Here is a 43,466-nt window from a genome sequence, read left to right on the forward strand (position 1 = left end):
GTTCACGTACTGGCCGAAGGCCCGACGCAGCGGAATCAGCAGGCCCCACAGCGAGATATGGTCGGGCACGCCCGGAAACCCCACGGCGCCCAGCAGAATCGCGTCGAACCCGGCGAGCCCCGCCCCCCCCGCGGGCGGCCCCCGCCCCCCCCCCCCGGACCACCGCCATCCGGCCCTGGGTGCCCGCATCGATCCTGCTGCTGGCCGCGCTCACCTGGGCCGTCGGCGCCACGTGGGATATCCAGTGGCACAGCGACGTCGGCCCCGACACCTTCTTCACCCTGCCGCACCTGTTCATCTACGCCAGCGCGGCGATATCCGGATTCACCGGTCTCGCGGTCATTCTCGCCACCACCTCGGCCGGACGCCGCGGCCGCGCGGTGGATCCGGCGCTGGGCGGCCCGGGCATCGGCGTCTTCGGCCGCACCTTCACCGCCCCGCTCGGCTACCTGGTCACGAGCCTGGGTGCGGCGTCGTTCCTGCTGTACGGGCTGTGGGATCTGTGGTGGCACAGCCTCTACGGCTTCGATGCCGTGATCGACTCGCCGCCGCACATCGGGCTGTTCCTGTCCAGCACCGTGACCTCGGTGGGCACGGTCATCGTGTTCGCCGCCGCGCGCGAGCAGCTGTGGGGACGGCTCGGCGCGCTGGCCTGCCTCGGACATCTGGTGACCTCGAGCGTGATCACCGCGCTGGCGGTGCGGCAGCTGTCCACCGGCACGGTCCGGTGGACCACCGCGGTGACCGCGTTCATCGTGGTGATGCTGGTGTTCACCGGGGCCGGTTTCCGGCGCTGGGGCGCGACGATCGTGGCCGGTACCGCGGCAGCGATGCAGGCGGTGTTCTGGTGGTTCGCGCCGTGGGCCGCGCAGACATACGCGGAATTCGTGGGGCTGCCGATGCGGGAGAACAACGAGATCATTCCCTCCACCCCGGCCCTGATCCCGATGTGCCTGCTGCCCGTCGGCGTCGTGGTCGACCTGCTGCTGCGGCGAACCGGCGGCACCGCACGGCTGCTGCCCGGGCTCGTCGGCGGGCTGGGCGGGCTGATCATCGCGGGCTGCGCGCCGTGGCAGACCGTCCTGATCTACGATTCCCGCCTGCCCGCCGCGACCGTCATCGTCGCCACCGTCGTCGCCGGTGCGGTGCTCGGCGGCATCGGCGGATTCCTCGGCTGGCGGTTCGGCGCCATGCTGCGCCGCACCGCCCCGGAAGGAGCACGCGCGTGATCACCAGAGCGCTGTCCGCGGCCGCCACGCTGCTGATCGTCCTCGGCCTGACGACCATCCCCGCCGGGACCGCCGCCGCCTACGAGCCGGTGAATATCGCCCACACCGAGCGCGTGCAGGCCGGTCCCTACGGCATCACCGTCGGCTTCAGCGAATGGCCGCTGCACGCGCTGCAGTCGCTGGACTTCACGTTCCTGCCCGACGGCGGGATCGAGGGCAAATCCGGCAACCTCGTCGAAACCCAGCCCGACGGGCGCACCTATCGGCCCGAGCCGCTGTCCCGGCATCCCCGCAAACGCGAGGTCTGGGGTCTGGACGTCAGATCCCTTGACCAGGAAGGCAATTGGACCTTCCGCTTCGAGATCGACGGCCCGCAGGGCCACGGCGTCGGCGAACTACGCAACCTGGCGGTCCTCGAGCAGCCCGGCCCGCCGCTGTCGCTGAGCTGGGCCCTGAGCGCCCTCCCACTCGTCGGGCTCGTCGGATTCCTCGCCTACGTATGGCGCCGCACCCGCCGAAGCGACCGCGAGCCGGTCGCGGCGGCGTGATCCCGGCCGAATCTATACCTCCACTGTGGCTCGGAGGTGGGCTAGTTCGCGGCGGAAGGTCCAGGCCAGGAGGGGGGATGCCAGGCGTAGGCCGAATTCGCCGAGCCAGCCCAGTGGGGGTTGGAGGCGTTCGCGCCAGGTGAGCCGGGTGCGGCCGTCGGGCAGGGCGGTCAGGTGGATGTCGCCGCGGCCCTCGACCCAGCCCAGGTGGGCGAGGCCGAGATGCCCGCTGCCGGTGCCGTCGGGCGGCTGCCACACGTCGGTGCGGATGCGGTCCCCGGTGCGCACGCAACCGACGCCGACGGTGGCCTCGACGATCACGCCGACCCCCGTGCGCTGCGTGGAGACCACCTGGAACTCGGCCGCTTCCCAGACCCGGTCGCGCGGCCGCTCCCAGTCCACGACCTGCCGCCACACCGCCGACGGCGCGGCCGCGATATCGGCGCTCACCGCCACCACCACAGTTCGCATACGACACCCCGATCCCACCCGTTCGTCGAGGCGGCGCGCTCACCCGGGTGCTCTCGCGACGGTCAGGTCACGTCCGCATGGTAACGCACATGTTCTGCCGCAAGCGTTTTCGCGAGTTCAGCGGGACGTCACCGCCTCCTCCAGGTAGGCCATGGCCGCGGCGGAGTCGTCGGCGAAGTAGACCAGATCGTCCAGGGGCACGGGCAGGAAACCCTCGGCGTCCATCCGCCGGAACTGCTGGCGCAGCCCGTCGTAGAACCCGGCGGTGTTCAGCACGACCACCGGCTTGTGGTGCAGCCCATGCTTTTTCAGCTCCAGGATATCGGTCGCCTCGTCCAGGGTTCCCGTCCCGCCGACCAGCACGACCACGCCGTCGGCCCGGGCCAGCAGCTGCGCCTTCCGTTCGGCCAGATCCGCCGCGACGATCATCTCGTCGGCGTTCGGCCGCGCCTTGTGCGCCAGGAATTCCACGGATACCCCGACCAGCCGACCGCCACTGTCCTGCACCGCATCGGCCACCACCTTCATCAGCCCGACATTCGACCCGCCCCAGATCAGCGTGTGCCCGCCCTTGCCGATCAGCCCGGCGAACTCGCGTGCGGGGGCGGTGTAACGCTCATCGAGGTCGGCGGCCGACAGAAAGACACAGATATTCATGCGGCCACTGTATAAACGCGCCCCGCGCCTACTTCACCCCGATCGGCTTACCGAAGAAGGATGCGAACGTTTCACCGAATGTCGAGACCAGCAGCTGGAATCCGTTGGGGTCCAGGGCGAGCCAGCCCGCGTCACCGGTGCGGCAGCCCGGCTCCGCCGGAACACCGTCGAGCCGGTCCCGCATCCACAGCAGCGCCGGACCGACGCCGGATATCTCGGTGGCCACGTGCTCGGCGAAATGCTCGCGCGTGTATTGCACACTGGCGGAAGGACTCTGGCAGTAGGTATCGACGAGCGCGTTGACCTGGCCGACCGGGATGATCTCGTCGGGATTGCCCTGCCAGATGTACATCGGCATATCGGGGACGGACTTGCCCATGCGCGTCTTCTCCAGCACGTCCACGACGACCGGGTCGCGCATCGGATCGCCGGGGGTGCGCAGCATGCCCTTCAGGTTCAGGAACGGGAAGCTCGACACGTACTGGACGCACAGCCCGCTCTGCACGGTGGTGATCGCCTTGCCGAGCAGGTCCATTCGCTCGTCCAGGAACCTGGCGAAATCGGGATACTCGCGCGAAATCCCCTGTACGGCAGCGAGTACCAGACCCGCGGTGGCCTGCCCGTTCGCCACCTCGAGTGTCGCGCCCAGATCCGCGGGCACCCCGCCCTCGGCGGCACCGACGATATTCAGCTCCGGCGCGTAGCTCCGCTTCAGCTCGGCGGCGTGCCCGGTGGCGATGGCCCCGCCGGAGTATCCGTACAGCCCGAGGCGCGCATCCGGCGCCACCCGCATCGGCTCGAAATCGCGTGCGGCGCGCAGGCCGTCGAGGGTGATCCGGCCCGCCAGCGGCCCGGCCGCATAGGCCTGGTTCGGCCCCTGGTGATCGGGAACCACCACGCCCCAACCCTGTTGCAGCGCGCCCTGGGCGATCACGAACTCCGCCGGGGCGACGATCTGGCCCACGAACGGGGCGGCCGACCACTGCTGCACCGCGTAGGACGGCGAACAGTATTGCGCGAGTGAGTCTTCCGCGATCTGCACCGACAGCACCCGGTCCGGCGCGGAACCGCGCGGCTTCAGCACCGTCGTCACCGCGGGGATCGGCTCGTCGCGGCTGTTGTTCGACCGGTACGACAGCTGCCAGGCGTCGACATTGAGCGGGACGACCCCGAAGTTGGCGACATTGACCTGCCGCGCCGCGATGATCTCCCCCGGCGCCTTGGCCGCCACCACCTCCGCCGGTGGGTGGTAGAAGCCCGGATCCAGTTCGGGCGGCAAGGGCAGCAGCGCCGCGGGCCGGACCGGCACGGACTCCGGCGGTTCGGCCGCCACGGTTCCCGATGCGAATACCAGGGCCGCGACCGCGACCTGCAGGGCCACCAGCGCGCCCGTGCGCCTTCTCGTCACTGTCAACACTGACACCTCTCCAAGAATGTGAAACCCCCGAGTCTCACAGGTGAGGAGACTATGACACACGTGTGATCCACATCGCAACCCCGCTGAGATACCGTGACCGGGTGACCACAGCGGAGAGACAGTACGGCGGTCGCGCCGTCACGGAGCGCAAGGCCGAGCGGCGGCAGCGCTTCGTCGACGCGGCGATACGCATCTTCGCCGAACGCGGTTACGCGAACTGCTCGCTGGCCGATGTCTGCACGGCCGCCGGGCTGTCCAAGCGGCAGTTCTACGAGATCTTCCAGACCCGCGAGGATGTGCTGGTCGCCGCCTACGACCACATCCACGACGAGGCGGGTGCGGCCGTCGCCGAGGCGCTGGCCGCCGTACCGCCCGGCACGCCCTTCGCGGGTGTCATCGAGCGCGTGCTGATCGCGTTCCTGGAGTCGGTCGGCTCCGATCACCACCGCGCCAAGGTGGCATTCATCGAGGTCGTCGGGGTCAGCGACGGCATGGAGCAGCACCGCCGCGACCGCCGCGCCGCGTGGACGCGCACGGTCGAGGCCATTGTCTGCGAGGTGGGCGGGCCCGGCGCCCACATCGCGGGCGGGACCAGGTGGGGCGCCAGCGCCCTCATCGGCGCGATCAACGCCATCACGCACGAATGGCTGCTGTCGGACCCCCGGCCCCCGATCAGCGACCTGATGCAGGCCCTCGGCCCCGTCGCGACCGCGCTGATCATCACCGCATAGGCTGCGCGACACTGGAACGATGTCCACCGACGACGGCCGCTCGGCACCACCAGTGACCAGTGCCTCGATCCTCGTGCTCACGCTGGCACGCAAGGTCGAGGCCGAACTCGGCACCGCGCTCGCGCCGCTGGACCTGACCGTCGGACGGCTCGGGCTGCTCGGCCATATCTCGGGCGTGCCCGGGGCGTCGTTCAGCGAGCTGGCGCGCATGTCGAGCATCAGCGTGCAGAGCGTGCACACCGCGGTGAAGGCGCTGGTGAAGGCGGGTCTGGTGCGCGACCGGACGGCACGGGCCGGATCGGCGTCGACGATCGAGCTCACCCCGAAGGGCGCCCGGCTGCTGCAGTCGGCCAGGCAGGTGGTCGCCGAGGTGGACGGGAAGCTGTTCGGCCCCGAATCGGATCCGATCCTGCAGCAGGTGGGCAAGGCCCTGCTCGCCGCATTCGCAGGCGAAACCGCCTCCTGAGCTTCCCCTTTCGCCGATCGGTGACCTGACGCACAACCTTCAACTTCATTGAAGCCAACTGCTAAGCTTCAGCCATTCTGAAAGATGGAGGGAGCTCATGGAACTTGTGCTGTTGTCCGTCCACGTGCTGGCGGGCATCGTCTTCGTCGGCGGTTCGGCGGTCGCGGCGAGCCTGTTCCCGCGCTACGCACCGATCGCCGTGTCCGCCGACGAACCGGGCACCGCGCAGCGCAATCCGGCGGTGGCAGCGGCGATGTATCGCATCACCAGCGTCTACGCCGTGCTGGCACTCATCGTGCCCGCGGCCGGGATCATCCTGGCGGCCGTCCAGGGCCGGATGGGCGAAATCTGGATCACCGCGGCCATGATCCTCACCGCTATCGCGGGCGCGCTGCTCATCCAGATCCGGCCGATGCAGCGCGAGGCACTCGACCGCCCCGACGACGGGCGACGGCTGCGCACGCTGAGCATGCTCGCCGGAATCTACAACCTGCTGTGGGCGGTGGTCGTCGTTCTCATGATCGTCCGCCCGGGCGCCCACTGAGACAGCGCCACAACACCATTCGAGGAGACACGATGTCCGTATCACGACACACGCTCGCGCTGCCCGCGAGTCCCCTTGCCACGGAGGCATTTCGGCTGATCACCGCCGAACTGGAACCGCATCTGCGCAATCACAGCATTCGCGGATATCTGTTCGGCCTGGCGCTCGCCGGTGCCCACGGACTGCGCCCGGGCGCCGATTTCGACGACGAGAATATGTTCCTCATCTGCGCCCTGCACGATATGGGTTTGGCCGAGATAGCCAACGGCGACCAGAGATTCGAGGTCGACGGCGCGGATTACGCGGCGAAGTTCCTGGAGGACCGCGGCGTGCGCGACGCCCGGGTCGACGTGATCTGGGATGCCATCGCCGCGCACACGACCGGCCTCAGCAGCTCGCCCGTATACCGCCGACGCCGCCCCGCCGAGATCTGGATTGCCGTGGACGGCATCGGAATCGACGTCGGCGCCGGTCCCGGCGCCTTGCCGCCGGGCTACGCCGACCTCGTCCACGCGGCCTACCCGCGCCTGGGCGGAAGCCGCGCCCTGACCGACGCCATCGAATCACAGGCGATCGCCAAACCCCAGAAGGCCGTACCCGGTTCGCTCGCGGGCGAGATCGTCCGCCGCCAGCACCCACACCTGGTCCCCACCTGGGACCAACTCCTGTCCACCAGCGGCTGGAACGACTGACCCCGGCTCGCCGCACTGCCCGGCGGTATCGATCACAATCGAGCGATGACGGGCAGGGCGAGCGCCGACGGTACGAAAGCACGCGCGACCGGGACTGGTCCCGGCGCAGCGAAGGGCAAGCGCTACACCACGATCGCTCGCAGGATAAGGCGGCTCGAACTCTTCCCGGCCGTCGGCTTCGCGCTCGTCGCCGGAGTTGCCGTCGCCGTCGCCGCCTACGGACTCCTGTACTGGGCCCTGCCCGCGAGCGAAGCGAAAGCGGCGCCGATAGACATCACCCGCCTCGCCCTGACGATCGTCGCCGGAGTCGGCGGAACCGTCGCACTGGTGGTCGCCTACCGCCGCCAGCGCGACATCGAACAGAGCCGGTTCGTGGAACGGTTCGGCGCGGCGGCCGGTCAGCTCGGCGCGACCGATGTCGCCGTCAGGATCGCCGGGGTGTACGCGATGGCCGGTGCCGCCGACGAATCCGAGGGGCTGCGCCGCCAGCAGTGCATCGACGTCCTCTGCGGTTACCTACGCCTGCCCTACGACCCCGCCCAGGGCAGCAGCGGCCGCACCAAGCTGGTGACGACCCTCCCGCGTGCGGATCACGGCGAAACCGAAGAGCATGTCGAATACCGGCAGAACGACCGCGAGGTCCGCCGGACGATCCTCCGGGTCATAGCAGACCATCTGCGTCCGGGGAACGAATATTGCTGGTCGGCAGCCAATTTCGACTTCCGGTCCGCTCATCTCGAGGAGGTCGCCTTCGACGGTGTCGTCTTCTCCGGCCGGGCCCGATTCGATCGGGCGACATTCGACGGTCGCGCCGAATTCGGCAATGCGGTGTTCAACGGTCCCGCCGGATTCGACGAAGCGATCTTCGGCGGCCCCACCGTATTCGATGGAGCGAAGTTCGCCGGGGACACCCTGTTCGGCAGGGCCACATTCAACGACAGTGCCGAGTTCCGAGGGGCAGCCTTCCGCGGCGACGCCGCGTTCTACCGGGCAGTGTTCAACGGCCACACCGAGTTCCGGCAAGCACGTTTCGACACTGCCGGGTTCTACCGGGCAACGTTCAACGGCCACGCCCGGTTCGACGACACGATTTTCGGCGGCGGCGCCGTCTTCCACGGAGCCACGTTCAACGGGCATGCCGAGTTCCAGCGGGCGACGTTCAACGCTGCCGCTGGATTCGGCAAGACGACGTTCGACGGTCGAGCCGAGTTCGGGGAGTCCACGTTCCACGGCGAGGCACGATTCGCCGAGTCGGCGTTCAACGGTCCCGTCGGCTTCACAGCGGTAGCATTCATCGGTCCTGCAATCTTCTCCGACGCCGACTTCGGCTCCGAGAAGGTCACTTTCGACGACCCTGCCGGATGGGGTCCCCCCGCACCGGTATTCGACTGGGACCAGAACATCGCGGCCAAACCGGCCAATATCGATCCGCAGGACTGGCCGCCCACCCCGGTTCACGGCCGATCGACCGCACCGGGGTGACAGCGGGTCGGCGACAAGCCGGGGTGCGGGACCGAATCGGCTCAGGCGCTGCGTTCCCGCAGCATCGCGTGTTCGGCGAAACGTTCGCCGAGGAACTCGAAGGCGTTGGGGGCGAAGGAGAATGCGCCACCGACGTGTTCGCGGGGCATGGTGAGGAAGGTGGCGTCGACGCCGAGGGCGCGCCAGTCGCGGTAGAGCTGCGTCATCTGGGCGAACGGGACGATCTGCTCCCGGGTGCCGCCCGCGAGCAGCACCGGTGTGGCGGGAGCCATTGCGCCCAAACGGTTCTCGCGCAGGCGCGCCAGCACCTCCGGGACCTCCAGCGGCGAGCGATGCACGTAGCGGGCCGACCGGGTGGGCAGCAGCATCCCGCCGCCGATTCCCAGCGCCGCCCCCGGGATCACGTGGGTGCGGCGCAGGACCGCCGCCAGGGTGCGGCCCACCGGATTCAACAGCGACAGCACATCGAGTTCCGGGTAGGCGGCGTCGATGCCGAGCACGGCGTAGAACAGCAGGAAGGCGAAGCGGCCGCCGTCGTGATGTTCGAACATTCCCTCCAGATCCGCGGGCGCGGAACCGACCGCACCGCCGTCCAGCACCAGATCGGGGGCATAGCCGGGTTGCAGCTGCAGGGCCCAGCCCGCGGCGCAGCCGCCCTCGGAGTACCCGAAGATGCCCAGCGGCCCATCCGGTTCCAGGCCCGCCTCGTCCAGTTGCCGCGCGGCCCGCATGCTGTCGAGCACGGCCGGGCCCAGCGCCCGGCCCATCACGTAGGGATGTGCGCCCGGCGTACCCAGCCCGGGATAGTCGCTGACCGCGACCGCCCAGCCCCGGCGCAGTGCCCGCGCCAGGAACAGCGACTCGTACTCGAGGCCGCGGCGGAACTGCCATGACGCCGCCGAGATATTCGCCAGCCCCTGGGTGCCGACGGCGTACCCGATCAGCGGGCGCGGGCCGTCGGGGTAGGGCGTCGACGGCACCAGAATCGTCCCGGTCACCTCCGTCGGCGCGCCGTGGGCCGTCGTGGTGCTGTAGCGCACCCACCAGGCGCGCGCCGGAAGCCGCAGCCCCGGAAGCAGATACGCCCGCATCGGCCGGGCCTCCAGCAACCGGCCGGGCCGGGCGTCACCGATGGCCGCGAGCGGCCCCGTGCTCAGATGTGCGGTCACCGTTGACCCGCCTTTCGCCGTCGCCCGGCCGACCCTGCCGACCAGACCCACTCTTCAACTGTCGCAACGCCTTCCGGTCGTGTACTCGATCATGATGACACATCGGCGACACGAACACGAGACACTGAGATAACAACTCTCTCGCCGCCCGATAAATTCCCGCCACACATCGCGGCAAACGACCTCGGCATTCCTGCGCACAAAGCCCGTGCCACCGATGGCAATTCCGGGATCGACCACCTCCGTGTCGAAACTTCTTCCGACCTCCACCGGCGGGTTGCGGAAGCGATGGCGGCGCTCGGCAATACCATCGTCGGAATACTGGTTTTCACTGGTAGATCAGGCCGTTGCGGCGCCTCGGACACACCCGGCCGCAAAGTAGCTACAGCCGAATCCCACCAGCGTAGTGGGGGTGCGAGGGCACCCGAAACGGTGGTACCGGCTGCGCCGACACCCCGCACGCTGTACGGTTGCTCAAACCAGTAATGGGGGCTTCGAGTAGGCCTGCGCCCATACTCTGAAAGGACTCGGATCTGATGTCGATAGACACCGGCCGCAAATCCGACGGATCAGATGACAGCGCCGCGGATTCGATCGGAAAGCCGCCGACCAAACTCGGCTTGGACCGATGGGTTTTCGGCATCACGGCGATCGGCTCACTGGCATTTGTCGCCTGGGGCATCCTCGACCAGACGGGCCTCGCGTCCGCCTCGTCGGATGCGCAATCCTGGGTCATCAACAATACCGGTTGGCTATTCGTCCTGATCGCGTCGGCCTTCGTCGTGTTCGTGCTCTGGATGGCGGCCAGCCGCTACGGCAAGATCCCACTGGGCAACGACGACGAGGAACCGGAGTTCAAGACCGTCTCGTGGATCGCGATGATGTTCAGCGCGGGCATGGGCATCGGCCTGATGTTCTGGGGCGTCGCCGAACCGCTCACGCACTTCGTCAAGCCGCCGCCGGGCACCGCCGACCCGCAGACCGACCAGGCCGCCGAGACGGCGATGGCGCAGACGCTGTTCCACTGGACGCTGCACCCGTGGGCCATCTACGCCGTGGCCGGTCTGGCCATCGCCTACGGCACCTTCCGCAAGGGCCGCTCGCAGCTGATCTCGGCGGTGTTCCGCCCGATCCTCGGCCGCTACTCCAAGGGCTGGGGCGGCAAAGCGATCGACATGATGGCGATCTTCGCGACGCTGTTCGGCTCGGCCGCCTCGCTGGGCCTGGGCGCGCTGCAGATCGGCGCGGGCATGGAGTTCAACGGCTGGGTCGACACGATCGGCAAGGTCGGCCTGGTCCTCATCATCACGGCGCTCACCATCGCGTTCATCTTCTCCGCGATCTCCGGCATCGACCGCGGCATCCAGTGGCTGTCGAACATCAACATGGTGCTGGCCCTGATCATCGCGATCTTCGTGTTCGTCCTCGGGCCGACGCTGTTCATGCTCAACTTCCTGCCGACCGCGCTCGGCGACTACATCGCCAAGCTCCCGTCGATGGCCTCGCGCACCGCGGTCAGCGGCGGCGACGCGGAGAAGGCGTGGCTGTCGAGCTGGACGATCTTCTACTGGGCGTGGTGGATCTCGTGGACCCCGTTCGTCGGCATGTTCATCGCGCGCATCAGCCGCGGGCGCACCATCCGCCAGTTCGTGACCGGCGTGCTGCTGGTGCCCAGCCTGGTGAGCCTGGTGTGGTTCGTGATCTTCGGTGGTTCGGCCATCTCCCAGCAGCGCGAGACCGGCGACCTGACCGAGCCGAACGGTTCGGTCGACTCCAACTTCGCGCTGTTCCACCTGCTCGACCACTACCCGATCGCCTCGTTCACCGCGGCGCTGGTGATGATCCTGGTCGCGATCTTCTTCGTCTCCGGCGCCGACGCCGCGTCCATCGTGATGGGCACGCTGTCGGAGCGGGGCAGCCTGGAACCGTCCAAGGTGACAGTGAGCTTCTGGGGCGCGGCCACCGGCGCGGTCGCCGCGATCATGCTCGTCATCGCCGATCCCAGCGATCTCGACGGGGCATTGAACGGGCTACAGGCCCTGACGACCGTCGTATCGCTGCCGTTCGCGATCGTCATGGGCCTGATGTGCGTGGCGCTGTACAAGGACGTGCGCTCGGACCCGATCATCCTGCGCGAGCAGCACGGCGCCCTGCTGATCGAGAACGCGGTCCTGCAGGGCACCGAACAGCACGACAGCGAGTTCGGTCTGGTCACCGAGGCTGTCGAGGTGATCGAGGTCGACAAGACCGACGTCCCGGACAAGTCCGAGCCCCCGAAGGCCGACTAGCCCGGCCACCCACTGCCCCGCCACACCCAACCGTGTGGCGGGGCAGAACTATGTCGGCGCCCTCCAAATCCCTCTTCCCGGCGCGCTTTTGGCCGGGATTACGCTTCCGACATCATGGATGCCCTCTATATTCCCGACCCCGCGGACCCCGGCGTGTTCCATTCCACCGAACTCACCCGGGGGCCGTGGTCGCCGGATGCCCAGCATGCCGGGGCGCCCGCGGCGCTGCTGGGGCATGTGATCGAGCGGTTTCGCCCGCGGCCGGGGTATCGCGTCGCGCGGGTGGCGGTGGAGATTCTCGGGCCGGTGCCGATCGCCCCGCTGCGCGCCGAGGTGCGGCCGGTCCCCGCGACCCCCAGGATCGCCCAGCCCGGCCGCGGGGTCGAATTGTTCGAGGCCACACTGAGTTCCGAGCGTGGGCCGGTGCTGATCGCTCGTGCCTGGCGGCTGGGGCGGGCCGATCCGGAGATCGATGTCCCGGAGGCGATGCTGCCGACCGGCACCCGGCCCGGCCCCGACACCGTGACACCCGGCCCGGAGCACGCCTTCCCCAGCGGTCAGCCGACCGGATTCCACACCGCCGTCGACTACCGATTCGTCGCGGGCGCCTTCCAGAACCCCGGCCCGGCCGTGTGCTGGATTCGGCTGCGCTGTCCGGTCGTCGCGGGCGCGGCGCCGGGCCCGCTGGAACGCGTCCTCGCCGCGGCGGACTTCGGCAACGGTGTCAGCTCCGTATTGCCCTGGGGCCGATACTTTTTCATCAACACCGACCTCACGGTCACGCTGCCCCGCGACCCGATCGGCGAATGGGTCTGCCTGGACGCGGTGACCCACCCGGAACGCAGCGGCATCGGCATGGTCGACGCCCGCCTGTTCGACGAGCGGGGCCCGATCGGCCATAGCACCCAAACGCTGCTGCTCGGGGAACGCTGACCGCGCCCGCAACCGATCGCTACAGCGGCTCGCCGTAGGTCTGGCGGCCCATCAGGTACGTGGCGTCGACCGTCAACTCGCGCAACCGATCCGGCGCGGTCGTGCGCGGATTACCCGACAGCACCGCGAAATCGGCGAACTTCCCCGGCTCGAGGCTGCCGATATCCTTGTCCAGGTGCAATTGCCATGCGGGGCCGAGGGTTTCGGCTCGAATGGCCGCATCGATACCGATGCGCTGCTCCGCGGCCAGCACCCGCCCGCTCCCCCTGGCCGTGCGAGTGACGGCGGTGGCGATATTGCCGAGCGGACTCGGCGGAGTCACGGTGCCGTCGTTGTGGAACGAGATCTCGAGGCCCGCGTCCAGTGCCGCCTTCGCCGACATCCAGTGGCTGCCGTGCGGGTCCCCGAACAGCTCGTCGACCAGCACATCACCCCAGTAATAGACGTGTTCGATGAACAGGCTGACCGTCGCCCCGAGGCGGCGCGCACGCGAAAACTGTTCCGGCCGCATGGCTCCCACATGTTCGAGCCGCAGGCGCAGATCACGACCGTCCCCGCCCGACAGCGCCCGCTCGTAGGCATCGAGCACCGCGTCGACCGCGGCGTCGCCGTGCACATGGGTGGACAGCTGCCAGCCCTGCCGGACGAACGCAGCCGCCAGCTGTTCGATCTGCTCGGGCGTGTAGTTCATGCCGCCGTGGTGATCGGGCCCGAGTCCCATTCTCGCGGTGGTCTCGTCGGTCAGGTACGGGAAGGTGGTGTCGATATTGCCCTGCCAGGGCGAACCGTCGGCCCACAGTTTCATCCCGATCTGCGCGAACAACGTTGCGCCACCGGGGAACTCGCCCCCGGTATGCGCGGCGTCGGAGGCCGGTTGCGGGCTGCCGATCTCATAGGCGCGGATACGCAGGGCGCAGTCGGGCTCCGCGGCCAGCTGCCGGAAGACCTCGGCGTAGGCGCTGCTGTAGGCGTGCTCGGTGGTGGTGGCGATGCCCGCCTGCGCGAGTTGGCCATAGGCCCAGCGCATGGTGCCGGGCAGCGCACCCGCGGTGTCCTGCGCCAGCGGCGTCATCAGACGCATGATCGCCGGAGTCTCGGCGACCTCACCGGTGAGCTCGCCGTCGGGGCCGCGCCCGTACTTGCCGCCCACCGGATCGGGTGTGTCCCTGGTGATCCGGGCCAGATTCAGCGCCGCGGAGTTGGCGTAGGCCGCGTGTCCGCTGTTGGCCACGACGACGACCGGATTGCCGGGCGCCAGCCGATCCAGCTGCTGCCGGGTCGGCAGGCTCAGGTCCGTCTGCAGCAGAATATCTATGCCGTACAACACGATCGGCGCATTCGGCGGCGCCGCGCGCACCGCCTCGGTGAGCTTCTGCATGACACCGGCGCCGGTCGGCACGGTGAACGGCCGCACGTCGATCGACGGCGGCGCCAGCGCGGCCGCGATCTGTGAGGGGTGGCTGTGCGCCTCCACGAACGCGGGCAGCAGCGTGCGCCCGCCCAGGTCGATGACGCGGGTGCCCGGGCCCCGCAGGCCCAGCACGTCGTCCTTCGCACCCACCCCGGCGATGCGCCCGCCGGTCACGGCGACGGCCTCCGCCTCGGGAGCGCCGGGGGCCACGGTCACGATCGGCCCGCCGGTGATGATGAAATCCGCTGTTCCGTCCCGAGACTCGCCGGTGGCACAGGCCGCCGTGAGGGCCGCGGCTCCGGCCATGAAGCCTCGTCGTCCCATAGCCATCGCCTCCACCTCTCATCCGAGCCAGGCGTCCATCGCCACGAATGCGCAGATCAGCACGAACAATATCGCCATCAGCGGCGCCACGAACCGCACGTACCGGTCGTAGCGCACCTTCGCCAGCGCGATACCGCCGGTCACCACCGCCGTGGTCGGGGTGACCAGATTCGCCCACCCGGAGGCCGCCGCCCAGGCCGTCACCACCAGGGAGCGCGGTACCTGCGCGAAATCGGCCAGCGGCGCCATGATCGGCATGGCGAGCGTGGCGTGCCCGGAGGTGGACGGGATGAGGAACGCCAGCGGGACGTTCACCAGGAAGATCCCCACCGCGAACACTCCCGACGAGGTTCCCGTCACCACGCCCTCCAGCGCGTGCAGCACCGTCGCGGTGATCTCGGTGTTGTTCATGACCACGGTCACGCCGCGCGCCAGCACGATCACGAAGCCCGCGCCCACGAAATCGCCGAAGCCCCGGCCGATTTCGTCGGCCAGCCGCCCCTCCCCCAGCCCGCCGACCACTCCGACGAGCACCGCGCCGAGCAGGAACAGCGCCGTGAGTTCCGGGAAGGACCAACCCAGCTCCCAGGCAAAGGGTTTCGCGTCCAGCCCGTTGATCACCTCACCCCAGGGGATGATCGCGAAGATCATGAACGCGAACAGCAGCGCCACCAGCGACAGCACGGCGATGTGCCGCCCGTTCATCGGATCCGGTTGGTGGTCTTCGGCTTTCGCGTCGCGATCGCCGGGCAGCCAGCCGGACCAGGACTTCGACGGATCGTCGCGGACCCGCCGCGCGTACCACAGCACGTATCCGACGGTCACCGCCGTGAGCACCACCAGCATGATCAACCGCAGCACGATGCCGTCGCCGATCGGGATCCCCGCGGCCGCCGATGCCGTACCGATGGCGAACGGGTCGACGGTGGCGCACAGCACGCCGACACCGGCACCGCAGATGATCGCGCCGACCGCCGTCATTCGGTCGTAGCCCAGCGCCAGCAGCAAGGGCACCAGCAGGGCGTAGAAACCGAGCGTCTCCTCCGCGAAACCCTCGACGGTACCGGCGATCGCGAATGTCACCATCACGCCCACGATCAGCAGATACGACCGCTCGCGCAGCCGATAGGCCAGCCGTCCGATACCCCGTTCGAGCGCGCCGGTGGCGAAGGCGACGGTGATGAACGCGCCGACCGCCAGCACGAACAGGAACACCGCCGCCGCGCCGTAGAGACTGCCGGACAGATCCGGGCCGACCAGTCCGGTCTTGGCGTCCCGGATGCCGTAGAGACCGTCGACGGGGGCGAGGAACAACCCCTTCAATCGCTCGCCGAATCCCGGGGTGTCCGCGATGCGATGGTAGGTCCCGGCGATCGGACGGCCCTGGTCGTCGGTGTCGTAGCGGCCGGGTGGGACGACGAAGGCCGCCAGCCACACCAGCAGCGTGACGGCGGCGAGAATGGTGTAGGTGGACGGGAACGACCACCCGCGACGGTGCCCGGCCTCCGCTGCCGCAGTGTCCATGGCGACATGCAACCACTGCCGCAGGCGAACCTCGCGAACCCGCGGCGGTGTTTCGGGCTACCGCCTAGCGCTTGCGGCCGACGCCGCCCACGATGCAGTTGCGCACGGGCGACAGCGGTTCCAGGTGCGGGCCGTCGGGCCACCAGTCATCGCACAGCACCAGGCCCGGCTCGACCATCTCGAGATCGCCGAACAGGGCCTGGATCTCCTTGCGGGTGCGGAACCGCCCGCTGCCCATGGGGCTGTGCACGAACTTCTCCTCCATCTTCTGCGCGAGTTCGGTGAACTCGGGTGTCTCGGGATCGCAGAAGTGCGCGATGGCGACGTAGGACCCGGACGGCAACGCGTCGATATACGCCTGCATCAGCGCGGGGCCGTCCTCACCCAAATAATGATGAATGGTGCCGATGTGGAAAAGCGCCAATGGCCGACCGAAATCCAGTTCGCTGCGCACCACCTTGTTCCCGAGCACCTGCAGCGGCTGGAAGATGTCGGCGGTGACGATGCTGGTATCGGGATTCTCCTCCAGCAACGCGCGCGCATGCGCCAGCACCATCGGATCGTTGTCGACATACACCACGCGCGATTCGGGCCGGATGCGCTGCACCACCTGATGGGTGTTCTCCGCGGTCGGCAGGCCCGAGCCCAGATCCAGGTACTGATCGACCCCCGTCTCCTTGGCCAGGAAACGGCATACGCGAATGAGGAAATCCCGGTTGGCCCAAGCCAGATCGTTCACCTGCGGCGCCACGGTGCGCACCTGCGCGAGAACTTCGCGGTCGACCTCGAAGTTGTCCTTACCGTTGAGCGCCGCGTCATAGACGCGCGCGATACTGGCGCGGGTGGTGTCCACCCCGACCGGCACCGCGCTCGGATAGTCGGCGGAAGACTGGGACATCGCAAACTCCCTGGCATAGTCCGGTTCGGTTACCGACATCGAGTTTCGCGCATTCGCACGTATTTCGGATCGGTACCGCACATTTCGAGTTACGAGCGGCCCGCGACGCAGGCGATGATCATGCTACGACAGGTACCGTGGCCGCCATGGCGGAGAACTTCGTGCAGCGGGCGGAACGGATCGTGGACGCGATACTGCGGGTCGATCCGGGCGCCGCGGCGGCGGTCGGCGACCATCGCGCCGACGATCGGCTCCCGGACTGGTCCGAAGCCGCGGTGCGCGAGCAGACGGCGATGCTGCGCGAGGCCTCCCACGCGCTGGCCGAGGTGGACGAGATCGACCTGCCCGCGGAGGACCGGGTCGACCACGCGCTGCTGCTACAGGAGGTCGACAGCCGCCTGTTCGCCCTCGGTGAGCTGCGCGAGCACGAGTGGAATCCGTTGCTGCACAACCCCGGACCGCTGCTGTACGGATTGCTGGCGCGGCCGTTCGCGCCCCCGGCCGAGCGGCTGGAGTCGCTCGGCGCCCGGCTCGCGGCGCTGCCCGATGCGCTCGCCACCGCACGCGGCGTGCTCGGCGACTGCCCGCGCGTCCATGTCGAGACGGCCATCGGCCAGTTCGACGGCGTGGCCGCGCTGATCCGCGACCAGGTCCCGGCGCTGACCACCCAGGTACCCGGCACCGAGGTCGACCGGCTCGCCGACGCGGCGGTGGCGGCGCTGACCGAATTCACCGGCTGGCTCCGCGCGCGGCTCGACGAGTCCGCCCGCGATCCACGGCTGGGCCGCCGGGTGTGGGAGGCGAAGCTGTGGCACACCCTCGACACCGATCTGGGCGCGGCCGACGTCCTGGACCGCGCACACCGCCATCTGGACCGGCTGCACGATGAGATCCGCTCCGCCGCAGGCGAATTGCTCGGCGTGACCGATCCGGGCGACGAGACCGTCCGCACCGCGCTCGACAAGCTGTCGGCCGAGCACCCGGACAACGACACCATTGTCGGCGTCGCCGAGACCGCGCTGACCGAGGCCCGATCCTTCGTCGCCGCCCACGACCTGGCGACGCTGGTCGACGACATCCTGGTCGTCCAGGAGATGCCGGAGTTCGCCCGGGGCGTGGCGGGAGCCTACTGCGATCCCGTCGGACCGCTCGAAACCGCCGATCTGCCAACGTTCTTCGCGATCGCGCCGACCCCGGCGGACTGGCCGCCCGAGCGGGTGGCGTCGTACTACCGCGAATACAACGACCACATGCTGCGCAACCTCACCGTGCACGAGGCGATGCCGGGCCACTACCTGCAGCTCGCCCACGCGCGCCGGTTCCGCGGCTCGACGGCCACCCGCGCGCTGTGCGCCAGCGGGACGTTCGTCGAGGGGTGGGCGGTCTACGCCGAGGAGCTGATGTCCGAGCACGGCTTCGGCGGCCTGCCGGTGCGCCTGCAGCGGCTGAAGATGCAGCTGCGCGCGACCATCAACGCGATCCTGGACCAGGGCGTGCACTGCGACGAGATGACCGAGGGCGAGGCGATGGACCTGATGCTGCGCCGCGGTTTCCAGGAGGAGGGCGAGGCGGCCGGAAAATGGCGGCGCGCGCTGCTGAGTTCCACGCAGCTGTCGACCTACTTCGTCGGCTACGCCGAGATGTCCGCCATCGCCGCCGCCCGCCCCGCGGCGGTCTCGATGCGCGGCTGGCACGACGCCATGCTGGCCCACGGCTCACCGGCGCCTCGGCACCTGCGGACGCTGCTCGGCATGGACGACTTGTGATTCGAGTCACAGACACGCCGGGCCGCCTCCCGCCGTCCATCGATAACTAATGGTTTGCTCTGTTCCACATCGGCGTCCGGGAATCCACCGGCCGACGCGAAGGGAGCGAGCCCGCCATGCCGCAATCGCGTACCGCGCGCTGGATCGCCACGGTCGGCGTCACCGTCCTGCTGGCGGGGGCGCTGACGATGGGCGCCGCGATCGCCTCCGCGGAGGAGGCCGCGCTCGGGCCGTGCGAGGCCGGTGACCGCGCTCCCGCCGCAGCGGCCCCCGCCATCGAGAACAACGGCCGATCGGCGCGGGCCGGGACGCCTCGCGCCACCGGAACCGACTTCGCCTGCGCCGCACGGAGCGTGGCGGCCTCGTCGATGCTCCCCGAACTGGTGGGGCTGGGCCTCGGCGCGGTACCCGCCGCGTTCCGGCTGGCCCCGAAGACGATCGCGCTGTTCATCGTCCCGCCCCATCAGTTCCCGGCCTTCGACAACATCATCACCCGGGAGAGCGGCTGGAACACCTTCGCCATCAACAAGGAGTCCGGCGCCTACGGCCTGGGCCAGGCGCTGCCGGCGTACAAGATGGGCACCCACGGCATCGACTGGTGCTGCAATCCGATCACCCAGATCCGCTGGACCTACGACTACATGAACCAGCGCTACGGCGGGCCGGACGGCGCCTGGGCCTTCTGGCAGTCCCACGGCTGGTACTGAATTCGGGCAAATCGCCCGCGCGTTACTCCCACGGCTGACACCGGCAACTACGCAGGAACCGGGTAGGCTTGCCGCGGACGTCCGCAGCCTGCACTGATTGCCGTTTCTTCCACATGGCTGCAACAATCGAGTCAGGGTTGCGGGCACTCTGACTGCCGCTACTCGTGGAGTTCAACCCCCCGCGGGTGTCGGGCTAATGCGAAAGGCATCGGCATGTTCGTGCGTGTGTTCGCCCTGTCGTTCATCGTCACGGTGGTCTCGCTGGTGGTCGCGCTGATCTACGGCGGGCCGGAGGCACTGATCCTGGCGGCGATCCTCGGCGTGCTCGAGGTTTCCCTGTCGTTCGACAATGCGGTGGTCAATGCCAGCGTGCTCCAGCGGCTGAGCCAGTTCTGGCAGCGCATCTTCCTCACCATCGGCGTGCTGATCGCCGTGTTCGGGATGCGGCTGGTGTTCCCGCTCGTCATCGTCGCGATCGGGGCGCATCTGGATCCGGTGAAGGCGTTCGAGCTGGCGCTGAACCCGCCCGCCGACGGCGCGGCCTACTTCCCCGACGGCCGCCCCAGCTACGAGACGCTGCTCAACGAGGCCAACCCGAAGATCGCGGCGTTCGGCGGCATGTTCCTGCTGATGCTGTTCCTGAACTTCGTCTGCACCGCCCGCGAGATCACCTGGCTGTCCTGGCTGGAGCGGCCGCTCGGGCGGATCGGGCGGTTCACCGCCTTCCCCACCGTCGTCTCCATGGTGGTGCTGGTCCTGATCGCGGGCATCGTCGCCCCCGACAACAAGGCCGACGTGGTGATGGTCGCGGGCGTACTCGGCATGGTCACCTACATCCTCGTCAACGGGCTCAGCGAGGCCCTCGACGGCGAGCACGCCGCCGACCTCGAGCGTCCCGGGCCGGGGCGGGTCGTGGTCGCCACCGGGCGCGCGGCGTTCTTCGGCTTCCTCTATCTCGAGGTCCTCGACGCCTCCTTCTCCTTCGACGGCGTCATCGGCGCCTTCGCCATCACCGCCGACCCGATCATCATCGCGCTCGGGCTCGGCCTCATCGGGTCCATGTTCGTCCGCTCGATCACCGTGTACCTGGTCCGGCAGGGCACCCTGTCGGAATACGTCTATCTCGAGCACGGCGCGCACTGGGCCATCGGCGCGCTCGCGGTCGTGCTGCTGTACTCGACGGGGCACCACCTCAACGAGATGGTCACCGGCACCATCGGCGTCACCATCATCGTGGCCGCGTTCATCAGCAGCGTCGTGTACAACCGGCGCCACCGCACCCCGGACGACGATGCGCCCGAGCACGACCTGGCGGCCGCTAGCGCGTCCGCTCGATGACCCCACGCAGATAGGCGGCCTGCCCGGCGTGCTGTAGGTCGTCGGAGATCACACTGACCAGCCGCACGCCGAGGGTGACCGGCGGATTCCACGCGGTGTCGACCACGCGATCCAGGTCGGCATCGGTGAGTTCGCGCACGTAGCGCAGCGTCTGCTCGTGGACGGCGTCGTAGTAACCGGTCAGCAACTCGGCCGGGGCCTGGATGCGCGCGACGTCGGACGGGCTGTCGCCATAGCCGGTGGCGCGCTTGCCGACCGGTAGCGCGAACCGCTCGTACCAGCCCTGCGCGGTCCATACCTGCTCGGTACCGGCCACGTCGGCGACGTGGTCGTCCTGCACGCGGGTCAGGTGCCAGACCAGCCAGGCGATGGAGTTCGCCGCGGGATCGAGACGATGGGCCAGCGCCTGCTCGTCCAGGCCGTCGACCGCCTCGTGCACCACCTCCCGGATCCGCTCGTATGCGTCTATCAGCACATCGGCACTCGTTGCCATCTACTTCTCCTTCCCCTCGCACCTTTCGCCCGACCGTACTCGGGGGCACCGACAACCTGCCCGGATGCCGCGATGTCACAGCCGCGGGCGCTGTATCCGGTGCCCGTGGTGGCCGCACTGGTCTTGCAGCTGGCCGCGTAACCGGGCGTGGGTATTGTCGGATCATGAGGTCCAGGCCGCTGACATTGATCCAGGACGAGCTCGTCGAGTACGACAAGGCGATGGAGCGCATGGCCGAGCTGGTCGAGCAGCGGCACCGCGAGGAACGCCCGGACACGCTGTGGCTGCTCAGCCATCCGCAGGTGTACACCATCGGCCGCCGCACGCCGCGCGAGCATCTGCCCGATCCCGCGCACCACATTCCGGTCGTCGAGACCACGCGGGGCGGCCAGCTCACATATCACGGCCCCGGTCAGCTCGTCGGCTATCTGATCGTGCGCCTGCAGCCGGGCGAGGGCGTCGTCGACTACATCCGTGAGGTCGAGCATCGTCTGGTCGCGGCCCTCGCCACGCTCGGGATCGCCGCCGAACGCCGCGACACCCCGCCCGGCTCCGAATTGCTCACCGGCGTATGGACTTCCGCCACCGCCCGCAAGATCGTCTCCATCGGCATGCGCCAGAGCCGCGGCATCACCAGCCACGGCTTCGCCCTCAACGTGGACGGCGACCTCGAGCCCTGGCACTGGGCCGTGGCCTGCGGCCTGCCCGAGGTGGACATGACCTCGGTCCAGCGCGAAACCGGCTCGGCCGCAATGGAATCCGTGCGGCCGGTAGTGGCGTCGGCCTTCGAAGCCACCTGAGGCCGGGCGCGTGTGGAGGCTCAGAGGTGGTCCGTCGGCTCCTCGTAGCCCAGGCGCACGTCGTGGGTCAGTTCGCCGCCGTCCACGACCACGCGGCTGGTCGACGGCGGGTAGCCGCGGGCCACGACCGTGTATTCGCCCTCGGGCAGGTCGGTGACCACGTACTGGCCGTGGGCGTCGGTGCGGGCGGAGGCGACCGGGTTTCCGCGCTCGTCGAGGACCAGGACCTGCGCGTCGGGGACCGCGTGACCGTCGGCCCACGCCAGACCGGCCAGCACGCCCGTCGATCCGAGTTCGATGTCGTGGCGCAGCAGGCCGCTGTCGGGAACGGTCAAAGTCGTTGCGGCGGGGCGCATGTGGTCGGACACCGCGACGAGCGTGTAGGTGCCCGGCACCACCCCGTGGCAGGCGTAGCGGCCCTCGGCGTCGGTGACCGCCGATCCGACGACCTCGCCGTGCGCATCGGTCAGCGTCACCGTGACACCGGCCAGCGGCTCGCCGCGTCCGCCCACCCGCACCACGCCGGACACCTCGCCGGTCCCGAGCAGCGTGATGTCCAGCGCCTGCGGCCATTCCCCGACGGTAACGTTCACCGCCGCGGGCTGATACCCGGTGGCCGACACGATCAGCACATAGGACCCCGGGTCGGGCGCCTCGATGCGGTAGCCGCCGTCGGGACCGCCGGTGGCCCGCGAAACCTGGTGCCCGCGTTGGTCGATCAGCGTCAGGGCGGCGTCGGCAACGGGATGCCCGTCCTCGCGCTGTATACGCCCGTCCAGCGAATGCGATTCGCCCGCACCGTATTCCGCCGACAGCAGCACCGCCGTCCCGGCCGCGGCCGAATGTGCCGCGCCGCCCACGGTTTCGAGCACCCTGGCGGGCTGCTCGGCCCGGGCGTGGCTCCCCACACCGGCGAGCACAGGCTCCGGCTCGGGCAGCGCCTGCGCGGAACCCTCCCACAGCAGCGCCTCGTCCCAGGAGTCGTCCCCGCTCGGCTCGGCCACCACCTCCGAGGAGTCCTGCAGCGGAATCTCTTTCATGAACATCAGCACCGCGCAGGCCAGCAGCGACACCGCCGCGCCGACGTAGAACACCCCGCTCAGCGAATCGGTGAAGCCGATCAGGATCGGATCCTTCACCTCCGGCGGCAGCGCGGCGATACCCGCTGTGTTGCTCTGCAATTCGGTCATCGCACCGGCGTCGAACCCGGGCGGTAGGTGCCCGCCGAACGCATCCAGAATCCTGTTCGGCAGCAGGTTGAACAGGATCGTCAGGAATACCGTGACCCCCAGCGTGCCACCCATCTGCCGGAAGAACGTCGCCGAAGCCGTGGACACCCCCATATCCGACCGCGGCCCGGCCGCCTGCGCGGCGATGATCAGCGTCTGCATACATCCGCCGAGGCCGATGCCGATCACCCCGCTGTAGGCCAGCGGCTGCCACAGCGGGCTGTCGAACCGCACCTGCGCGAACAGCGCCGAGCCCGCGGCGATGACGAACGTCCCCACGACCGGCAGGATCTTGTAGCGGCCGGTGGCCTTGGTGACCGCGCCCGCGATCGAGGAGCCGATCATGATGCCCAGCACCAGCGGCAGCATCAGCAGCCCGGACTTGGTCGGCGAATATTCGCGCACCACTTGCAGATACAGCGGCACCATCGAGATCGCCCCGAACATCGCGATGCCCACGATGAACCCGCCGATGATCGTGATCGAGAACGTCGAACTCCGGAACAGCCGCAGCGGGATCAGCGCGGCGTCCTTCATCAGGAACTCGATGACGACGAACAGCACCAGCCCGATCGCGCCGAGGCCGTAGCACAGCAGCGCGCGATCGGATTGCCAGCCCCAGCCGCGGCCCTGTTCGGCGACGATCAGCAGCGGCACCACGCAGACCGCCAGCGCGATCGTGCCCAGCCAGTCGATGCGGTGGCGCTGCCGCTCGTGCGGCACGTTGAGCACCTTCGCGACCACCAGCAGCGCGACCACGCCGATCGGCACGTTCACCAGGAACACCCAGCGCCAGCCCTCCAGGCCCCACAGGTGGTCGTAATCGGAGAAGAATCCGCCGAGCACCGGCCCGAGCACCGTCGAGGTGCCGAACACCATCATGAAATAGCCCTGGTAGCGCACCTGCTGCCGCGGCGGCACGATATCGCCGATGATGGTGAACGCCAACGACATCAGGCCACCGGCGCCCAGCCCCTGGAAGGCGCGAAACCCGGCCAGCTGATACATCGACGTGGCGAATGTGCACGCGGCCGACCCGATCACGAACAGCCCGATCGCGAGGAGGTAGAACGGCTTGCGGCCGTAGATATCGGCCAGCTTGCCGTACAGCGGGGTGCTGATCGTGGCGGTGATGAGGTAAGCCGTCGTGGCCCATGCCTGCTGATCGAAGCCGTGCAGGCTGTTGGCGATCCGCACGATCGCCACGGTCACGATGTTCTGGTCCAGCGCGGCGAGGAAGATGCCCAGCAGCATGCCGGACAGGATCGTGAGAATCTGCCGGTGCGACAGTGACGCGCCCGTGGTCGAAGTCGTCATGTTCAAGCCCTAATTCGGTTCGCCGTGAGCAATGAGTGTTCGAAACTGCTGTCGAGCCGGTGGAGCAGAACTATCGAGATGGGGCCGGAGGCAGATCCGGCGCACGGCAACGGGATCCCCTTCTCCCACACCAGCAGACGTGCTTAGCACGCACAACTAGTTGCCGGGGCCAACTATACAACTGCTTCCATCGAGTATTGCAAGCCGTTTACCTTCAGAACAGCGTCATCGGCTCGGTCGGCGCCGGTTGCGGGAGCGGCTCGACCTCCGGCAGCCGCGCCCGCACCTGGTCGTGGAACCGACGAGCCAGTACCAGTGATTCGGCGTTGTCGGGCGTATGGATGAAAACGGTCGGCGAACGACCCTCGCGCAACCATTCGGCGACGATGTCGAGCCACGGTTGCCAGCCCGCGACCGTCGCGGCGCTGTCGTCGCGGCCGTGATACCGCACGATCGGATACTCGGTGAGGGCGCGGGTCCGGCGCGGCAGGCGCGGCTTCTTCGTCCAGGCCTCGCGCTCACCCGGACTGGTCGGTCGAGCAGCGAACAGGGTGCCGGTGTCGAACGGGATCCACTCGGCGCCCGGGCGGGCGAGCACAAGTTCCAGGTTCGCCGCGGCCCGGTCGTCGTCGAAGAACGCCGGGTGGCGCACCTCGACGGCGTAGCGGTATCCCTCCGGCAGCTGGCGCAGCAATCCGGCCAGCGCGCCGAGGTCGCCCGGCCCGAACGAGGGCGGCAGCTGCACCCACAGCGCATGGGCGCGCGGGCCGAGAGGTTCGATGGCGGACAGGAATTCGCGCAGCTCGCGCTCGGCGCCCGCCAACCGGCGTTCGTGGGTAATGGTTTTCGGCAGCTTCACCACGAATCGGAAGCTCGGGTCGGTCTGCGCGGCCCAGGACCGCACCGTGTGCGGCGCGGGCGTGGCGTAGAAGGTGGTGTTGCCCTCCACCGCATTGCACCAGCCCGCATAGGACCGCAGCCGTTCGCGCGGATTCGGCTGCCGATCCGCCCAGGCCGCGTGCGTCCACTGCGCACATCCCACGTGAAGCCGCATGCCCGACATTCTGCCGCAGCCGGATTCAGCCCTTCTGGAAGAACAGCACCTGATCGCCGTAGTCGACCAGCGGCCGCGTCTGCCCCGCCTGCCGGATCCCGCTCGACGGCAGGTGGGTGAGCTTGGCGAACATCGGCGTATTGCCGAAGGCCGAGCGCACCTGGGTCTCGGAGGCGTAGTCGGCGCCGTAGTCGGCGAGCGCCGCGAAATCCAGTGGCGCCAAGGGAGTCTCGAGCGGTGGCTGCCCGACCGGGCGGCCCAGCGCGGCGTACTGGGTCGCGGCGCCGTCGACGTACCAGCACAACTCGTAGGACATGTTCTCGGTGGTGTTGACCGCGACCACCGGCCAGCGCCGCGAAAGGCTGAGCGCGAGGGGGTGTTTGCCGACCGGGGTCAGCTCCCAGTGCCGCGACATCACCGAAATCCAGCTGCCGCCGGAGCGTTCGATCAGCACCACGTCGTCACCGAGGCGGGCGGACCGGTTCAGCTCGGGATCGGGCATGTACCAGTGGGTTTCGTGTACGCCCTGGAAGGCCGTGCTGTCCACCGGCCGGGCACCGTCGGCCTCGTAGGCCGCGATCACCGCCGCGCGCACCTGGGCCAGCGCGTCGGGGGCGGCGCAGCGCACGCTCAGCGCGCCGAACGCACTGCCGATCTCCACCGGCTTGGACGGCGGGTCCGCCAGCGCGCCGGCGGCCAGCGGCTTCAGCCCGACCAGGCCCAGCTTCCAGTTGATCTCCTCGATCGTGGTCAGGTCGCCGGAGGTCTGATAGAGGATCTGCTGCTGGGTCAGATAGCCCGCGCGCTCGAGCGTCTGGCACTCCAGCTTCGTCAGCGCGGCCCGGGTCTTGCTGGTGAAGTCGACGTCGTCGATGCGGGTCTCGCGCAGCCGCGTGGTCATCGCCTGCGTGGTCCAGGCCGAGTAGCGCTCGCGATACATGGCCAGCGCCTGCTTGCGCGGGCGGCCGATCATCAGCGTGCGCAGCAACATGTTCAGGCTGGCGAGATAGCGCCCGGCCTGGTCGGGTTCGGTCGCGAACAGCCCGGCGCGGATGCGCACCGCCTCCGAACTGGCGGCGACGGCCGAATCGGGGTCGAGCCTGCACAGCCACACCCCGCACTTGGACAGCCCGTCGGCGCAGACCCCCGCGGCCATCGGATAGCGCTGCGCCACCTGGTGATACGCGTCGCATGCCTGCCGGATGGTGGAGGTGGCGAGTTCGCGGTGCCCGATGGTGCGCGCGGCCTGTTCGAACAGCCGCAGCGCCTCCTGCACCTGCCCGGCGAACTGGGCGCTGACATGCCCCTGGGTCAGCCAGCGCAGCCGGATCAGCACGGCCTCCTGTGCGGGCTCCAGCGCCGCGGGTGCGCGGTCACGCCCCCCACCCTGTTCCTTGGTGGCCAGAAAGGCCCTGGACAGCTCGCACAGCGAGGCCGCCAGCCGCAGTTCGGCCTCTGCCGAGCGCTCCGCAGTGGCAGTCCGTCTGTCGTCGGCCACCTGCTGCTCGATGGTGGTCAACTCCATCGCATTCCCAACTCCCGCGTCACCTTCCACACACGGTCGTGGATCGGCCGCATCGTGCCGTGCCGAGTCTGCCACATATCGCGGTCCGATATGCGCCGACCGTGCGGACAGCGCAGGACACCCGGGGCGCCGCTCGGCCCGGCGGGTCGCGCGCCCCGGGAATCGAGGGCGCGCCGTGCGGTTTCGCCGGTCGCGATATGGGCGATATAGACAGTGCACCCGGAACGGCGCCGATGCGACCGGCGCGCCACATCGTCTCGCGCGATGTACTGTGTCGGCGTCGAATCGTATGGCGCGGAACGGCATCTGGCCCGGACCGCCGGTGCGGGAACGTCTGCCATGACGAAAGATTGTGTGGGGGATCATGTCACTGGTTTCGAGAATCGTCACGAGCCGGTACGGCGACGGGCGACCGGATGCGACGGGGGAACAACAGCACTGGGCCCGCGCCGTGCAGCCCTTCGCCCGCACACCCGGGGCGACGTCGGCGCAGCGCGGCGACTCCTATCGGGAGCGCCTGCTCAAGTACTTCCCGATGGAGACCAGCGGTCCCTATCTGGCGGCGTCCGCGGCGATCACCGGCATGACCCCGCCGCACAGCGTGGCCCGCACGGTGTGGCTGCTGGTGATCTTCGCGGCCTTCGGCGTGGGCACGATTCCCCTACTGCTGAAGCAGTATCCGGCCGCGCTGTATCGCAATCGCTGGCTCCCCATCGGGTTCGGGCTCGGGGCCTATGTCATCTGGGTCTACTCGCTGGGCGCGCTGCCCGAGGAGCTGAATCTCTACAGCCCGATCGCCGCCGTCGTGTTGCCGATCCTGTACGGGTTCGGTGCGAATTTCAGTCCATCACCACCTCGGTGATCGCAGGTGGCCGTGGCCCCTGCCCTTCGATCGGGCGAGAATCCGTGTTAACTTAATTGGGTATTCGAGTTACCGATCCGATCGGAGTGGCTATGACCTCGGCAGTCGTCGTCGACGTGGTCCGGACCCCGTCCGGCAAGGGCAAGGCCGGTGGTGGCCTGTCGCAGGTGCATCCGGCGACGCTGCTGGCCGGGGTGCTGGGCGAGCTGGTATCGCGCAACGAACTGGACCCGGCGCTGGTCGACGACGTGGTCACCGGCTGCGTCACCCAGAGCGGGGAGCAGGCGTTCAACATCGGCCGCACCGCCGTGCTGGCCGCGGGGTTCCCGGAGTCGGTACCCGCGACCACCGTCGATCGGCAGTGCGGATCCAGCCAGCAGGCAGCGCATTTCGCCGCCCAGGGCGTGATCGCCGGTGCCTATGACATCGCGATCGCCTGCGGTGTGGAGTCGATGAGCCGGGTCCCGATGTTCTCCAATGCCCAAGGCGCGGACGCCAATCGAGGCCCGATCGCGCACCGGTATCCGGACGGCCTTGTGCAGCAAGGCATTGCGGCGGAGATCATCTCGGCCCGCTGGAAGCTGGATCGGAACACGTTGGACGAGTTCGCCGCTCGCTCGCATGGGCAGGCCGCCGCGACCGCCGCCGCCGGGGGATTCGCGAATGAGCTTGTCGCAGCGGGGGAACTGACCGCCGACGAGACCATCCGCGCCGCCACTACGGTCGACAAGCTCGCCGGGCTGCGGCCCGCCTTCGCGGACGACGAGTACAAGGCCCGCTTTCCGGAGATCGAATGGTCCATCACGCCGGGCAATTCGTCGCCGCTGACCGACGGCGCCTCCGCGGCGCTGATCATGAGCGAGGAGAAGGCGAACCGGCTCGGGCTGCGGCCGCGGGCCCGGTTCCATTCGTTCGCGGTGACCGGTGACGATCCGCTGCTGATGCTCACCGCCGTGGTCCCCGCGACGCGAAAGGTGTTGGCGCGCGGCGGCTTGTCGATCGACGATCTCGACGCCTACGAGGTGAACGAGGCCTTCGCGCCGGTGCCGCTGGTGTGGGCGCACGAGCTCGGCGCCGACCCGGCCAAGCTGAACCCGCGCGGCGGCGCCATCGCCCTGGGCCATCCGCTGGGGGCCTCCGGCACTCGTATTCTCGCCACCCTGGTCAATCATCTGGAGCAGTCCGGCGGACGCTACGGCCTGATGACCATGTGCGAGGCGGGCGGGCTCGCCAACGCCACCGTCCTCGAAAGGCTCTGAGCCGCAACCGCCGGACCTTGCTCCGCGCCCTCCGAACGGAACCACATGACAGACACGAAACGCAGCGCCCTGATCACCGGGGGCTCGCGCGGGATAGGCGCCGAGATCGCCCGCAGACTCGCGGGTGAGGGCTTCGCGGTGACCATCGCCGCCCGCACCGCCGACACCCTGGAGCAGACCGCGCAGCGACTGCGGGCCGAGACCGGCGCGGACGTGCATCCGGTGGCGGCGAACATGACCGACCCGGAACAGGTCACCGCGCTGGTCGACGCGCATGCCGATCGGTGCGGCGGGATGGACCTGCTGGTGCTCAGCGCCGGAACCGGCACCGCGAGCCCGGTCGCCGAGATGACGCCCAAGGCCCGCGAGCGCATGCTCGATGTCAACTTCCGGGCTCCGCTCACCCTCATCCAGGCGGCGCTGCCGCTGCTGCGCGCCAGCGCCGCCGCCGATCCCCAGCGCGGCGCGAAAATCGTTGCGATCTCCTCGATTACGGGTGTCGTGGGCGAGCCGGGTCTGGCCGCCTACGGCGCCACCAAGGCGGCGTTGATCTCGCTGTGCGAGACCGTCTCGCTCGAGGAATCGGCCCACGGCGTCAGCGCCACCGCCCTGTCCCCCGGCTACGTCGACACCGATATGAGCGCCTGGAAACACGGCGAACTGGACCCGTCGGCCATGCTCCCCACCGCCGACATCGCCGAACTGGTCCTCGCCATTTCGCGCCTGTCGGCCCGCGCGGTAGTCCCCAACATCGTGATCTCCCGCGCAGGCACCCAACTCTGGCGCGCCTGAGCGCTACTCCGCGCTCCCCGGCGGCTTGGCCTGGGCGAACCAGTCGGCCGCCTCCTGCTCGCTCAGCACGCTCTCTACGGTGAGTTCTGCGGGCATGTGCGGGAAGAACCGCCCGGCCGGGAAGTGGTGGGGGAACGGGCGCGGGTCGAGGACGAGGACGCGGTGGCCGTCCGTCACGGGGATGTCGGACGGTGTGCCCTCGTACCAGACGCGGCTGCCGTCCAGGGCGTGGAACAGGAACGATCCCTCGGACGGCACCATCCCCTCCGCGTCCACGCAGGCGGCCACCGCCTCGGCCGACGGCGCGTCGCCGGGAAGGTGACCGGCGCCGATGAGCGCGTCAGCGAGCAGCGTGTCCAGCTGGAAGTTGTCGCCGATGCCGGTCACGCGGATCCGGTAGCCGGTGGCCGACTCGCGGTGCAGGACGACCAGCGGTTCGTCGTCCAGGACCACCAGCAGGTAGGCGAGGCATTTGTCCCACCGGTCGGCGACATCACGCAGGACGTCGAGTTGCTCGATCAGGTAGTCGCGCTGCTCCTGGTTGAGCGCTCCGCGCACCTGCGGATGCTGCAGCACGGCTACGCCCGCCCGGATCCAGTTGTCGAGCTCCCACCACGACAGCGTGATCTCCGGTCCGAAGACCTCGAACAGTTCCTGGATCACGTCGCCGTCGGGATCGGGTAGCTCGTCGCCCAGTGCCTCGGCCAGGGCCTCGCGCGCACGCACGCTACCCACAACGCCCGACGAGCGTCCAACGGTCCACCCATCGCGGGGAAGCTCCCGACCGGCTTACCGAGTCCGCAAGAGGCGCCTTCGGCCAACCGAAGGCGCCCTCGCGCCAGTCCCCTATTCCTCGATGGCGTCCGGGAATGCCTGCTGGCGGCGACCGCCGCGCAGCGTCCCCTCCAGATACGCCGCCTTGCAGGCCCGGCGAGCGATCTTCCCGCTGGAGGTGCGCGGAATCGATCCGGCGGGCACCAGCAGCAGATCGCGCACTGTCACGCCGTGCCGCTTCGCGATGGCCGCGCGCACGGTTTCGGCGATCGGCTCGGGCTCGATCTTCGCCGCGCCGCTGCCCCGTTCGGCCACGATCACCAAATGCTCGGAGCCGGAAGCACCTTCGAGCCCCGATTCCGTTACCTCGTTGGCGCCCACCGAGAATGCCGCGACGAATCCGGGACGCAACGCCGTCGACGACTCCTGCGCCGACATCTCCAGATCCTGCGGATAGTGGTTGCGGCCGTCGACGATCACCAGGTCCTTCACCCGCCCGGTGATGTACAGCTCGTTGTCGTAGTAGACCCCGAAATCACCGGTGCGCATCCACTTCGCCTCCGGCGCAGTGCCTTCCGCGTGGCTGTCGGACTGGCGGGCGGTGAGCCGGTTGTGGAAGGTGGCGTCGGTCTCCTCCGGCCGCCCCCAGTACCCGATGCCCATATTCTCCCCGTGCAGCCAGATCTCGCCGACCTCGCCGTCGGGGCGCTCCGCGCCGGTCTCCGGATCCACGATCACCGCCCACTGCGAGCGCGCCACGTAGCCGCACGACACCTGGGCCACGGCGCCCTCCGCGTTCTCGTCCACCTCGACCATGCGCCCGGCATTCAGCTCGCCGCGGTCGACGTAGACCACCTTCGCCTCGTCGTCGCGCCGGGTGGCGGACACGAACAGCGTCGCCTCGGCCATCCCGTAGCACGGTTTGATCGCCGTCTTGGGCAATCCGTAGGGCGTGAACGCGTCGTTGAACTTCTGCATCGAGGTCACCGACACCGGCTCGCTGCCGTTGATCAGCCCGATCACATTGGACAGGTCGAGGGTCTCCCCCGCCTTCGGACGGCCGCGCACCGCCGCGTGCTCGAACGCGAAATTCGGTGCGGCGGCGTAGGTTCCGGCACCGTCGGAGTGCGCGGCCAGTTCCTTGATCCACCGGTACGGCCGACGGACGAACGCGCTCGGCGACATGATGGTGATGAACTTGCCGCCGATGGCGGGCAGGATCACGCACAGCAGCCCCATGTCGTGGAACAGCGGCAGCCAGGTCACCCCGCGGGTGTCCCACTCGATGCCGAGCGCGTCGATCATCTGCAGCAGGTTGGTGCCGACGGCGCGGTGGGTGATCTCCACACCCGCCGGCGTGCGGGTGGATCCGGAGGTGTACTGCAGATACGCGACGCTGTCGATATTGATGTCGGGCTCTTTCCAGCCCGCGCCGACACTGTCGGGGATCGCGTCGACGGCGATGACCCGGGGCCGCTGCGCCGCCGGGAGCGCGCGGAAGAACTCCCGCACACCGGCGGCCGCCGAACTCGCCGTGAGGATCGCCGTGGGCTGACAGTCCCCGAGCACCGCGTGCAGGCGGTCGGTGTGCCCGGGCTCGTCCGGATCGAACAGCGGCACAGCGATATTGCCCGCGTACACGGCGGCGAACATGCCCACCACGTAGTCCAGTCCCTGGGGTGCCAGGATCGCCACCCGGTCGCGCGGCCGCGTCACCTGCTGCAACCGCGCCGCCACCGCACGCAACCGAACACCGAACTGGCGCCAGGTGAGTTCGTGATACTCACCGTCGCGCTCGCGCGAGTAGTCGATATAGCGGTAGGCGAGCTCGTCCCCGTTCGCCGCGCTGTGCTTGTCGACGAAATCGATCAGGGTCGCATCACCCAGGATCTTGATGTTGCCTTGCTCGTCCAGATAGTCATCGAAGGTCTCGCCGATCATTCCCTATCCTTTTCACGCACGAACCAGAGGCCGTGCCATGACACCGAACACACAGAGATCGACACCGAAGCACGAAGATTAGCAGGCGCCTCGGCCACGGTAGCTCAGTATCGTCCGAAAGCCAGCGACACGTTGTGTCCGCCGAAGCCGAAGGAGTTCTTCACCGCGTAGTCGATGCGGCCCGACCGGGCCTGACCGCTGACGACGTCGAGGTCCACCTCCGGATCGAGCTTGTCCAGGTTGAGTGTCGGCGGCACGACGCCGTCGCGGATGGACAGCACCGTGAGCACCGATTCCAGCGCCCCGACCGCGCCGATCGAGTGCCCCAGCGCGGATTTCGGGGCGTAGACCGAGGCGTGATTGCCCACCGCCGCATTGATCGCCTTCGCCTCGGCGGTATCGCCGATCGGGGTGGCGGTGGCGTGCGCATTCACATGTGTCACATCGGTTTTCGACAACCCTCCGGTCTCGATGGCGCGCGCCATGGCCCGCGCCGCGCCCTTGCCCTCCAGGTCCGGGGCCACGAGGTGGAACGCGTCGGAGGTCACGCCCGCGCCCATCAGCCGGGCGTGGATGGTGGCGCCGCGCGCCTTGGCGTGTTCCTCGGTCTCGATCACCATCATCGCGCCCGCCTCGCCGAAGACGAACCCGTCCCGATCGACGTCGAACGGGCGCGAGGCGCGCTTGGGATCGTCGTTGCGGGTGCTCATCGCGCGCATCATGGTGAACGCGGCGATCGGCACCGCCTGGATGGATCCCTCGACGCCGCCTGTCACGACCATGTCGGCATCGCCCATCACGATCATCTTCCAGGCGTTGGCGATCGCCTCCGATCCCGACGAACACGCCGAAACCGGCGTCGAAACACCCGCCTGCGCACCCAGTTCCACGCCGACGACCGCGGCGGCCCCGTTCGGCATGATCATCTGCATGGCCAGCGGCGACACGCGGCGGTAGCCGGCGTTGTTCATCTTCTTCGTGAAGTCGATGAGGATTTCCGCGCCGCCGAGCCCGGTGCCGATCGACACGCCGAGCCGCTCCTTGTCGACCTCCGGGCTCCCGGCATTGCGCCACACCTCACGCCCCAGCACCAGCGCCATCTGCTCGACGTAGGACAGCCGGCGCGCCTCGTCGCGGCCGAGGCTCTCGCCGGGCTTGACCTTCAGATGCCCGCCGATGCGCACCGGCAGTTCGAACTGGTCGATGAAGTCGTCCTCGAGGACGTCGATCCCGCTCTCCCCGTTGAGCAGCCCCTTCCACGTCGAATCGACATCGCCGGCGATCGAGGTGGTGGCGGCGAGGCTGGTGACGACGACGTCGGGATACCTGCGACTGGAACTCGTCATTCTCGGCTCACTTTCGGTGGCACTGCGGTCGTGGGCAACGCGGTGGAGCAACGCTGTGGCGAATACCAGCGGAAATGTCAGCACGGTGCGGAACGGCCTGTACATCAACCGGTTCCGCCCCACCGGCCGAGCCACCGTACATCTCTCAGCAGGAGTTCGTTCCTCTTTAATGCGACGCGCCCTCCTGCCTCGAGTGCCCGGCCGAGGCGGGTCTAGATTATCGAGGCGAACCCGACCGGATCGGCCGCATGACACGCAGCAATCCGGTCGCTACTGAACTGTACCGGTTTCTCTGCGCAGCGTCTCACCCGCCGATCCACGCCGAAGGAAGGGCATCATCGTGGCCAGGAACCTGACCCAGCTCGAACTGCTGCTCGAGCTCGAGCCGGTGGCCGAGCAGAACGTCGATCGACATTTGTCGATGGCCAAGACCTGGCACCCGCACGACTACGTGCCCTGGGACGACGGCCGCAATTTCGCGGCCATGGGCGGGCTGGACTGGGAGCCCGGGCAGTCGCGGCTGAGCGAGGTCGCGCGGGCGGCGATGATCACCAATCTGCTCACCGAGGACAATCTGCCCTCGTACCACCGGGAAATCGCCGAGAACTTCTCGCAGGACGGCGCCTGGGGCACCTGGGTGGGCCGCTGGACCGCGGAGGAGAACCGGCACGGGATCGTCATGCGCGACTATCTCGTGGTGACCCGCAGCGTGGACCCGGTGGCGCTGGAGAACGCCCGGATGGTGCACATGACCAACGGCTACAACGCGATGAAACTGGTCCGCGAGGCGGGCGGCACCGCCGAACACCTGGCCGACACCGGATTCCTGCACTCGGTCGCCTATGTGACGTTCCAGGAGCTGGCCACCCGCGTCTCGCACCGCAATACCGGCCGCGTGTGCAACGATCCCGTCGCCGACCGCATGCTGCAGCGGATCGCGCTCGACGAGAACCTGCACATGATCTTCTACCGCAACATGTGCGGCGCCGCCCTGGATCTGGTGCCGGATCAGGCGCTCGAGGCGATCAGCGGGATCGTGCAGCACTTCCAGATGCCCGGCGCCGGCATGCCCGACTGGCGGCGCAACGGCGTGCTGATGGCCAAGCACGGCATCTACGATCTGCGCCAGCATCTGGAGGAAGTGGTGATGCCGGTGTTGCGGAAGTGGAATGTGTTCGAACGCAACGACTTCACCGCCCGCGGCGACCGGATCCGCAACGAGCTCGGGGAGTTCCTGGAGAAGCTGCGGGGCGACTGCGTGCGGTTCGAGGAACAGCGCGACCGGGCGCTGGCGCGGGAGGCGCGGAAGCGGGAGCTGGTGGGAACCGAGGCGTGAGGCCGGGCATCAATCGCGTGCGCCCACAACCGGACTCGACGCCTCCGTTCTCGATCCGCCGAGACCCGCACGAGGTTCGCTGAACCATCGTCCGGTTCGCCCGCGCCGGTGGAATTTCCGCCGCTCGAGGCCCGTTTTTCCTGCTCGGGGGCGCACTTCCGCGGCGATGCGGCGGCGGTGAATTACACGCTCGAGTTAGCTGGCGCGGACGGCTGTCCGGGCCAGTGGGACCGGCGTACCGGCGTAAGCGACTGCCCCTCCGAGCATTTCGAAATGGTCTCGGCACGAAATAGCGCCGTAGAACACATTGCCAGGAAATAGCCGTTCGGTGCACACTTGACACATGACTGCTTTACCCCGCGCTACTCATGCCACGGCCGGTGATTCCGTGGCTCTGATCGGCGCACCCAAGGACACTGTGCACTTCGAGTTCCGCGTCGCCGACCCCCAGCGCCAGCTGAAGGTCCGCGAGGTACTCGACCGGGTCAAGTTCGACAACCACTGACCCGGCGGCGCGCTCTCGTCGCTGCAGGCTCGGTTCCCGGACAGGCTACGCGCCACCGGGTTCCAGCCCTCCGGCGGTCCGCCCGCCCCGCTCCACCACCGGCCACAGCAAGGGTTTCCGAACCTCGGTCGCGAAATGTCCTCGCACCGAGCCGTTCCCCAAATTATCGTTCCCCCATGGGGTTCCGCACCGTCATCATCTCCGAGGACGCCTACGTGTCCCTGCCGCGGTGGTTCGTCGACAAGCACACCGACCTCCATGTCGGCACCCTGCTCGACGGCACCCCGAGCCTCCCGCTGTCCAGTCGCTTCGAGCGCAAGTTCTACGCCTCCAAGGACGACTCCCTGTTCCTCGACCTCCAGCAGGTCCTCCGAGACCTCGACCATCCGCACGCCATCGACCTCGTCCTGTTCCACGAATGCGGCGGCATCACCAAGGTGTCGGTGTCGCGCGAACGGATCCGGATGTCGGAACCCGCGCAGTGGCAGGAGGTGGACGCGATCACGCACAACTACTGCTACGGATGCTCGGAGGTGGACGAGCACATCGCACCGCCGGGTACCGCGATGGTCAGTCGCGCGCCCGGACCGCCGCGACGAAGTCCGGATGCGCACTGACCAAGACGTCCGTCGCATTACCGATCGGCTCGAAGTAGATCACCGTCTTGGACCGGATGTACGCCAGCATCGCCACCACCGTCGCGAACGGGAACCACCCGGGGAAGATCGCGATCACCAGCCCGGTCAGCCGATATCCCAGCTGGATCGACACGAACAACAGGAACAGCAGGCCGACCCCCGCCATCAGGATCAGGTTGCCGAGCGCCCGGAACCGCTCGGAGTTGCGCACGCACCGCCTGCAGATCGGCCACTCGCCTTCCAGCACCACCTTCGGCGCCGCCGCCCCGGTGATTCCCCGCAGCATCCACCCCACCTGCCTGCGCGCGGTCTCCTGCACCCACCCGGAATCCGTTCGACGGAACTGGATGTCGCGCTGACGCCGCTCGACCGCGGGCAGCGCGTGCACGGTACACACGTCCGGCAGCTCGTCGGCCACCTGCAGCACGAACCCGTCCTCCGACGGATCGTCCGCGAAGTCCTCTCGCAGCCGAACCGCAAGCCGAACTTCGCTACGCCCCACCACTACAGCCTCCTTCTCAGCGCGTCGAGTGTGCCACGAAACGCCGCCCGATCGGCACTCGGCTCGAATCCGTCACCGGACCTCTCCGCGGCCCCGGCGGCGGCCCTTGCTGTTGCACGACTCCCAACGGCGCTGTAACAACTCCTGGGTGCGTCCGTTCCCTTCTCCACCGAGCCCCACCCCCCACGGCACAACTCGAAGCTTGAAACCACAACCCCGACAGGACTTCCCGTTGCCCTCGCCCCGAGCCGCCCTGGCCATAGCCGTCATCGGGACAGCCCTCCTGACCTCCTGCACCAACACCGTCTCCCCCCGGGCCCTCCCCGCCGGGGACGCAACCACCACCATCTCCACCCCCGCCCCGGAACCCACGACGGTCGCACCTCCACTCCCCGACGAGCCCCTCCCCACCAACGCCGCCGCCGAAGGCCCACCACCTCCTCCCCCCTCTCCCACCCCAGCCCCTTCCCCTGCACCCGCACCACCCCCGGCACCGCCCGCTCCCCCCGTCACCAAATCCCCCACCCCCAAACCCCCCGCCCCCTCCTCAGCCCCGAACGTCCACTACAAGTCCTGCAAGGAAGCCAAGGCCGCAGGCGCAACCCCCCTCCGCAAGGGCCAGCCAGGCTACCGAGCAGAACTGGACGGCGACAACGACGGCGTAGCCTGCGAGAAGTAGGTCGTCGCACGTCCAAATTGAAGCCATCGTGCACGAAACACCCACAGTCCGCCCGAGGGTGCCCGATTCCAGCACACGACCTAATTCACCGTTTCCACAGAGAGGCCATGTCGTTAACCGACAGCACAGAAAGTGCACAGGCTGCCCAAGCACAATAAGCCTGCTCACCATTTGGAAACTTCGACCAGCAGAATGGAGCACCTAAGGCCATCGAACGCTAGCCGTCTTCCAGCAGCACATCGTCCAATCTGTCGACGATGATCGTCGATCATTCGCCCGCTGAATGCTCCACCCCGGCAGCTTGGCGACCGCACTTCGCGGCACGGCATCCAACGGGCCAACCCCGATCCACGATACCGTCTGACCGGTGCGATATCCCGCACGGTTCGAATGATCAACCCGTGCGAGATGCGCTTGGGCACTTGATGGTTGAAGACGACGCGGGTCGTCTGACCTTGGACCAGACGCGGTTCTGTTCTCGCATCGGACAACAGCCATGTGTCAGGCCAGCACCCAGGACGGGTCCGCCGCGGGCTACGAGTGCGGGAGCGTGACAGAGGTAGCAAGCCGGACGAAGTCGATCTTCATAGGTCGCACCTATTCGCCCCGTCTCAATAGTATCAAGTCAGCGCAAAGAGTCCCGCAGTTCACGCAGTGACTTACCTGTACTGACGTGGACCCAGTTCCTCCACCCATCGATCTGGCTACCCACAAGCTCACGCAATGCTGGGGACGGCGCCTCATAAACACCTTTGCTGGTCTGTACATATCCGTTCGCAGTGACGACTGCTTTTAGCGTCTGTCCCTTGCGAATACGGTCGTGACGAAGTTCGTCTCCAGCCGCCACAAGGCCAGCATCGATCAGCTGTGCCAAACGGCCGACGCGCGACGAATCCGTTCCGTGCACGAACGAATCACCGGGAACGGCGTCTCCGGCTACAGCATCCACTGTGGAATCGCCATCCATCCCAATCAGCTCGGTTTCGCCTGCGATCAACAGCCGCCGCAGGACGTCGTTCGGTTGTTCGAAGCCTCGGCGGTGTCGCACAAGAACGTCGAACACTTCGTCGTCAACCACGATCGTGTGCCTCACCCGTCCAATCCTTCCACTTTCACTTGCAGTCTTGTGGTGTAGAGGCTATCGTTAGCTGTGGGATGGAGTCAAACACCTGACGCCAGGCATCGAAGTGCGTCAGAACCACCGAATACGTGGTTCAGGTCAAGAATGCCCGCTGACGAGACACCCGACCTGAGCTTGTGCTACGGCGACTTGAACTGGGGAGTACATGGTCACTACTAGCGCGTTCCAAGACTTCGAGCAGAATCTCGGCTTCGCAAAACGACTGATCGAGGGCGGTCAGCTGCTGGAAAGGCTAGCGGTCGGTTCGTTCGACATCACCGACCTATATCGCTCGGCGTGGGTACAGGCTGTCTCTGCGCTCGATCACTGGGTTCATGAGGAGGTCTACCAGCGAGCCGTGGCGTTGGTGCAGAAGCCCTCGGCGACGAAACCACGCAAGCTCAAGGAGTTTGACATTCCCGTCGAGCTGCTCGATCGCGTCCATCATCATTCGGCACCGCTCGCCGAGGCGTTCGAGGCCCAACTGCGGGCTGCCCTCGGCTGGAGGTCTTTTCAGCATCCCGATCGAATCAAGGAAGGCTTCGCACTGGTCACCGATACGCCCCTCTGGGCGGCCGTCGCTGAACAGTTCAACTTCGGCATGCCTCCGGATCAGCACGTGAAGACGCAAGACGTGCGCGAGAGGCTGCTATCAATCACTGACCGCCGCAACCGAATTGCACATGGTGCCGATCGTGATCCGAGTACGCCGATCGCGCGATCTCCGATCTCCGCGGTAGAAGTCGAGACGACGATCATCTGGCTGCACCGCCTGGCCACCGCGATTCTCCAAGCACTCCACAGCGAGGAGCAGCCGATCGGCGGGAGACCTTACCTGCTGGTGCTCTCCGACGGGCTGGCGCTGCGGTGGGTGCTCGAGAACGACAGGTTCGCGTTCACCGCGGCGGGACAGTCCAAGAGCAAGAAGTTGGACATCGGCGACACCTTGTTCATGGTGACGACACGTGGCTGCTGGGGAAACCCGCACCAAGATACAACTCGGGTCATCGGTACAGCCACGGTCTCCGGTCCAGTCCGGGATTACCACGAGCCGGTCCTGATTGCCGGGCGCAAGTTCATCTGCGGTTGTCCGCTAACCATCGAGAACCTCGCACCGATCGGTGCCGGAGCTGAACTGTCGACACTCATCCCAAAGCTCGAGACCTTCGGCGACAACTCGAACTACGGGATCAAGCTGCGGAATACGCTCGTTCCCCTCACACCGGACGACGCGCTCGTGATCCATGACCAATTGGCCGACACCGTCGGTGATCCGATCGACCACGTTTCCGACTACGTGCAATGGACCGCGTGAAGTCGCGGTCGTTGTGGCTGAGTAGCGTTGCTCCCGGTCCGCCCGCGATCTGAGATCGGTGTGGCTTCCAGTCCAAGAGATCGGTTCCGGGTAGGCCCGCAATATGGTCTATCCACGTCTCCGATACGTTGGCCGAGATCTTCGGAGCCGGTCGAGTGCAGAGGAGGTACGGATGACGAACAACCTCGGCGACCTCCTCGCGATCGCGCGGGCTGGGGTTGCTCAGGGCGGTCGGTTGCTTGCGACGGCCGAGCGCGGGGGCGTGCATGTGAAGTCGGATCGTGATTTCGTCACCGATCTCGATCGGCGGATCGAAGACCACGTTCGGCAATTTCTGGAACGGGAGACGCCTGGGTGGGACTTTCTGGGTGAGGAGTCGGAGGATCAACCTGCCGATCCCACGGCCGGGCGGGTGTGGACCCTGGATCCCATCGACGGCACCTCGAACTTCATTCACGGGCTGCCGTTGTGCGCCGTCTCGCTGGCTCTGCTGCACGACGGTGTTCCGGTGATCGGCGTCATCGCCGCGCCGTTTCTCGATCTCGAGTACTACGCCACCGCGGGTGGCGGAGCCTTCCGCAACGACCGGCCCATCCATGCCAGCACGAACGAAAAGCTGAGCACGGCAATAGTTTCGATCGGCGACTACACGACCGGCGCCGAAGCGAACAACGAACGGCGCCTGGCCATTACGGCCACATTGGCCGCAAATGTCGAGCGCGTGCGCATGTTCGGCTCGGCAGCCCTGGACCTCGTCTGGGTGGCCGACGGCCGCACCGACGCATGCATCAGCCTGTCCAACAAACCCTGGGACACCGCCGCCGGAGTCGCCATAGCCCGCGAAAGCGGAGCGGCGGCGGTCGACCTCACCGGCGAACCCCACGCCTTCCACTCCACCAGCACGGTGGCGATCGCCCCGGCATTGTCAGGCGAATTGCTGACGCTGATCGATTCCTGCAAGGGCCCAATGTCACAGGGAAACCGGACACACGTCACCTGAATCGGTCCCAGAAGTCACAACCTGGCCCGATAGGCAATCTCGCAGTAACCCTCGAGAGCAGGATGGTCGATCTACTGAGTACTCGCGTCGCCTATTCGGGGAGTGGCAGTGCGGGACAACTCCACTCGACGGATCGACACGAACAGGAAGGGTGGTTTCGATGTCGAACATTCCACCTCAAAACGTCCCACCCGCATCGTACGGGCCCCAATCGTACGGGCCGTATCCGACACAGACTCCCGCACCGAAGAAGCGCAAATGGCCATGGATTCTGGGCGGGATCTTCGCCTTCTTCGTACTTCTGTTCGGCGGCTGCAGCATCCTGATCATGGGCGCGGCTGATGAAGTCGCCGATCAACAAGCTGCCCGTACCAGCGTGCAGCCCGCTGGCCAGGAGGTTCGTGATGGCAAGTTCGGCTTCTTCGTCACCGGTGTCGAATCGCCGGTCGATTCCGTCGGCGACAACGAGTTCCTGAAGAAGAGCGCCCAGGGCGAGTACGTCCTCGTGCACGTCGATGTCACCAATACGGTCGACACGCCCCAGACATACTTCGGCGAAAACCAGAAACTGGTGGACAACCAAGGGCGTCTCTACACGAACGACACCATGGCCGAGTTGAATCTGAACAAAGACGTCGCTACCGAAATAAATCCGGGCAACAAAATCTCGGTCGTCCTCGCCTTCGACGTGCCCAAGGGAACAGTCCCTGCGGCCGTGGAGTTCCATGATTCGGCGTTCTCCGGCGGTGTCCGCGTCGCCATCCCATAGCGATCAACAGTCGAGCGCGCATTTCCAGTAGGTGCGCGCTGCGGTGGACGACCTGCTACCCGGCTCGGCCGAAGGCTGTGGTCAGCGCGAGTCCTATTGTTGCCCCGATGAATTGCGCCATTATGAAGGCGGGGACCGAACCTGCGGCTATGCCGGTGTAGGTGTCGGAGAGGGTGCGGCCGATGGTGACGGCGGGGTTGGCGAAGGCGGTGGAGCTGGTGAACCATTGGGCTGCGGCGATGTAGGCGGCTACTGCGGCCGCGGTGGGGCCGAATCGGCGACCGGGGAGCGCGGTGGAGACCACTACGACGAGACCGGCCGTTGCCACCGCCTCGCCCACCAACAGACCTGTGGCCGAACGGTTTTCGGATGCTCGCTGGAGGAGCGGCAGATCGAACATCAGGTTGGCCACCATGGCGCCGAGCGCGCCACCGATGAACTGGGCGTTCAGGTATCCCACCAGCTCGACCGACGAGAGTCCGGTGCCGGTCCAGCGGCCGCGGAGCCAATCGACCACCGACACAACGGGATTGAGGTGTGCGCCCGAGATCGGGCCGAACACGACGATCAGCACCGACAACCCGAGGGCCGTCGCCGCCGAGTTCGCGAGCAGGCGCAGGCCGGGGTCGGGGGACAGTCGCTGCGCCGCGATTCCGGAACCGACGATGGCGGTCACCAGCCCGGCGGTGCCGACGAACTCCGCCAGCATCCGGCGGCCGACGCCGACTTTCACTGCGGGAGAAGCGACAGCGGGCGACACCACGGGTCAGTAGCTCGCCATCAGATAGATGCCCACGATGATCATCGCGCAGGCGGCGAGCCGACGACCGGTCACCGGCTGGCGCGGGAAGCCCATCACACCGTAGTGGTCGATGGCCAGAGCCGCGAACATCTGCCCGGCGATGATCAGGGCGTTGAAGGTGCTCACCCCGACATCGGAGGCCACCGAGATCATCGCGAGAATCGCTGCGCCGCCGAGCAATCCGCCGAACGGCGCCCAGCGCGGCATGGCCCGGACATCGGCCCGCGTCGGCCACGGCCACTGCTTGGTGACCAGGCGCGCCACCAGCATGAAGACCAGGAATCCGGTGAAGGCCATCGCGTAGGAGATCACGCCGCACAGCCACACGTTCTTCAGCGAGAGCTTCAGCGAGTTCTGGCATCCGGCCTCCACCGACCGCAACGCGCCGCCGACGAGGATGAACACGACGACGAGGCCCAGGGCGTTGCGCGACAGGGGCGCGCGCGGAGATTCGATCGTTGTCGCGGTCATGACCGGGCCTTCCGGGTGTCGGACATCAGATAGATCGCGACGGTGATGAGACCGCACGCGACGAAGCGGGGCGCCGTGGCGCTGCGCTGCTCGAATCCCATGAGCCCGAAGTGGTCCATGATCAGCGCGACCACCATCTCCCCCACGATCACGAGCGCGCTGAACGTCGCGACGCCGACGTAGCGGGCGACGGCGATCATGCCGAGCACGGCCGCGCCGCCGATCAGCCCGCCGAACGGCGCCCACCACGGCATGGCACGGACATCGTCGAGCGAGGGCCACGGCGTCTTGGAGGACAGTGCCAAGAAGATCGAAAAGCCGGTCAGCGCAACGGCATACGAG

42 protein-coding genes and 1 pseudogene are annotated in these 43,466 nt (G+C 68.0%); 23 read left to right on the forward strand and 20 right to left on the reverse strand.

Features of this window, described 5'->3' with window-relative positions; all coding sequences use genetic code 11:
* Positions 1-120, reverse strand: a pseudogene (locus tag QH290_RS12180) (tartrate dehydrogenase); the annotation flags it as partial.
* 59 nt (positions 121-179) lie between these two features.
* On the opposite strand from QH290_RS12180, the gene QH290_RS12185 reads away from it, so the two are divergent.
* Positions 180-1,229 (forward strand): hypothetical protein, encoded by a 1,050-nt coding sequence (locus QH290_RS12185; protein ID WP_280382890.1) that lies wholly within the window; start codon positions 180-182, stop codon positions 1,227-1,229.
* Positions 1,229-1,777, forward strand: coding sequence for a hypothetical protein (locus QH290_RS12190; RefSeq protein ID WP_425303590.1), 549 nt, complete (start codon positions 1,229-1,231; stop codon positions 1,775-1,777). The genes QH290_RS12185 and QH290_RS12190 overlap by 1 nt, the downstream gene beginning before the upstream one ends.
* 12 nt (positions 1,778-1,789) lie before the next feature.
* Here the strand turns inward: QH290_RS12190 and QH290_RS12195 are convergent, their stop codons facing one another.
* The 3 genes from QH290_RS12195 to QH290_RS12205 all read right to left on the reverse strand — a co-directional run bounded on the left by QH290_RS12195 (position 1,790) and on the right by QH290_RS12205 (position 4,328).
* Complete coding sequence (locus QH290_RS12195; protein WP_280266775.1) at positions 1,790-2,248, reverse strand: SRPBCC family protein; 459 nt, start codon at positions 2,246-2,248, stop codon at positions 1,790-1,792.
* A gap of 117 nt (positions 2,249-2,365) precedes the next feature.
* Entirely contained in the window at positions 2,366-2,905 is a 540-nt protein-coding gene (locus tag QH290_RS12200; RefSeq protein ID WP_280266776.1) for an LOG family protein, read from the reverse strand.
* A 28-nt stretch (positions 2,906-2,933) separates the two neighbouring features.
* Positions 2,934-4,328 (reverse strand): lipase family protein, encoded by a 1,395-nt coding sequence (locus QH290_RS12205; RefSeq protein WP_425303589.1) that lies wholly within the window; start codon positions 4,326-4,328, stop codon positions 2,934-2,936.
* A 95-nt stretch (positions 4,329-4,423) separates the two neighbouring features.
* Between QH290_RS12205 and QH290_RS12210 the strand changes: the two genes are divergently transcribed.
* The 5 genes from QH290_RS12210 to QH290_RS12230 all read left to right on the forward strand — a co-directional run bounded on the left by QH290_RS12210 (position 4,424) and on the right by QH290_RS12230 (position 8,237).
* On the forward strand, positions 4,424-5,053 hold the full coding sequence (locus QH290_RS12210) for a TetR/AcrR family transcriptional regulator (RefSeq protein WP_280266778.1): 630 nt from the start codon (positions 4,424-4,426) through the stop codon (positions 5,051-5,053).
* A gap of 19 nt (positions 5,054-5,072) precedes the next feature.
* Entirely contained in the window at positions 5,073-5,519 is a 447-nt protein-coding gene (locus tag QH290_RS12215; protein WP_280266779.1) for a MarR family winged helix-turn-helix transcriptional regulator, read from the forward strand.
* A 97-nt stretch (positions 5,520-5,616) separates the two neighbouring features.
* A complete protein-coding gene (locus QH290_RS12220) occupies positions 5,617-6,063 on the forward strand; it encodes a hypothetical protein (RefSeq protein WP_280266780.1) in 447 nt (148 codons plus the stop codon).
* Positions 6,064-6,095: 32 nt separating this feature from the next.
* On the forward strand, positions 6,096-6,755 hold the full coding sequence (locus QH290_RS12225) for an HD domain-containing protein (RefSeq protein ID WP_280266781.1): 660 nt from the start codon (positions 6,096-6,098) through the stop codon (positions 6,753-6,755).
* Between the two features lie 45 nt (positions 6,756-6,800).
* A complete protein-coding gene (locus QH290_RS12230; protein ID WP_280266782.1) occupies positions 6,801-8,237 on the forward strand; it encodes a pentapeptide repeat-containing protein in 1,437 nt (478 codons plus the stop codon).
* Between the two features lie 41 nt (positions 8,238-8,278).
* Here the strand turns inward: QH290_RS12230 and QH290_RS12235 are convergent, their stop codons facing one another.
* Positions 8,279-9,406, reverse strand: coding sequence for a lipase family protein (locus QH290_RS12235; RefSeq protein ID WP_280382891.1), 1,128 nt, complete (start codon positions 9,404-9,406; stop codon positions 8,279-8,281).
* A 536-nt stretch (positions 9,407-9,942) separates the two neighbouring features.
* Between QH290_RS12235 and QH290_RS12240 the strand changes: the two genes are divergently transcribed.
* Together QH290_RS12240 and QH290_RS12245 are read left to right on the forward strand one after the other, a co-directional pair.
* On the forward strand, positions 9,943-11,694 hold the full coding sequence (locus QH290_RS12240) for a BCCT family transporter (RefSeq protein WP_280382892.1): 1,752 nt from the start codon (positions 9,943-9,945) through the stop codon (positions 11,692-11,694).
* A 114-nt stretch (positions 11,695-11,808) separates the two neighbouring features.
* Entirely contained in the window at positions 11,809-12,627 is an 819-nt protein-coding gene (locus tag QH290_RS12245; protein WP_280266785.1) for a thioesterase family protein, read from the forward strand.
* 19 nt (positions 12,628-12,646) lie between these two features.
* Here the strand turns inward: QH290_RS12245 and QH290_RS12250 are convergent, their stop codons facing one another.
* From QH290_RS12250 to QH290_RS12260, 3 genes are all read right to left on the reverse strand, one after another.
* Positions 12,647-14,368, reverse strand: a complete 1,722-nt coding sequence (locus QH290_RS12250) for an amidohydrolase (protein ID WP_280382893.1) — start codon at positions 14,366-14,368, stop codon at positions 12,647-12,649.
* 12 nt (positions 14,369-14,380) lie between these two features.
* The gene (locus QH290_RS12255) at positions 14,381-15,886 is read right to left on the reverse strand and encodes a YfcC family protein (RefSeq protein ID WP_280382894.1); all 1,506 of its coding nucleotides are present in this window, start codon (positions 15,884-15,886) and stop codon (positions 14,381-14,383) included.
* A 64-nt stretch (positions 15,887-15,950) separates the two neighbouring features.
* Positions 15,951-16,784 carry an SAM-dependent methyltransferase gene (locus QH290_RS12260; RefSeq protein WP_280266787.1) on the reverse strand — a complete coding sequence of 278 codons (834 nt, stop codon included), beginning with the start codon at positions 16,782-16,784 and terminating at the stop codon, positions 15,951-15,953.
* A gap of 146 nt (positions 16,785-16,930) precedes the next feature.
* Between QH290_RS12260 and QH290_RS12265 the strand changes: the two genes are divergently transcribed.
* The 3 genes from QH290_RS12265 (at position 16,931) to QH290_RS12275 (ending at position 20,595) form a co-directional block, all read left to right on the forward strand.
* Positions 16,931-18,550, forward strand: coding sequence for a DUF885 domain-containing protein (locus tag QH290_RS12265; RefSeq protein WP_280266788.1), 1,620 nt, complete (start codon positions 16,931-16,933; stop codon positions 18,548-18,550).
* 116 nt (positions 18,551-18,666) lie between these two features.
* Positions 18,667-19,257 carry an aggregation-promoting factor C-terminal-like domain-containing protein gene (locus tag QH290_RS12270; RefSeq protein ID WP_280382895.1) on the forward strand — a complete coding sequence of 197 codons (591 nt, stop codon included), beginning with the start codon at positions 18,667-18,669 and terminating at the stop codon, positions 19,255-19,257.
* 213 nt (positions 19,258-19,470) lie between these two features.
* Positions 19,471-20,595 (forward strand): DUF475 domain-containing protein, encoded by a 1,125-nt coding sequence (locus tag QH290_RS12275; protein WP_280266790.1) that lies wholly within the window; start codon positions 19,471-19,473, stop codon positions 20,593-20,595.
* Here the strand turns inward: QH290_RS12275 and QH290_RS12280 are convergent.
* The gene (locus QH290_RS12280; protein WP_280266791.1) at positions 20,576-21,088 is read right to left on the reverse strand and encodes a mycothiol transferase; all 513 of its coding nucleotides are present in this window, start codon (positions 21,086-21,088) and stop codon (positions 20,576-20,578) included. The genes QH290_RS12275 and QH290_RS12280 overlap by 20 nt on opposite strands.
* Positions 21,089-21,252: 164 nt before the next feature.
* Between QH290_RS12280 and lipB the strand changes: the two genes are divergently transcribed.
* A complete protein-coding gene (lipB, locus tag QH290_RS12285; RefSeq protein WP_280382896.1) occupies positions 21,253-21,888 on the forward strand; it encodes a lipoyl(octanoyl) transferase LipB in 636 nt (211 codons plus the stop codon).
* 20 nt (positions 21,889-21,908) lie between these two features.
* On the opposite strand, the gene QH290_RS12290 is transcribed toward lipB, so the two are convergent.
* The 3 genes from QH290_RS12290 to QH290_RS12300 form a co-directional block, all read right to left on the reverse strand.
* On the reverse strand, positions 21,909-24,434 hold the full coding sequence (locus QH290_RS12290) for an MFS transporter (protein ID WP_280382897.1): 2,526 nt from the start codon (positions 24,432-24,434) through the stop codon (positions 21,909-21,911).
* Positions 24,435-24,648: 214 nt separating this feature from the next.
* A complete protein-coding gene (locus QH290_RS12295; protein ID WP_280382898.1) occupies positions 24,649-25,488 on the reverse strand; it encodes a DUF72 domain-containing protein in 840 nt (279 codons plus the stop codon).
* A 25-nt stretch (positions 25,489-25,513) separates the two neighbouring features.
* Entirely contained in the window at positions 25,514-27,013 is a 1,500-nt protein-coding gene (locus QH290_RS12300) for a hypothetical protein (RefSeq protein ID WP_280266795.1), read from the reverse strand.
* 364 nt (positions 27,014-27,377) lie between these two features.
* Between QH290_RS12300 and QH290_RS12305 the strand changes: the two genes are divergently transcribed.
* The 3 genes from QH290_RS12305 to QH290_RS12315 all read left to right on the forward strand — a co-directional run bounded on the left by QH290_RS12305 (position 27,378) and on the right by QH290_RS12315 (position 29,926).
* Positions 27,378-27,875, forward strand: a complete 498-nt coding sequence (locus tag QH290_RS12305; protein ID WP_280266796.1) for a hypothetical protein — start codon at positions 27,378-27,380, stop codon at positions 27,873-27,875.
* A gap of 92 nt (positions 27,876-27,967) precedes the next feature.
* On the forward strand, positions 27,968-29,134 hold the full coding sequence (locus QH290_RS12310; protein WP_280382899.1) for a thiolase family protein: 1,167 nt from the start codon (positions 27,968-27,970) through the stop codon (positions 29,132-29,134).
* A 45-nt stretch (positions 29,135-29,179) separates the two neighbouring features.
* The gene (locus QH290_RS12315) at positions 29,180-29,926 is read left to right on the forward strand and encodes an SDR family NAD(P)-dependent oxidoreductase (protein WP_280382900.1); all 747 of its coding nucleotides are present in this window, start codon (positions 29,180-29,182) and stop codon (positions 29,924-29,926) included.
* 3 nt (positions 29,927-29,929) lie between these two features.
* On the opposite strand, the gene QH290_RS12320 is transcribed toward QH290_RS12315, so the two are convergent.
* From QH290_RS12320 to QH290_RS12330, 3 genes are all read right to left on the reverse strand, one after another.
* The gene (locus QH290_RS12320) at positions 29,930-30,652 is read right to left on the reverse strand and encodes a hypothetical protein (RefSeq protein ID WP_280382901.1); all 723 of its coding nucleotides are present in this window, start codon (positions 30,650-30,652) and stop codon (positions 29,930-29,932) included.
* Positions 30,653-30,772: 120 nt separating this feature from the next.
* Complete coding sequence (gene fadD32 / locus QH290_RS12325; protein ID WP_280266806.1) at positions 30,773-32,638, reverse strand: long-chain-fatty-acid--AMP ligase FadD32; 1,866 nt, start codon at positions 32,636-32,638, stop codon at positions 30,773-30,775.
* Positions 32,639-32,745: 107 nt separating this feature from the next.
* Complete coding sequence (locus tag QH290_RS12330; protein WP_280382902.1) at positions 32,746-33,987, reverse strand: KasA/KasB family beta-ketoacyl-ACP synthase; 1,242 nt, start codon at positions 33,985-33,987, stop codon at positions 32,746-32,748.
* A 340-nt stretch (positions 33,988-34,327) separates the two neighbouring features.
* Between QH290_RS12330 and QH290_RS12335 the strand changes: the two genes are divergently transcribed.
* From QH290_RS12335 to QH290_RS12345, 3 genes are all read left to right on the forward strand, one after another.
* The gene (locus QH290_RS12335) at positions 34,328-35,323 is read left to right on the forward strand and encodes an acyl-ACP desaturase (protein WP_280266800.1); all 996 of its coding nucleotides are present in this window, start codon (positions 34,328-34,330) and stop codon (positions 35,321-35,323) included.
* A gap of 343 nt (positions 35,324-35,666) precedes the next feature.
* Positions 35,667-35,828, forward strand: a complete 162-nt coding sequence (locus tag QH290_RS12340; protein WP_280266801.1) for a hypothetical protein — start codon at positions 35,667-35,669, stop codon at positions 35,826-35,828.
* Between the two features lie 176 nt (positions 35,829-36,004).
* A complete protein-coding gene (locus tag QH290_RS12345; RefSeq protein ID WP_280266802.1) occupies positions 36,005-36,445 on the forward strand; it encodes a hypothetical protein in 441 nt (146 codons plus the stop codon).
* On the opposite strand, the gene QH290_RS12350 is transcribed toward QH290_RS12345, so the two are convergent.
* The gene (locus tag QH290_RS12350) at positions 36,399-36,971 is read right to left on the reverse strand and encodes a hypothetical protein (RefSeq protein ID WP_280382903.1); all 573 of its coding nucleotides are present in this window, start codon (positions 36,969-36,971) and stop codon (positions 36,399-36,401) included. The genes QH290_RS12345 and QH290_RS12350 overlap by 47 nt on opposite strands.
* A 145-nt stretch (positions 36,972-37,116) precedes the next feature.
* Here QH290_RS12350 and QH290_RS12355 point away from each other — a divergent pair, with 145 nt between their 5' ends.
* Positions 37,117-37,647, forward strand: coding sequence for an excalibur calcium-binding domain-containing protein (locus QH290_RS12355; protein ID WP_280382904.1), 531 nt, complete (start codon positions 37,117-37,119; stop codon positions 37,645-37,647).
* 625 nt (positions 37,648-38,272) lie between these two features.
* Here QH290_RS12355 and QH290_RS12360 read toward each other — a convergent pair.
* Complete coding sequence (locus tag QH290_RS12360; protein WP_280266737.1) at positions 38,273-38,740, reverse strand: restriction system modified-DNA reader domain-containing protein; 468 nt, start codon at positions 38,738-38,740, stop codon at positions 38,273-38,275.
* 193 nt (positions 38,741-38,933) lie between these two features.
* Between QH290_RS12360 and QH290_RS12365 the strand changes: the two genes are divergently transcribed.
* From QH290_RS12365 to QH290_RS12375, 3 genes are all read left to right on the forward strand, one after another.
* Complete coding sequence (locus QH290_RS12365; protein ID WP_280266738.1) at positions 38,934-40,082, forward strand: hypothetical protein; 1,149 nt, start codon at positions 38,934-38,936, stop codon at positions 40,080-40,082.
* Between the two features lie 172 nt (positions 40,083-40,254).
* Positions 40,255-41,082 carry an inositol monophosphatase family protein gene (locus tag QH290_RS12370; RefSeq protein ID WP_280382905.1) on the forward strand — a complete coding sequence of 276 codons (828 nt, stop codon included), beginning with the start codon at positions 40,255-40,257 and terminating at the stop codon, positions 41,080-41,082.
* Positions 41,083-41,242: 160 nt separating this feature from the next.
* Positions 41,243-41,851: a DUF4352 domain-containing protein gene (locus QH290_RS12375; protein ID WP_280266740.1), complete on the forward strand. Its 609-nt coding sequence runs from the start codon at positions 41,243-41,245 to the stop codon at positions 41,849-41,851.
* A gap of 55 nt (positions 41,852-41,906) precedes the next feature.
* Here QH290_RS12375 and QH290_RS12380 read toward each other — a convergent pair whose 3' ends face one another.
* The 3 genes from QH290_RS12380 to QH290_RS12390 all read right to left on the reverse strand — a co-directional run.
* Positions 41,907-42,584 (reverse strand): aquaporin, encoded by a 678-nt coding sequence (locus tag QH290_RS12380; RefSeq protein ID WP_280382906.1) that lies wholly within the window; start codon positions 42,582-42,584, stop codon positions 41,907-41,909.
* Between the two features lie 33 nt (positions 42,585-42,617).
* Positions 42,618-43,124, reverse strand: a complete 507-nt coding sequence (locus QH290_RS12385; RefSeq protein WP_280266742.1) for a DMT family transporter — start codon at positions 43,122-43,124, stop codon at positions 42,618-42,620.
* Positions 43,121-43,466 (reverse strand): DMT family transporter (locus tag QH290_RS12390; protein WP_280382907.1); only part of this gene is annotated, 346 nt, incomplete at its 5' end. The genes QH290_RS12390 and QH290_RS12385, both read right to left, overlap by 4 nt.

Origin of the sequence: Nocardia wallacei (genome assembly GCF_029869545.1) — a bacterium.
Lineage (GTDB): Bacteria > Actinomycetota > Actinomycetes > Mycobacteriales > Mycobacteriaceae > Nocardia > Nocardia wallacei_A.

Excerpts from the sequence above, each read along its gene's own strand:
- QH290_RS12195 (WP_280266775.1), bottom strand. The coding sequence starts at position 2,248 with ATGCGAACTGTGGTGGTGGCGGTGAGCGCCGATATCGCGGCCGCGCCG.
- QH290_RS12200 (WP_280266776.1), bottom strand. The coding sequence starts at position 2,905 with ATGAATATCTGTGTCTTTCTGTCGGCCGCCGACCTCGATGAGCGTTAC.
- QH290_RS12215 (WP_280266779.1), top strand. The coding sequence starts at position 5,073 with ATGTCCACCGACGACGGCCGCTCGGCACCACCAGTGACCAGTGCCTCG.
- QH290_RS12220 (WP_280266780.1), top strand. The coding sequence starts at position 5,617 with ATGGAACTTGTGCTGTTGTCCGTCCACGTGCTGGCGGGCATCGTCTTC.
- QH290_RS12225 (WP_280266781.1), top strand. The coding sequence starts at position 6,096 with ATGTCCGTATCACGACACACGCTCGCGCTGCCCGCGAGTCCCCTTGCC.
- QH290_RS12230 (WP_280266782.1), top strand. The coding sequence starts at position 6,801 with ATGACGGGCAGGGCGAGCGCCGACGGTACGAAAGCACGCGCGACCGGG.
- QH290_RS12240 (WP_280382892.1), top strand. The coding sequence starts at position 9,943 with ATGTCGATAGACACCGGCCGCAAATCCGACGGATCAGATGACAGCGCC.
- QH290_RS12245 (WP_280266785.1), top strand. The coding sequence starts at position 11,809 with ATGGATGCCCTCTATATTCCCGACCCCGCGGACCCCGGCGTGTTCCAT.
- QH290_RS12250 (WP_280382893.1), bottom strand. The coding sequence starts at position 14,368 with ATGGCTATGGGACGACGAGGCTTCATGGCCGGAGCCGCGGCCCTCACG.
- QH290_RS12255 (WP_280382894.1), bottom strand. The coding sequence starts at position 15,886 with ATGGACACTGCGGCAGCGGAGGCCGGGCACCGTCGCGGGTGGTCGTTC.
- QH290_RS12260 (WP_280266787.1), bottom strand. The coding sequence starts at position 16,784 with ATGTCCCAGTCTTCCGCCGACTATCCGAGCGCGGTGCCGGTCGGGGTG.
- QH290_RS12265 (WP_280266788.1), top strand. The coding sequence starts at position 16,931 with ATGGCGGAGAACTTCGTGCAGCGGGCGGAACGGATCGTGGACGCGATA.
- QH290_RS12270 (WP_280382895.1), top strand. The coding sequence starts at position 18,667 with ATGCCGCAATCGCGTACCGCGCGCTGGATCGCCACGGTCGGCGTCACC.
- QH290_RS12275 (WP_280266790.1), top strand. The coding sequence starts at position 19,471 with ATGTTCGTGCGTGTGTTCGCCCTGTCGTTCATCGTCACGGTGGTCTCG.
- QH290_RS12280 (WP_280266791.1), bottom strand. The coding sequence starts at position 21,088 with ATGGCAACGAGTGCCGATGTGCTGATAGACGCATACGAGCGGATCCGG.
- lipB (WP_280382896.1), top strand. The coding sequence starts at position 21,253 with ATGAGGTCCAGGCCGCTGACATTGATCCAGGACGAGCTCGTCGAGTAC.
- QH290_RS12290 (WP_280382897.1), bottom strand. The coding sequence starts at position 24,434 with ATGACGACTTCGACCACGGGCGCGTCACTGTCGCACCGGCAGATTCTC.
- QH290_RS12295 (WP_280382898.1), bottom strand. The coding sequence starts at position 25,488 with ATGCGGCTTCACGTGGGATGTGCGCAGTGGACGCACGCGGCCTGGGCG.
- QH290_RS12300 (WP_280266795.1), bottom strand. The coding sequence starts at position 27,013 with ATGGAGTTGACCACCATCGAGCAGCAGGTGGCCGACGACAGACGGACT.
- QH290_RS12305 (WP_280266796.1), top strand. The coding sequence starts at position 27,378 with ATGTCACTGGTTTCGAGAATCGTCACGAGCCGGTACGGCGACGGGCGA.
- QH290_RS12310 (WP_280382899.1), top strand. The coding sequence starts at position 27,968 with ATGACCTCGGCAGTCGTCGTCGACGTGGTCCGGACCCCGTCCGGCAAG.
- QH290_RS12315 (WP_280382900.1), top strand. The coding sequence starts at position 29,180 with ATGACAGACACGAAACGCAGCGCCCTGATCACCGGGGGCTCGCGCGGG.
- QH290_RS12330 (WP_280382902.1), bottom strand. The coding sequence starts at position 33,987 with ATGACGAGTTCCAGTCGCAGGTATCCCGACGTCGTCGTCACCAGCCTC.
- QH290_RS12340 (WP_280266801.1), top strand. The coding sequence starts at position 35,667 with ATGACTGCTTTACCCCGCGCTACTCATGCCACGGCCGGTGATTCCGTG.
- QH290_RS12345 (WP_280266802.1), top strand. The coding sequence starts at position 36,005 with ATGGGGTTCCGCACCGTCATCATCTCCGAGGACGCCTACGTGTCCCTG.
- QH290_RS12365 (WP_280266738.1), top strand. The coding sequence starts at position 38,934 with ATGGTCACTACTAGCGCGTTCCAAGACTTCGAGCAGAATCTCGGCTTC.
- QH290_RS12370 (WP_280382905.1), top strand. The coding sequence starts at position 40,255 with ATGACGAACAACCTCGGCGACCTCCTCGCGATCGCGCGGGCTGGGGTT.
- QH290_RS12375 (WP_280266740.1), top strand. The coding sequence starts at position 41,243 with ATGTCGAACATTCCACCTCAAAACGTCCCACCCGCATCGTACGGGCCC.
- QH290_RS12385 (WP_280266742.1), bottom strand. The coding sequence starts at position 43,124 with ATGACCGCGACAACGATCGAATCTCCGCGCGCGCCCCTGTCGCGCAAC.